General features: G+C 30.3%; 58 protein-coding genes (1 of these 58 running past the window's edge). 33 read left to right on the top strand and 25 right to left on the bottom strand.

Annotated elements, in window-relative coordinates:
- Positions 1–614 precede the first annotated feature (614 nt).
- The 6 genes from ACSHW5_RS12050 to ACSHW5_RS12075 all read left to right on the top strand — a co-directional run bounded on the left by ACSHW5_RS12050 (position 615) and on the right by ACSHW5_RS12075 (position 6,245).
- Entirely contained in the window at positions 615–905 is a 291-nt protein-coding gene (locus ACSHW5_RS12050) for a GIY-YIG nuclease family protein (protein WP_435676389.1), read from the top strand.
- A 146-nt stretch (positions 906–1,051) separates the two neighbouring features.
- Positions 1,052–1,525: a cyclic pyranopterin monophosphate synthase MoaC gene (gene moaC / locus ACSHW5_RS12055; RefSeq protein ID WP_435676390.1), complete on the top strand. Its 474-nt coding sequence runs from the start codon at positions 1,052–1,054 to the stop codon at positions 1,523–1,525.
- A 110-nt stretch (positions 1,526–1,635) separates the two neighbouring features.
- Positions 1,636–2,745, top strand: a complete 1,110-nt coding sequence (locus ACSHW5_RS12060) for an NTP transferase domain-containing protein (protein WP_435676391.1) — start codon at positions 1,636–1,638, stop codon at positions 2,743–2,745.
- 156 nt (positions 2,746–2,901) lie between these two features.
- Positions 2,902–3,990, top strand: coding sequence for a ThiF family adenylyltransferase (locus ACSHW5_RS12065; RefSeq protein WP_435676392.1), 1,089 nt, complete (start codon positions 2,902–2,904; stop codon positions 3,988–3,990).
- 1 nt (position 3,991) lies between these two features.
- The gene (locus ACSHW5_RS12070; RefSeq protein WP_435676393.1) at positions 3,992–4,471 is read left to right on the top strand and encodes a hypothetical protein; all 480 of its coding nucleotides are present in this window, start codon (positions 3,992–3,994) and stop codon (positions 4,469–4,471) included.
- Positions 4,472–4,475: 4 nt separating this feature from the next.
- Positions 4,476–6,245: a MutS-related protein gene (locus tag ACSHW5_RS12075; RefSeq protein WP_435676394.1), complete on the top strand. Its 1,770-nt coding sequence runs from the start codon at positions 4,476–4,478 to the stop codon at positions 6,243–6,245.
- A gap of 106 nt (positions 6,246–6,351) precedes the next feature.
- Here the strand turns inward: ACSHW5_RS12075 and gldD are convergent, their stop codons facing one another.
- The 4 genes from gldD to mutY form a co-directional block, all read right to left on the bottom strand.
- Entirely contained in the window at positions 6,352–6,900 is a 549-nt protein-coding gene (gldD, locus tag ACSHW5_RS12080) for a gliding motility lipoprotein GldD (RefSeq protein WP_435676395.1), read from the bottom strand.
- Positions 6,893–8,221, bottom strand: a complete 1,329-nt coding sequence (gene gldE, locus ACSHW5_RS12085) for a gliding motility-associated protein GldE (RefSeq protein WP_435676396.1) — start codon at positions 8,219–8,221, stop codon at positions 6,893–6,895. The genes gldD and gldE overlap by 8 nt, the downstream gene beginning before the upstream one ends.
- A gap of 19 nt (positions 8,222–8,240) precedes the next feature.
- Positions 8,241–8,684 carry a single-stranded DNA-binding protein gene (locus ACSHW5_RS12090; RefSeq protein ID WP_435676397.1) on the bottom strand — a complete coding sequence of 148 codons (444 nt, stop codon included), beginning with the start codon at positions 8,682–8,684 and terminating at the stop codon, positions 8,241–8,243.
- A 141-nt stretch (positions 8,685–8,825) separates the two neighbouring features.
- Positions 8,826–9,869, bottom strand: coding sequence for an A/G-specific adenine glycosylase (gene mutY / locus ACSHW5_RS12095; protein WP_435676398.1), 1,044 nt, complete (start codon positions 9,867–9,869; stop codon positions 8,826–8,828).
- A 130-nt stretch (positions 9,870–9,999) separates the two neighbouring features.
- Here mutY and ACSHW5_RS12100 point away from each other — a divergent pair, with 130 nt between their 5' ends.
- On the top strand, positions 10,000–10,290 hold the full coding sequence (locus ACSHW5_RS12100; RefSeq protein ID WP_088353785.1) for an HU family DNA-binding protein: 291 nt from the start codon (positions 10,000–10,002) through the stop codon (positions 10,288–10,290).
- 310 nt (positions 10,291–10,600) lie between these two features.
- Entirely contained in the window at positions 10,601–12,124 is a 1,524-nt protein-coding gene (locus ACSHW5_RS12105; RefSeq protein WP_435676399.1) for an Rne/Rng family ribonuclease, read from the top strand.
- Positions 12,125–12,218: 94 nt separating this feature from the next.
- Here the strand turns inward: ACSHW5_RS12105 and ACSHW5_RS12110 are convergent, their stop codons facing one another.
- Together ACSHW5_RS12110 and ACSHW5_RS12115 are read right to left on the bottom strand one after the other, a co-directional pair.
- Positions 12,219–12,908, bottom strand: coding sequence for a hypothetical protein (locus ACSHW5_RS12110; protein WP_435676400.1), 690 nt, complete (start codon positions 12,906–12,908; stop codon positions 12,219–12,221).
- A gap of 27 nt (positions 12,909–12,935) precedes the next feature.
- Positions 12,936–13,988, bottom strand: coding sequence for an endonuclease/exonuclease/phosphatase family protein (locus tag ACSHW5_RS12115; protein WP_435676401.1), 1,053 nt, complete (start codon positions 13,986–13,988; stop codon positions 12,936–12,938).
- Between the two features lie 153 nt (positions 13,989–14,141).
- Here ACSHW5_RS12115 and ACSHW5_RS12120 point away from each other — a divergent pair, with 153 nt between their 5' ends.
- The 8 genes from ACSHW5_RS12120 (at position 14,142) to truB (ending at position 22,470) form a co-directional block, all read left to right on the top strand.
- On the top strand, positions 14,142–16,898 hold the full coding sequence (locus tag ACSHW5_RS12120; RefSeq protein ID WP_435676402.1) for a carboxypeptidase-like regulatory domain-containing protein: 2,757 nt from the start codon (positions 14,142–14,144) through the stop codon (positions 16,896–16,898).
- An 11-nt stretch (positions 16,899–16,909) separates the two neighbouring features.
- Positions 16,910–18,331, top strand: a complete 1,422-nt coding sequence (locus ACSHW5_RS12125; RefSeq protein ID WP_435676403.1) for a DUF5689 domain-containing protein — start codon at positions 16,910–16,912, stop codon at positions 18,329–18,331.
- A gap of 180 nt (positions 18,332–18,511) precedes the next feature.
- Positions 18,512–19,183, top strand: a complete 672-nt coding sequence (locus ACSHW5_RS12130) for a TIGR02594 family protein (RefSeq protein WP_435676404.1) — start codon at positions 18,512–18,514, stop codon at positions 19,181–19,183.
- A 171-nt stretch (positions 19,184–19,354) separates the two neighbouring features.
- Positions 19,355–19,759, top strand: a complete 405-nt coding sequence (gene mce / locus ACSHW5_RS12135) for a methylmalonyl-CoA epimerase (RefSeq protein ID WP_435676405.1) — start codon at positions 19,355–19,357, stop codon at positions 19,757–19,759.
- Positions 19,760–19,830: 71 nt separating this feature from the next.
- Positions 19,831–20,709 carry a cell division protein FtsX gene (locus ACSHW5_RS12140; protein ID WP_435676406.1) on the top strand — a complete coding sequence of 293 codons (879 nt, stop codon included), beginning with the start codon at positions 19,831–19,833 and terminating at the stop codon, positions 20,707–20,709.
- A 4-nt stretch (positions 20,710–20,713) separates the two neighbouring features.
- On the top strand, positions 20,714–20,956 hold the full coding sequence (locus tag ACSHW5_RS12145; protein ID WP_435676407.1) for a DUF3098 domain-containing protein: 243 nt from the start codon (positions 20,714–20,716) through the stop codon (positions 20,954–20,956).
- Positions 20,957–20,958: 2 nt separating this feature from the next.
- On the top strand, positions 20,959–21,753 hold the full coding sequence (locus ACSHW5_RS12150) for an undecaprenyl-diphosphate phosphatase (RefSeq protein ID WP_435676408.1): 795 nt from the start codon (positions 20,959–20,961) through the stop codon (positions 21,751–21,753).
- Between the two features lie 24 nt (positions 21,754–21,777).
- The gene (gene truB, locus ACSHW5_RS12155; protein ID WP_435676409.1) at positions 21,778–22,470 is read left to right on the top strand and encodes a tRNA pseudouridine(55) synthase TruB; all 693 of its coding nucleotides are present in this window, start codon (positions 21,778–21,780) and stop codon (positions 22,468–22,470) included.
- A gap of 135 nt (positions 22,471–22,605) precedes the next feature.
- Here truB and ACSHW5_RS12160 read toward each other — a convergent pair whose 3' ends face one another.
- Together ACSHW5_RS12160 and ACSHW5_RS12165 are read right to left on the bottom strand one after the other, a co-directional pair.
- The gene (locus ACSHW5_RS12160; protein ID WP_435676410.1) at positions 22,606–23,088 is read right to left on the bottom strand and encodes an ABC transporter ATPase; all 483 of its coding nucleotides are present in this window, start codon (positions 23,086–23,088) and stop codon (positions 22,606–22,608) included.
- 87 nt (positions 23,089–23,175) lie between these two features.
- A complete protein-coding gene (locus ACSHW5_RS12165) occupies positions 23,176–23,787 on the bottom strand; it encodes a thioredoxin family protein (RefSeq protein ID WP_435676411.1) in 612 nt (203 codons plus the stop codon).
- 164 nt (positions 23,788–23,951) lie between these two features.
- On the opposite strand from ACSHW5_RS12165, the gene ACSHW5_RS12170 reads away from it, so the two are divergent.
- The 3 genes from ACSHW5_RS12170 (at position 23,952) to ACSHW5_RS12180 (ending at position 26,015) form a co-directional block, all read left to right on the top strand.
- On the top strand, positions 23,952–24,611 hold the full coding sequence (locus tag ACSHW5_RS12170; protein WP_435676412.1) for a hypothetical protein: 660 nt from the start codon (positions 23,952–23,954) through the stop codon (positions 24,609–24,611).
- Positions 24,611–25,123 carry a nuclear transport factor 2 family protein gene (locus tag ACSHW5_RS12175; RefSeq protein ID WP_435676413.1) on the top strand — a complete coding sequence of 171 codons (513 nt, stop codon included), beginning with the start codon at positions 24,611–24,613 and terminating at the stop codon, positions 25,121–25,123. The genes ACSHW5_RS12170 and ACSHW5_RS12175 overlap by 1 nt, the downstream gene beginning before the upstream one ends.
- Before the next feature lie 196 nt (positions 25,124–25,319).
- Positions 25,320–26,015, top strand: a complete 696-nt coding sequence (locus tag ACSHW5_RS12180) for a porin family protein (protein WP_435676414.1) — start codon at positions 25,320–25,322, stop codon at positions 26,013–26,015.
- Here the strand turns inward: ACSHW5_RS12180 and ACSHW5_RS12185 are convergent.
- The 13 genes from ACSHW5_RS12185 to ACSHW5_RS12245 form a co-directional block, all read right to left on the bottom strand.
- A complete protein-coding gene (locus tag ACSHW5_RS12185; protein ID WP_435676415.1) occupies positions 26,010–26,609 on the bottom strand; it encodes a hypothetical protein in 600 nt (199 codons plus the stop codon). The genes ACSHW5_RS12180 and ACSHW5_RS12185 overlap by 6 nt on opposite strands.
- On the bottom strand, positions 26,609–28,066 hold the full coding sequence (gene rpoN, locus ACSHW5_RS12190) for an RNA polymerase factor sigma-54 (protein ID WP_435676416.1): 1,458 nt from the start codon (positions 28,064–28,066) through the stop codon (positions 26,609–26,611). Before rpoN ends, ACSHW5_RS12185 begins: the two co-directional genes overlap by 1 nt.
- 88 nt (positions 28,067–28,154) lie before the next feature.
- Positions 28,155–29,588, bottom strand: coding sequence for an asparagine--tRNA ligase (asnS, locus tag ACSHW5_RS12195; protein WP_435676417.1), 1,434 nt, complete (start codon positions 29,586–29,588; stop codon positions 28,155–28,157).
- A 398-nt stretch (positions 29,589–29,986) separates the two neighbouring features.
- Positions 29,987–32,362 carry an efflux RND transporter permease subunit gene (locus ACSHW5_RS12200; RefSeq protein ID WP_435676418.1) on the bottom strand — a complete coding sequence of 792 codons (2,376 nt, stop codon included), beginning with the start codon at positions 32,360–32,362 and terminating at the stop codon, positions 29,987–29,989.
- A gap of 94 nt (positions 32,363–32,456) precedes the next feature.
- Positions 32,457–33,011: a ribosome recycling factor gene (gene frr, locus ACSHW5_RS12205; RefSeq protein ID WP_435676419.1), complete on the bottom strand. Its 555-nt coding sequence runs from the start codon at positions 33,009–33,011 to the stop codon at positions 32,457–32,459.
- A gap of 28 nt (positions 33,012–33,039) precedes the next feature.
- On the bottom strand, positions 33,040–33,747 hold the full coding sequence (gene pyrH / locus ACSHW5_RS12210) for a UMP kinase (protein WP_435676420.1): 708 nt from the start codon (positions 33,745–33,747) through the stop codon (positions 33,040–33,042).
- A 137-nt stretch (positions 33,748–33,884) separates the two neighbouring features.
- Complete coding sequence (tsf, locus tag ACSHW5_RS12215) at positions 33,885–34,856, bottom strand: translation elongation factor Ts (protein WP_435676421.1); 972 nt, start codon at positions 34,854–34,856, stop codon at positions 33,885–33,887.
- 33 nt (positions 34,857–34,889) lie between these two features.
- Positions 34,890–35,717, bottom strand: a complete 828-nt coding sequence (gene rpsB, locus ACSHW5_RS12220) for a 30S ribosomal protein S2 (RefSeq protein ID WP_435676422.1) — start codon at positions 35,715–35,717, stop codon at positions 34,890–34,892.
- Positions 35,718–35,869: 152 nt separating this feature from the next.
- The gene (rpsI, locus tag ACSHW5_RS12225; protein WP_435676423.1) at positions 35,870–36,256 is read right to left on the bottom strand and encodes a 30S ribosomal protein S9; all 387 of its coding nucleotides are present in this window, start codon (positions 36,254–36,256) and stop codon (positions 35,870–35,872) included.
- The gene (gene rplM / locus ACSHW5_RS12230; RefSeq protein ID WP_435676424.1) at positions 36,256–36,711 is read right to left on the bottom strand and encodes a 50S ribosomal protein L13; all 456 of its coding nucleotides are present in this window, start codon (positions 36,709–36,711) and stop codon (positions 36,256–36,258) included. Before rplM ends, rpsI begins: the two co-directional genes overlap by 1 nt.
- Positions 36,712–36,934: 223 nt before the next feature.
- Positions 36,935–38,608: an RluA family pseudouridine synthase gene (locus ACSHW5_RS12235; RefSeq protein WP_435676425.1), complete on the bottom strand. Its 1,674-nt coding sequence runs from the start codon at positions 38,606–38,608 to the stop codon at positions 36,935–36,937.
- A 14-nt stretch (positions 38,609–38,622) separates the two neighbouring features.
- The gene (locus ACSHW5_RS12240) at positions 38,623–39,129 is read right to left on the bottom strand and encodes a DUF3124 domain-containing protein (protein WP_435676426.1); all 507 of its coding nucleotides are present in this window, start codon (positions 39,127–39,129) and stop codon (positions 38,623–38,625) included.
- Positions 39,130–39,347: 218 nt separating this feature from the next.
- Complete coding sequence (locus tag ACSHW5_RS12245) at positions 39,348–40,406, bottom strand: branched-chain amino acid aminotransferase (RefSeq protein WP_435676427.1); 1,059 nt, start codon at positions 40,404–40,406, stop codon at positions 39,348–39,350.
- A gap of 121 nt (positions 40,407–40,527) precedes the next feature.
- Between ACSHW5_RS12245 and ACSHW5_RS12250 the strand changes: the two genes are divergently transcribed.
- The 7 genes from ACSHW5_RS12250 to ACSHW5_RS12280 all read left to right on the top strand — a co-directional run bounded on the left by ACSHW5_RS12250 (position 40,528) and on the right by ACSHW5_RS12280 (position 45,388).
- On the top strand, positions 40,528–41,034 hold the full coding sequence (locus tag ACSHW5_RS12250; protein WP_435676428.1) for a DUF4920 domain-containing protein: 507 nt from the start codon (positions 40,528–40,530) through the stop codon (positions 41,032–41,034).
- 21 nt (positions 41,035–41,055) lie between these two features.
- On the top strand, positions 41,056–41,715 hold the full coding sequence (mnmD, locus tag ACSHW5_RS12255) for a tRNA (5-methylaminomethyl-2-thiouridine)(34)-methyltransferase MnmD (RefSeq protein WP_435676429.1): 660 nt from the start codon (positions 41,056–41,058) through the stop codon (positions 41,713–41,715).
- A gap of 92 nt (positions 41,716–41,807) precedes the next feature.
- On the top strand, positions 41,808–41,939 hold the full coding sequence (locus tag ACSHW5_RS12260; protein ID WP_435676430.1) for a hypothetical protein: 132 nt from the start codon (positions 41,808–41,810) through the stop codon (positions 41,937–41,939).
- Between the two features lie 409 nt (positions 41,940–42,348).
- On the top strand, positions 42,349–42,903 hold the full coding sequence (gene ruvC / locus ACSHW5_RS12265) for a crossover junction endodeoxyribonuclease RuvC (RefSeq protein WP_435676431.1): 555 nt from the start codon (positions 42,349–42,351) through the stop codon (positions 42,901–42,903).
- A gap of 40 nt (positions 42,904–42,943) precedes the next feature.
- Positions 42,944–43,309, top strand: coding sequence for a four helix bundle protein (locus tag ACSHW5_RS12270; RefSeq protein ID WP_435676432.1), 366 nt, complete (start codon positions 42,944–42,946; stop codon positions 43,307–43,309).
- Positions 43,310–43,471: 162 nt separating this feature from the next.
- Complete coding sequence (gene hemW / locus ACSHW5_RS12275) at positions 43,472–44,599, top strand: radical SAM family heme chaperone HemW (RefSeq protein ID WP_435676433.1); 1,128 nt, start codon at positions 43,472–43,474, stop codon at positions 44,597–44,599.
- A gap of 39 nt (positions 44,600–44,638) precedes the next feature.
- A complete protein-coding gene (locus ACSHW5_RS12280) occupies positions 44,639–45,388 on the top strand; it encodes a cyclase family protein (RefSeq protein ID WP_435676434.1) in 750 nt (249 codons plus the stop codon).
- A 148-nt stretch (positions 45,389–45,536) separates the two neighbouring features.
- Here the strand turns inward: ACSHW5_RS12280 and ACSHW5_RS12285 are convergent, their stop codons facing one another.
- A complete protein-coding gene (locus tag ACSHW5_RS12285) occupies positions 45,537–46,520 on the bottom strand; it encodes a CorA family divalent cation transporter (RefSeq protein WP_435676435.1) in 984 nt (327 codons plus the stop codon).
- A 171-nt stretch (positions 46,521–46,691) separates the two neighbouring features.
- Between ACSHW5_RS12285 and ACSHW5_RS12290 the strand changes: the two genes are divergently transcribed.
- From ACSHW5_RS12290 to ACSHW5_RS12300, 3 genes are read left to right on the top strand one after another with little or no spacing between them, the layout of a single operon-like run.
- Positions 46,692–47,060 carry an MmcQ/YjbR family DNA-binding protein gene (locus ACSHW5_RS12290; protein ID WP_435676436.1) on the top strand — a complete coding sequence of 123 codons (369 nt, stop codon included), beginning with the start codon at positions 46,692–46,694 and terminating at the stop codon, positions 47,058–47,060.
- A 9-nt stretch (positions 47,061–47,069) separates the two neighbouring features.
- Positions 47,070–47,333: a DUF3781 domain-containing protein gene (locus ACSHW5_RS12295; protein WP_435676437.1), complete on the top strand. Its 264-nt coding sequence runs from the start codon at positions 47,070–47,072 to the stop codon at positions 47,331–47,333.
- 14 nt (positions 47,334–47,347) lie between these two features.
- Positions 47,348–47,899 (top strand): 5-formyltetrahydrofolate cyclo-ligase, encoded by a 552-nt coding sequence (locus tag ACSHW5_RS12300; RefSeq protein ID WP_435676438.1) that lies wholly within the window; start codon positions 47,348–47,350, stop codon positions 47,897–47,899.
- Positions 47,900–48,019: 120 nt separating this feature from the next.
- Here ACSHW5_RS12300 and ACSHW5_RS12305 read toward each other — a convergent pair whose 3' ends face one another.
- Positions 48,020–51,181, bottom strand: a complete 3,162-nt coding sequence (locus tag ACSHW5_RS12305; protein ID WP_435676439.1) for an amidohydrolase family protein — start codon at positions 51,179–51,181, stop codon at positions 48,020–48,022.
- 106 nt (positions 51,182–51,287) lie between these two features.
- On the opposite strand from ACSHW5_RS12305, the gene ade reads away from it, so the two are divergent.
- The gene (gene ade / locus ACSHW5_RS12310; RefSeq protein ID WP_435676440.1) at positions 51,288–52,910 is read left to right on the top strand and encodes an adenine deaminase; all 1,623 of its coding nucleotides are present in this window, start codon (positions 51,288–51,290) and stop codon (positions 52,908–52,910) included.
- A gap of 84 nt (positions 52,911–52,994) precedes the next feature.
- Here the strand turns inward: ade and ACSHW5_RS12315 are convergent, their stop codons facing one another.
- The gene (locus ACSHW5_RS12315; RefSeq protein WP_435676441.1) at positions 52,995–53,498 is read right to left on the bottom strand and encodes a GNAT family N-acetyltransferase; all 504 of its coding nucleotides are present in this window, start codon (positions 53,496–53,498) and stop codon (positions 52,995–52,997) included.
- A 59-nt stretch (positions 53,499–53,557) separates the two neighbouring features.
- On the opposite strand from ACSHW5_RS12315, the gene ACSHW5_RS12320 reads away from it, so the two are divergent.
- Positions 53,558–54,154, top strand: a complete 597-nt coding sequence (locus ACSHW5_RS12320) for a PhnA domain-containing protein (RefSeq protein WP_435676442.1) — start codon at positions 53,558–53,560, stop codon at positions 54,152–54,154.
- A 124-nt stretch (positions 54,155–54,278) separates the two neighbouring features.
- On the opposite strand, the gene ACSHW5_RS12325 is transcribed toward ACSHW5_RS12320, so the two are convergent.
- Entirely contained in the window at positions 54,279–54,824 is a 546-nt protein-coding gene (locus ACSHW5_RS12325) for a DUF4136 domain-containing protein (protein ID WP_435676443.1), read from the bottom strand.
- Positions 54,825–55,551: 727 nt separating this feature from the next.
- On the opposite strand from ACSHW5_RS12325, the gene ACSHW5_RS12330 reads away from it, so the two are divergent.
- Together ACSHW5_RS12330 and ACSHW5_RS12335 are read left to right on the top strand one after the other, a co-directional pair.
- Positions 55,552–56,355, top strand: a complete 804-nt coding sequence (locus ACSHW5_RS12330; protein ID WP_435676444.1) for a M15 family metallopeptidase — start codon at positions 55,552–55,554, stop codon at positions 56,353–56,355.
- Positions 56,356–56,413: 58 nt separating this feature from the next.
- On the top strand, positions 56,414–57,671 hold the 5' end (the start) of the coding sequence (locus ACSHW5_RS12335) for a methylmalonyl-CoA mutase family protein (RefSeq protein WP_435676445.1). Its footprint extends 2,231 nt past the window's final position; 1,258 of the gene's 3,489 nt are visible here — the first part of the coding sequence; it begins with the start codon at positions 56,414–56,416; the stop codon falls past the right edge of the window.

The raw sequence follows: 57,671 nt of genomic DNA on the forward strand, positions 1-57,671 counted from the left end.
AGTATCAGTTCGTGTTTTAGTAGGGTTAAAACGTGTTTTCAGTTCGAGCACATTTTAATTTCAAAAAAAACTTCTCGGTACAAAATTCTAGAAAAAAGAATTTCACTCGAAGTGACAGTGTGTGAGAAACTAATTAAATAACAAGAATGTTTTGTTAGTTTTAAGGTGTAGAAAATTAGTATTTAGTAGTTTGTTGAAAAATTATAATTTGTAAAGAAAAACGGATTTAAAATTTTAGAATATAGGATTTCACTTGAAGTATCAGTTCGTGTTTTAGTATGGTTAAAACGTGTTGTCAGTTCGAGTGAATTTTAATTTCAAAAAAAACTTCTCGGTACAAAATTCTAGAAAAAAGAATTTCACTCGAAGTGACAATGTATGAGAAACTAAATAAATAACAAGAATGTTTTGTTAGTTTTAAGGTGTAGAAAATTAGTATTTAGTAGTTTGTTGAAAAATTATAATTTGTAAAGAAAAACGGATTTAAAATTTTAGAATATAGGATTTCACGTGAAGTATCAGTTCGTGTTTTAGTATGGTTAAAACGTGTTGTCAGTTCGAGTGAATTTTGAGGTACGAAAAATTTGTATCGAGAACATTTTAAAGCTTCAAAAATGAAAATCTATTATGTTTATATATTAAAATGTGCAGATAAAACGTATTATACAGGTATTACATCAAATTTAGTACAACGTTTTTTTGAACACCAACAAGGAAAACATTTAGAAAGTTATACGTATAAAAGAAGACCTTTAGAGTTGGTGTTTTATGCTAAATTTACCGAAGTTGGATTTGCAATTGACACAGAAAAACGAATAAAAAAATGGTCAAAAGCTAAAAAGGAGGCTTTAATTAATAATGAGTATGAAAAACTCCCTAATTTAGCAAAGAAGAAATTTAAATAATTAAAAACTTCTCGATACAAAATTCTAGAAAAATGAATTTCACTCGAAGTGACAGTGTGTATAACTAAATTATAGGTATTTACTGTTAATTCGATTCGCTTTTTAGACAGAGATATAAAAAATGTATCAAGAATAAGATATAGATAATGAGTGAATTTAGTCATTTAAACGAGAAAAATAACCCTAAAATGGTAAATGTTTCTGATAAGAAAATTACCAAAAGAACGGCAATTGCAAAAGCAACCATGTTTTTAGGAAAAGAAGTAATTTCCCATTTTACAAATGATGAGCTAATTACCAAAAAAGGACCTGTGTTTCAAACAGCCATAATTGCAGGAATTCAAGGTGTAAAAAAGACATCAGAATTAATACCAATGTGCCATCCGTTATTAATTAATGGCGTGGATATTGATATTGAAATTATAGATTCAGAAAACATAGAAGTTTTTTGTGAAGTAACAATTACAGGAAAAACAGGAGTAGAAATGGAGGCTTTAACAGGCGTTAACATTACGTGCTTAACTATATATGACATGTGTAAAAGTATCAGTCAACAAATGGTGATTAAAGAAGTAAAATTGATGGAAAAAACAGGAGGGAAGTCTGATATTAAAAATTAATTGTCATTCCGAAATGAGACTTTTTAGTCTATTGAGGAGTCTAATTTTTAAATTGCTTAAAAAAGCTCATTTGTAAAATACAATAGTCTTAGAAACAGGAGAATAATAAAATGAAAAAACACCAAAAACATACAAATTTAGAAAGACGAAATAACGATAATTTTGCACCAAATGAAATTGCAATTTTAGGTACAAATTGTGGCATTATTTCTGATTTGGTTCACAAAGTTTCAAAGAAATTATCTACTTATAAATTGGGATATTTTGATGCTTCTCATGCAAAAGATGTTGCTGAAAATAAGGTGTCAGAATTTACTTTTCATCATCAAGGAAATGTACAAATTACCACTTCTGGGCGTGTAAATAAGTTTCAACAACGATTAGATTTTGCACAATATGATTATGTTTTTATCAACGGAAATCATTATCAAGGAGCAAAACAAATTTTGGTTTTAGATGCAGCAAAAGAAGCTTCGGTTTTAAAAAGATTAGCAGAGTTAGATAGCATTCAGTTTGTTGTAAAGTTGAAATCTGAGACAGAATATTTTTCGTTTTTGGAAGAAAAATATCCACAGATAAAAAACCTTACTTGTTACACCATTGATGAGGTAGATAAAATTGCGACTCATATTAATAATCTTATTCAAGAAAAAATTGCACCTGTGAAAGGCTTGGTGTTGGTTGGCGGTAAAAGTACCCGAATGGGAAAAGATAAATCTGAGTTGATGTATCACGGAAAATCTCAAAAAGAAGCAGCAAAAGAATTGTTAGAAAATAACAATTTAGAAACTTATTATTCTGTTTTAAATTCTTCAGAAAAAGAAAATGAAATTTCAGACAAATTTTTAAATCTTGGTCCTTTTGGTGGTATTTGTTCTGCTTTTCAAAAAGACCCAAATGCTGCTTGGTTTGTATTGGCAACAGATGTACCATTTGTAACGGATACAATTATTCAATTGTTATTGCAGAAAAGAAATTCTAGTAAAGCAGCAACGGCAATAAAAGGGAAAAATAAAGATTTTCCAGAACCTTTAATTACTATTTATGAGCCAAAAGCATATCCAATTTTATTGCAATATTTAGCACAAGGATATTCTTGTCCGCGTAAAATGTTAATTAATTCTGAGGTAGAAATTGTAGAAATTGAAGACGATTTTATTCGAAATATAAATACTCCTGTAGAGTTTGAAGAAGCTAAAAGGGAGATTAAAAATAATTAAAAAGTTCTCGATACAATTTCAATAAAAACCGAAATTACTCGAACTGACAACACGTTTTTCAACCTGATAAACACACTGTCACTTCGAGTGGTTTTTGAAGAATGAAAAAATTGTATCGAGAAGAAAAAAAAGATACTGAAACGAGTTCATCATAAAATGGAACCAACAAAAAATCAACTTTTTAAACGTCAAATTACCTTATCTGAAATTGGAGAACTAGGGCAACAGAAACTACAAAATGCCACTGTTTTGGTGGTTGGTTGCGGAGGTTTAGGAAGTCCGATTGCGGTGTATTTGGCTGCAAGTGGAATTGGTAAAATTCATTTGGTAGATTTTGATACAATTGATATAACCAACTTACACAGACAGATTTTCTTTTCTTTGGAAGATGTTGGCAAACCAAAAGCCGAAGTTTTATCAGCATTTATAAAAAAACGCGCACCTTTTACAGAAGTAACTTTTACTAACAAGCCAATTACAAAAGAAAATGTTTTTGAGCTTATTTCTGAAATAGACATTGTGGTAGATGGAACAGATTCTTTACCAACAAAATATATGTTAAATGATGCTTGTGTTATTAATAATAAACCGTTGGTTTATGGTTCATTATATAAATTTGATGGATATGTTGCTACTTTTAATGTGCTACAAAAAGATGGTAGTTTTTCCGCAAATTTAAGAGATGCATTCCCAAAAATGGCAACCGATATTCCTAATTGTGAAGAGGCAGGAACTTTAAATGCTATTGTTGGTATGATGGCTACACAACAAGTTAATGAAGTTTTAAAATTGATTACCGGAATTGGTAAACCGCTAACAAATGAATTGTTGATTTACAATTCGCTTCAAAATACACAGCTAAAAATGAAGTTAAAACCCACTTTTTTGAAGGATAAAATTGCTAATTTATTTAAAATTCAGACCTATTTTGATGTTGTTTGTGCTACTCAAAATACGGATTGGCAAATTTCTGCATCAGCATTAAAAGAACAATTGTCATTTTCTGAGCATTCTAAAACCTTAGAAATAATTGCGGTTTTACCCAATTTAAAATTGCCTTTTAAAGTGCATCAAACAATTCCAATTAATGAGTTTAATGTTGATAAAATTGAAGTAGATTTTAACAAAACATACATCATGATTTGTCAAAGAGGTGTTAATAGTTACAGAGCAACAAAAATGTTAAAGAATAAATATCCAGAGTTAACTGTTTTAAGTTTATCTGGTGGAATATCAAGTTATTAGCGTGAAAAGTAAAGGTGTTTTAAAGATTGTTTCTGAAAAAAGGGCTTGGTATGAGCGCATTTTAGCAGCCGTTTTTTATGCAATTTCTGTGTATGTCATTTATCTGTTTTATTTAAATAATTCAGTTTCATTTACAGAAAAATATTATATCAAAAGTTTAAAGATTTTGGCAAACTTAATTTTTGTTTCTGGTTTAGGAATTCGTTTTTCTTATGTAATAAATCATCATTTTAATTTTGATGTAATGAAGTATCGCGTTTATTGGTCTGTAGGACCTTTTGGCTTTGGAAAATGGAAGGACATTAATAATTTAGATAGAGTTTCTACCTTTTTAAATGTTAGAGAAGAATGTGAAGTTAATATTTGGGATGTTAGAAACAATCGTTACAAAATTGCTGTTTTTGATGAGATTGATAATGCGGTTATCTATGGAAGAGATTTAGCCAAAAACTTAGAAATTAAATTTTTAGAAAGAAATTAAAAGAATGAAAACCCCTGTAGATTTTTATACTCAAGAAAAATTAGAATTAGAAAAAGAAGCGTCTGCTTTAAAAAAGAAATCTTTGAATTTAAGTATTTTTAGATTTGCAGTTTTTTTAGCAACCTGTCTGTTAATTTATCTCAATTTTGGCATTTATCCAACGGTTTTTATCATAGCATTTTTGGGGGTTTTGCTCTTTGGGTATTTGGTAACAATACACGTTAATTTAAAAATAGAAAGGGCAATTGTTGCAGAGAAAATTTCCATAAATTCTACTGAAATTAAAGTTTTAAACCGCGATTTTCATCATTTAGCATCCGGAAAGGAGTTTGTGAATCCTGCACATTTTTATAGTAATGATATAGATTTGTTTGGTGTTGGTTCGTTTTTTCAATACGTAAATAGAACAGTTACTTCAGATGGTAGCACGCTGCTTGCAAATACGTTTACAGAAAATAAAATAGACGGAATTGTAGATAAACAAAATACGCTTAAGGAGCTTTCTAAAAAGATAAAATGGCGTCAACACTTTACCGCCTTGGCTAGTTTGGTTACAGTAAAAAATACTTCTACAGCTATTGTAAATTGGATTTCGAATTATACTGCGGTTTTTCCTAAATATTTAGGAAAAATACAGCTAATTTTTTCTGTAATTTCTTTGGTATTAATCGGTTTTGTTGCTTTCGGAAATCTTTCTTCTACTTTTTTGGTAGCGTGGTTTTTTGTGGGACTTTTTATTACGGGACGATTTGTGAAAAGAACACAAAAATTATATACAGATACAGATGAGGTACGTGAGACATTTAAGCAATATCATCAACTTTTAAATGAAATTGAAAAGGAAGAATTTTCTTCAAAGGTATTGCTAGAAAAGCAAGGAATAATTCAATCTGAAAATAAAAAAGCATCTAAAATATTTAAAGAATTTTCTAAAATTTTAGATGCTTTTGATCAACGAAATAATGTTATAATTGCCGTTGTTGGCAACGGACTTTTTTTAACAGAAATTAGAAATGCTGTGAATGTTGAAAAATGGATTGCAAACTACAAACACACGGTAGATAAATGGTTTGAAGTGGTTGCCTTTTTTGATGCTCAAAACTCGTTGGCGAACTTTCAATTCAATCATCCAAACTTTATTTTTCCTGATATTACAGCCAATAAAGAAGTAATAAAATCGTCTAATTTAGGGCATCCTTTATTAAATACTACCAAAAGAGTGGATAATGATTTTATTATTCATAAAGAAGAATTTTTTATAGTAACTGGCGCAAATATGGCAGGAAAAAGTACTTTTTTAAGAACGGTTTCTTTGTCTATTGTAATGGCTAATTGTGGCTTGCCTGTTTGTGCAAAAAGTTTTGAATATGCACCAATTAAGTTAATTACAAGTATGAGAACTACAGATTCTTTAACAGAAGATGAGTCTTATTTTTACTCAGAATTAAAACGTTTAAAGTTTATTGTTGATGAAATAAAAGAGGAAGATTATTTTATCATATTAGATGAAATTTTAAAAGGAACAAACAGTAAAGACAAGGCAATTGGTTCTAAAAAGTTTGTAGAAAAACTTACCAAATCTAAATCTACCGGAATTATTGCTACGCACGATGTTAGTTTGTGCGAATTAGAAAATGAATTTGAGGATATTAAAAACTATTATTTTGATGCAGAAATAATCAACAACGAATTGCATTTCGATTATACTGTAAAAAACGGTATTTGTAAAAATATGAATGCTTCTTTTTTATTAGAAAAAATGGAGATTGTTTAGAGGGGGAGATAAAAGAATTAAGTAGTAAGAATTAAGTAGTGAGATAAAAGAATTAAGAATTAAGAATTAAGAATCAGGAATTAAGAAAAAAAGAAAAATGCGGATGTTATTTCCATTTCAAGGTTTCTATCAATTGTAAAACATCTTCTTTAATATAATTTACAGCGGGTAAAATAGAATCGTAATTTGGTTTTACATAAAAATACAAAGAACCTTTTATAAAATGTTTTGTGCTATCTGTTACATGAAATTGAATGTGAGAAGCGGCGTTTCCGGTAATTTCATAAAGACTTCCAAAAACCCTTTTATCAGCATTTACAAAATCTTTGGGTACAATTTGTTCTGCTTTTACAGTGTGTTTAAAAACCAATTTTTCAGCTTCAGTAAGTAATTCTTTTATGTTGTTGTTAACGGGTCTGTACGTAATGTCAATAGAAGCTTTTAAAGCAGGATATTTAATTTTTAACCAATTGTTAGTTTCATCAATAACGGTAGTGTTTTTTAAAATATCAAAAGAAAATGGCCTGTTTAAGGGCAATGTAGTGTATGATTTTTCTGGATATGTTAAACTCAAATATCCTTTTGGTTTTGGTAAAACAACATCATTACAAGAAAGAAAAAGTAGGGTAAATAATAATAAAAAAAGATTACGCATTTCTAGTTGCTTTTATTTGTTTAATGCGTTTTTTGTCTAACGCTTCAATGGTAAATGTATAGTTCTTAAAGTTTATTTTCTCACCTTTTCTAGGAAATTTTCCAGAGATTTCTAGAATAAAACCAGCCAATGTTTCACTTTCTCCTTTTTCGGCTTCAAAAATATTTTCATCCTCATCTCCTAAAACTTTGCAAAAATCTTTAATAGTGGTTTTGCCTTCAAAAATATAATTATTTGGGTCTATTTTAGAGTAGGATAAATCATCATCATCAAACTCATCATTAATATCACCCACAATTTCCTCAATTACGTCTTCTAGAGTTACAATTCCGCTAGTTCCTCCGTATTCGTCTACCACAATAGCCAAGTGATTTTTTTTCTCTCTAAAGTCGCCTAATAAGTTGTCTAGTTTTTTGTTTTCAGGCACAAAAAATGGTTCGCGTATTAAACTTTGCCAGTTAAACGTTGTTTTGTTTAAATGTGCTAACAAATCTTTTGCGTACAAAACACCAATAATTGAATCTATGTTTTCTTTGTAAACAGGGTTTCTAGAATAGCCGTTTTTTAAAATTTTCTCTAAGACAACGTCATAGGGTTCATCATTTGCTAGCGCAAAAATATCTATTCTTGGCACCATAATTTGTACGGTTTCTGTATTTCCAAAATTTACAATTCCTTGCAAAATTTTTTGCTCGTCTTTAGTGGTTGCTCCTTCTGAAGTTAGCTCTAGTGCTTGTGATAATATTTCTACAGAAAAGTTGGTGTTTTTGCTGCCTAATTTGTTCTCTACCCATTTTGTTAGGTTAATTAAAGGAATAGTAAACGGCGTTAAAATAGTATTTATAATATTTATAAGTTTTGCCATTGCTTTGGCAAAACGGAGTGAATTTCTAGTAGCATAAACCTTTGGTAAAACTTCACCAAATAGTAGTATTAAAAAGGTAACTAAGATAATTTCTATAAAAAAACGAATAGGAATTGTAGCAAAATATAGGTTTAATTGATAATCAAAATCGCCAAAAAGCGTTTCTGCTAAGGAAGCAAAAAGTAGTACAATTAATATATTAAAAAAGTTATTGGTTATTAGAATTGTTGCTAATAATTTTCTAGGTTTTTCTAATAAATTTACAACAATGTTTTCTTCTTTTCCATTGCTAGAGAGTTCGTCTAAGTCTGTTTGACTTAAAGAGAAAAAAGCTACTTCTGTACCAGAAATTACAGCAGAACTTATTAGTAATAGTATAATTGCAACTCCGTTTAGTGTGGTAAAAATGTTAAGTGCTGTAAGAAATAAAAATAAAGGTTCGGGATCTGGGTCCAAATTTTAGGTTTTTTTGAGGTTAAAAAGGTAAATCGTCCTCTTCTTCTTTGTTTGCAACAGGTTTAGCTGTAGTTTCTTTAGAAATGGATGGCTTATTTTCTATGGTTTTATTGGTAGTTTCTGTACTTTTTTTGGTTGATAAAAATGTCATATCTATTACTACAACTTCTGTGGAATAGCGTTTTACACCATCTTGTTCCCACTGTCTGTTTTTTAGTTTTCCTTCAACATATACTTTATCTCCTTTTGAAAGATATTTTTCGCAAATTTCTGCTAATTTGTTTCTTACAACAATATTGTGCCAATCTGTATTGGTTACTTTCTCTCCTGTTTGTTTATTGGTGTAACTCTCGCTAGTTGCTAACGGAAAACGCCCAACAGAGTTGCTATCATCAAAATAATGCATTTTTACATCGTCTCCTAAATTACCAATTAAAATTACTTTATTTACAGTTGATGCCATGGTTCAATTTTTTTGTTTCGTCTTGTATTTTATTTTGCTCATCATAAGTTAAAATACAGTCTTTATTTAATTCTTAAGACGAATTTAAAAATGAGCTAAAAAATGTCTTTGTAAGACCAATCAAATATACTAAAAAATCAATTACATTTTAAGTTGAAAAGCTTCTAAAAAATTAGCAATTAATACAGGAACAGGAAATTTGTTTATTTCGCTCCAATTTATAGTTGCTTTGTCTGAGTTTGAAGTTTCTACAATCCAGAATTGTGTATATAAATGTTGATGAGACAATTTATGTACAATTTCTTTTGAGTTATAAAGTGATATGGTGGTTTGCTTAGGAAATAACGCTTTAAATTTATCTGATGCCATTAGGTCTTTTTGGTTGATGATTGTTTCACTTTCTAATAATGGAAATTGATACAAGCCTTGCCAAATTCCTTTGCCTTTTCTTTCTGATAAAATTGTTTTTTTATCATCAGTAACCATTACAAGATAGTTAAAATACCTTTTTCTAACTTTTAGTTTTTTCTCTTTTACAGGGATTTCTTTGATAAGTTTTTTTTCTAAAGCAACACAACTGCCAGAAAAAGGGCAGGTTGTACACAGTGGGTTTTGAGGTTTGCAATGTAGGGCGCCAAAATCCATGAGTGCTTGATTATAAGTTCCTGGTTGTTTTTTGTCTATTAAAGACTGCGCAAGTGTTTTAAACTCTTTAATTCCTGCAGATGAGTTAATAGGTGTTTTAATGCCAAAATAACGAGAAAGTACTCTGTAAACGTTACCATCTACTACCGCTGTTGGTTCGTTAAAACAAATAGAAGCAATTGCAGAAGCTGTGTAATCTCCAATTCCTTTCAGTTTTAACATCTCTTTATAGGTAGATGGAAATTCGCCATTTAGGTTGTTTGCAATTTCTTTTGCTGTAAAATGTAGATTTCTAGCACGCGAATAATATCCTAAGCCTTGCCACATTTTTAAAACGGTACTTTCATCTGCTTTTGCAAGGTGAAAAACTGTTGGAAAAGCTTCCGTAAATTTCACATAATAGGCCAAACCTTGAGCAACTCTTGTTTGTTGAAGCATAATTTCACTGAGCCAAATAAAATATGGGTTGTTGGTTTTGCGCCAAGGTAATTCCCTGTTGTTTTGTAAGTACCAGTAAATTAATATGTTATAAAATTTCATTTGTAAAAAATAGAATTGCAATATTACATTATAAAATTCACATAAATTTAAGTCTTTATCTTTTTGGAATTGATTAATTATCATATATTTGCATCCGCATTTTTGAAAGTAAATCAATAAAAATAAAGACATGACGAAAGCAGATATCGTATCAAAAATTTCAGACAAATCAGGTATAGAAAAGACCGATGTTTTAGCAACTGTTGAAGCATTTATGACTGAGGTTAAAGGTGCCTTAGAAAATGGCGATAACGTTTATTTAAGAGGATTTGGTAGTTTTATTATAAAAACTAGAGCAGAGAAAACAGGTAGAAATATCTCTAAGAATACAACTATTAAAATCCCTGCACATAACATTCCCGCTTTTAAACCAGCAAAAACTTTTACCGAAGGCGTTAAAAGCAAAGTAGCTGTAAAGTAAAAAAATACTAATCTGAACCTTTAATTAGGTTTCAAAAACACCAGAACATTATGCCAAGTGGTAAAAAAAGAAAAAGAGCTAAGATCTCTACACACAAAAGAAAGAAAAGAGCTAGAGCTAATAGACACAAGAAGAAAAAGTAAGCGTTTGCTTACTTTTTCGTTTATTGTTTAGCGAAAAAACAAAAAGTTCATTGACATTTGAGGTTTTTAATAACTGTAGCAATACGGTAACCTCGTACGGTATTTATTATACCTGACAATATTAATCCATCTACACAATTATGTGTAGTGTTAAAACCATTTTCAGTATGAAAACAGAATTAATAATTCGTTCAAATTCATCTGATATTGATTTTGCCTTATTAAGAGATGGAAAACTTATTGAATTAAATAATGAAACCACTGGTAACAAATTTTCTGTTGGCGATATATTTTTAGCCAAAATAGGAAAGGTGTTAACCGGTTTAAATGCATCCTTTGTAAATGTAGGATATCCAAAAGATGGATTCTTACATTATCATGATTTAGGCGCGCAGGTTAACTCATTAAACTCGTTCATTAAGAAAGTAAGCACAGGTAATTATAAAGAATTCACTTTAAAAAACTTCCAAAAGGAGGAAGACATTAACAAAGACGGTAGTATTAACAAAGTATTAAAAACAGGACAAAACCTGTTAGTACAAATTGTAAAAGAACCTATTTCTACAAAAGGGCCAAGATTAAGTTCAGAACTTTCTATAGCTGGTAGATTTTTGGTGCTAGTTCCTTTTTCTAATAGAGTTTCAGTTTCTCAAAAAATTGAAGACCCTAAAGAAAAAGATCGTTTAAAAAGATTAGCAAAAAGCATTAGACCAAAAGGTTTTGGTGTTATTTTAAGAACAGTTGCCGAAGGCAAAAAAGTAGCAGAACTAGACAAAGATTTGCAAAATTCTTTAGATCGTTGGAAAACTATGTGTAAGCGTATTGCAAACACAAACACACCAACTAAAATTTTGAGCGAATTAAACAGAGCATCTTCTATTTTAAGAGATGTAATGAATGATTCTTTTACAAACATTATTACAAATGATGAAACTTTGAAAGTAGAAATAAAAGAGTATCTACAAGAAATTTATCCTGAAAAGGAAAAAATTGTAAAATTACACAGATCAGATATTCCTATTTTTGAAAAATACGGCATAGAACGTCAAATTAAAACATCATTTGGTAAAACAGTTTCAATGAGCAGAGGCGCCTATTTGGTTATAGAGCATACTGAAGCTTTACACGTTATTGATGTAAATAGCGGAAATCGTTCTAACAAAGCAGGATCTCAAGAAGATACGGCATTAGAAGTAAATTTAATTGCAGCTTCCGAGGTAGCACGTCAGTTACAACTGCGTGATATGGGCGGAATTATTGTGGTAGATTTTATTGATATGCACAAAGTTGAAAACAGAAATAAATTGTTTCAACATCTTAAAGAAGAAATGTCTTTTGATAGAACAAAACACAAAATATTACCTCCAAGTAAATTTGGATTGGTACAAATTACAAGACAAAGGGTAAGACCAGAGTTAAGTATAAAAACTACCGAAACCAACCCAAATATTAACGGAGAAGTAGAAGCACCTATTGTTTTGCTAGACAAAATTGAAGGGGATCTAGAAAAATATCTTTCTAATCCTAAGAATAAAAAGATACAATTAAATGTACATCCTTTTATTGCAGCATACCTAACAAAAGGAGTGAATTCTGTACGTTTTAAATGGTATTTAAAACACAAAAAGTGGATTACTATTATACCTCGTGATGCTTACACATACTTACATTATAAATTTAAAACTTTATAAGTTTATTATTTTTATTAATGTAGAAAGGCAATAATTTTTTATCAAAAAACCCCGCAACTTTTAAGTTGCGGGGTTTTTATTTTATAATGAATACCTATATAGAATAATAGTAGGTTAAAAGTTTTACAACATCTGCTTCGTTTTTAAGTTTTAGCTTGTTGCTTTTTATGTATTTTTTTAATTCTTTTTTCTTGTCTTCTAGCTCTTTTAAGATATATTTTTCCTTTAGTTTTACGTTTACATAGGTATCATTCTTAGTAAGAATGTAATACTTTTTTATGGTAACATATTTCTTTTTAAGTTCACTACTATCATTGTAACCATTATTTAAGACATAAGGTTCTTTTAATATTTTATTATAATTTATGATAAGGTAATTTTTATCAGATAAAGTTGGCACTGCAAAATAATCTCTATCTACTTCTTCTGTAAATTTTTCTTTTGCTATTCTTACAAAAGGGGTGTTGTTAATTACAAAGCCAGTAATAGATTTATCTCTTAATATAAAACCTTTTTTTGCTCTAGAAGCATTACCAATAATAGGTTCTCCAGAAACCAAGTCTAATTGAATTCTAGATTGAACCGCATCAATAGAATCATTAATAATGATTTTTCCTGTACCCCATTCATCTAATAAGTACTGATGACCATCAATTCCGTCAACGTTGTACTTCATATCATTAAAAACTCTAGCACTTTCTTCAAAAACGGCAAGTTTACCTAATAGGTTTTGAGCCACACATACGTTTCCGAATAAGAATATTGACCATAATAATTTTTTCATATTTTTTTTTACATTTTAGTGGTTAAATTAGTTTTTTACTTTTAAAAGATACAAATATACAGGATAATGATCGGAAAATCCTCCCATATAACTACCATTAAAAAAACTTCTAAACGGATATCCTTTGTATTGCCCTTTCTTGTTGGTTAAAAATGGTTTGTTAAAAATTTTGGCGCTATACATTTTGTAGGTTGAAAAATTATTTTCATCATGGTTTAATAAGGTAGATGAAATTAATATTTGATCAAATAAATTATTTTTATCTCTATAACTTGCTGTATTAAATCCTCTTCGAAATAAATCTTCATACGGATTGTAAAGATCATTTTCTTTAACATTTTTTTTTCTGCTTTTTGTTTGTAATACTTTTTTAAAACTTGCGTTTGTAGGATTGTCATTAAAATCGCCCATAATTATTATTTTAGCTGTCGGATCTTTTTCTCTAACTTGAGCAATAATTTTTGTGTTTTGATAGGCTGCTTTTTCTCGCAAAGGATTTGTAACGGAAACACCACCACTTCTAGAGGGCCAATGATTTACTATAATATGAATAAGTTCATCATCTAAATAACCAGTAACTAAAAGTTGATCTCTGGTATACACTTTAAGGTTATTTCTGTAAATGTTAGGGTTAAAAGCCTTATGATAAATGGGTGTAAAACACCTTTTTTGATATAATAATGCAACATCAATACCTCTTTTATCTGGAGAATCATAATGAATAATTCCGTAATCTTGTTTTTTTAAATGTGTAGATTTTACCAAATCTTCTAAAACATGTAGGTTTTCAACTTCAGAAAGACCAATAATTGCCGGACTGGTAGTTGCTTTGTCTGTACCAATTTTTGAAATTGTGCTGGCTAGTTTATCAATTTTATCGAAATAAACAACTGATTTACTGGTTTTTAACTTCATTATTGGGCTGGCTTCATCATTTTTTGTGACATCATTAATAGTGTCAAATAAATTTTCTACATTATAAAAAGCGATGGTTCTAATACTATATTTTCGTTCTGTTTTCTGTGAAAAAGTAATAGAAATTTGGGTTAAAAGAAGTATTAAAAATATTTTGGTTTTCATCTTGTTTTTAAATTTTTTATCAATTAAATATAAGATGAAAAATGAAGTGAACAAGTAGGAATATTTATTGATAAGGCCAAAGTTTCTTTAAAAAAAAAGTTAATTTTGTATACTACTAATTACTAGTTTTAAAAATTAATTGAGTTGATATTTATGAAGAAGATTGTTCTATCAATATGCGTATTACTATGCTTGGTTGTTGGTGTACAGGCACAAAATGTTGTAAAGGGAATTGTTTTAGAAAGTGATTCAGAAACCCCTTTACAAGGTGTTTTGGTTAGTATTAAAAACACGTCTATAAGTAAAACTACAGATGCTGAAGGAGTTTTTGTAATTCAGAATAGTAGCGATAGTAAAGTTGTTTTAGAAATTAAATTTGCGGGTTATGAAACTCAAAATTTTTCGATAGAATTTACAGAGAAACTGATTGACTTAGGAACAATTTTACTGTACAAAGATTTTGGTGAAAATGAAGACATTAGTTTCATAACCTTAACAGATGATGAATTAAATGATGATACCAGTGCAGCAGATAATATTTCTGGCCTGTTACAATCTTCTAAAGATATTTTTTTAAGAACGGCCGCTTTTGAATTTAGTTCTTCCTTTTTTAAAATTAAAGGATTAGATTCTGGAAACGGAAAAGTTTTAATTAATGGTATAGAAATGAATAAACTATACAATGGTAGAGCACAATGGAGTAATTGGGGAGGTTTAAATGATGTGTTAAGAAATCAAGAATTAAGTGCAGGTTTAACGCCTTCTAATTTTACGTTTGGTGGTGTTTTGGGAGCTACTAATATAAACACAAGAGCTTCCCAACAAAGGCCAGGCGTAAGAATTTCTTATTCTTCGTCTAATAGAAGTTATCAACACAGAGTAATGGCAACGTATGCTAGCGGAATGTTAAAAAATGATTGGGCGTATACAATTTCTGGAAGTAGAAGAGCGGGTGTAGAGGGCTTTAATGACGGAACTTCTTACAATGCATCTTCATTATTTGCAGCAGTTGAAAAGAAAATTAACGATGCTCATAGTATCAATTTTACTGGAATTTTTACACCTAATAGAAGAGGGAAATCATCACCAAATACCCAAGAAGTTTTTGATTTAAAAGGAATTGCCTACAATGAGTATTGGGGCACTAAAAACGGAAAAATATTAAACTCTAGAATTAAAGATGTAGAAGAACCAATAGTGATGTTAAATCATTTTTGGGATATTTCATCAACTACATCTTTGCAAACAAATATTGCATATCAATTTGGTAAAATAGGCAATAGTAGAATAGATTATAATGGAGGTGCAAACCCAAGTCCTGCTTATTATCAAACATTACCAAGTTATTTTTTAAGAAGCAATGACCAATCATCAGCATATACGGCACAACAAAATTTTAAGAATGATGGTCAGTTAGATTGGAATCGGATTTATGATGCCAATATAACCAATGCTAGTGTAGGATTAGACAATGCGTATGTATTATATGAAGATAGAAATGATGATAAACAGCTAAGTATAAATACTATTTTAAATACAGAAATCACTAGCAATATTATTTTAAATGGAAAATTAGAGTACCAACATTTACGTTCGCATAATTTTGCAGAAATAATTGATGTTTTAGCGGGTAATGGTTATTTAGATATAGATCCTTTTGCCGAAACAGCAGATGAAAAACAAAACAATTTGCTAAATCCCAATAATTTAGTGGGTAATGGAGAAAAATTTAAATACAACTTCTACTTAAATTCTGATGTTGTTACTGCATTTTTACAAACGCAGTTTAAATATAAAAAAGTAGATTTTTATACGGCAGTTACTGTCTCTAATACATCAAACCAAAGAGAAGGTTTGTTTAAAAATGGTGGTTTTCCAAACAGTTCTTTAGGGAAATCTGAAAAGTTAAACTTCACCAATTTTGGTGCAAAGGCTGGTGGAACATATAAGATTACAGGACGTCATTTAATAGATGCCAATGTAGCTTATGTAACAAATGCGCCAAAGCTTAGAAATTCTTTTTCAAATTCAAGAGAGAATAATAATATTGTGTATAATTTAGAAAGTGAAAAAATGCTTTCTACAGATATTAGTTATTTGTTTAGAGGTCCCATAATTACTTCAAGAATAACGGGTTATTATACAAAAATACAAGATGCTACAGAAATATCATTCTATTTTGCAGATGGAGTAGGAGGAGATAATAATGCTTTTGTACAAGAAATACTAACCGGAATAGAGAAAGAACATGTAGGTGTAGAGTTGGGGTTAGAAGCTCAAATAACGCCTACAATAAAACTAAAAGGAGCCGCTTCTATTGGTCAATTTACGTATGCTAATAATCCAAATTTATATTTAACTTCTGAAGATGATGCTGCCTCTGTTGCCGCTGGTTTTGTAAATGGAATAAAAGATTTTGGACAAACAAATCTTAAAAATTATAAATTATCAGCAGGTCCACAAAATGCGTATTCTGTAGGTTTTGAATATAGAGATCCTGGGTTTTGGTGGGTTGGCGCAACCAGTAATTTTTTTAGTAATACCTATGTAGATGTTGCTCCATTAACACGGTCTAGTAATTTTTTTACAGATGATGATGGTTTGCCTTTTACGGACTTTGATAGTGAATTGGCAGATGAATTATTAACCCAAGAAAAATTTAATGGTTATATGGTGGTAAATCTTGTTGGTGGTAAATCTTGGAAAATAGATGAATACTATGTAAGCGTATTTGCAACGGTAAATAATTTGTTAAATAAAGAATATAAATCAGGCGGATTTGAACAAGGTAGGAACGCAAATTTCAGACAATTAAAGGATGATAAAGCGTTAGGGACACCAGTTTTTGGTAACAAATATTGGTATGGTAGAGGTACAACGTACTTCTTGAATATAAATCTAAGCTTTTAAAAGAAAATAAAATGAAAACGTACAAAACAATTATTTTTCAACTCCTTTTTTTTGCTAGTATTACTTTTTTTTCTTGTATAGAAGATAATGACTTTACGGCACCACAAAACTTAGGAACGGAAGAAAATGCAGGTTTAAATGCTGTTTTAGACAGTATAGCTAATGGAAGCTTACAGTTAAAAACAATTCAACAAATAAAAGATTTACACACTGCTGGAAATGAACCCTTAAAATTAGTCTCTGATATTGTTGTAAAAGGATATGTAATTTCTTCGGATAAAACTGGTAATTTTTACCAAGAGTTTTATATGCAAGACGCTCCTGAAAACCCAACTGCGGGCATAAAAATTATTTTGAGTTTAAATGATAATTACAACAAATATAATGTAGGAAGAGAGTTGTATATTAGATTAAAAGACTTGTATCTTGGAGAAACAAATTCGGGAGATGGTGTAACTACTATTGGAGGTAGAATAAAGCCTGTAGACACCAGAGAAGTTGATAATATTTCTACAAATCAAATTAGAAATCATCTTTTTAGAGCAGCTAAAACAGAAACAATTGTTCCAAAAATAGTTCCTTTAGGAGGTATTACAGACGCAGATATTAGTACTTTTATAAAAATTGAAAATGCATTTTTTGCTTCAAATGTAGCTGGTAAATCATACGTAGATCCTAATGTAGATTTTGATACTCATAGAAAGATTGAAGGTTGCCAAGGTTTTGGTTTGGCAGATGTATTATTAGAAACAAGTTCTTTTACTAGTTTTGCAAACGAAACAATTCCTAGCGGTGGGGGTTCTTTAAGTGCTGTGGTTTCTAAAGACTTTGGTGGTGATTTTACTGTTTTAGTATTAAATAGTACAGATGATGTACATATGGACGGAGAAAAATGTACTCCGTTAGAGATTACAGATTTTACAACAATTTTATTGGAAGAAGATTTTGAAACCACTTCAGGCACTATAAATATAACAGATTGGATTAATTTTTCTGAAGCTGGTACAGAGCCTTGGGAGTCTTATTTTGATACTAATTCATCTAGTACAGCTGCTAGAGTTGGTTCTTTTAGATCTGGAGATACAAGTACCATTTCTTGGTTAATTACCAAAGGAATAAATTTAGAGAATACAGCACAAGAATTTTTATCCTTTGAAACATCTAGCAGTTTTGGAGATGGTAGTGAGTTGGAAGTCTTAATTTCTACAGATTGGGATGGTACAACAGCAAATATTGGTTCGGCAACTTGGTCTAGTTTACCAGCAAATATTGTTTCAGACAGCGCAGATTTTAATTTGTTTTATCATTCAAGTTATATCGATTTATCTAACTACAGTGGCAACGCATATATTGCTTTTAAATATACTGGTAGTGGAGATGAAGATTTTGATGGTACCTTTCAGTTAGACAATATTATTATCAACGCAAAATAGAAAATCTTACCTTTTTTATATACATCCCTATTCTTTAATAGGGATTTTACCTATGCCTTTTTAGGTGTTTACCCTCTTTTATTTATATTCATTTACTTATTGTTTTATAGTTTTTTAACTCTTGTGTTGGGGGTAATTCTTTTGCAACTTTGGTGTCTACTCAAACTAAACTTACCTAAGATGAAAAATTTATTAGAAGTTGCCATAAATGAATTTGGTGTAAAAGAAATTAAAGGACCACAACATAACAATAGAATTATAAAGTACGCACATGAATCTAATTTAACATGGATAAATGATGATGAAACTGCTTGGTGTAGCACTTTTATAAATTGGGTGGCTTTGCAGGCAGGATTAACAAATTCTAAATCTGCTGCAGCACGTTCTTGGTTAAACGTTGGTTTTGAAACAAACACGCCAGAACCAGGGGATATTGTGGTTTTCTGGAGAGAAAGTATTCATTCTCATTTAGGACATGTTGGTATTTATATGGGCTATTCTATAGATCAATCTAGAATTTATGTTTTAGGTGGCAATCAAGGAGATGCTGTTTCTATTTCTGCGTATCCGGCCGCAAGATTATTATCTTTTAGAAGACTAACAAATTCCAGTTCAACCTCTTTACCTAACAGTCCTATAAGAAAAGGAGCTAGAGGTGCAGAGGTGATATCCATTCAGAATGCCTTAAAAATTTTAGGATTTAATCCAGGAACTTCAGATGGTATTTTTGGTGATAAAACAGCCAACGCTATAAAACAACTGCAATCTACAAACTCTTCCTTTACTATTTCGGGAATTTATAATGCAGATACTAAAAAATTAATGGAAACTTTATTGGCGGATAAAGGATAAGGTTTTTTAGAATAATGAATTCTTCTAAATATGAAAGTGTCCACAGTTAGGTTCAAAAAAACTTTCAATAAATTTCAACTTAAAAATAAAGGATGAATTGGTAAAAGAATTTGATGTTCATTAAAAGGGCAATGTTTGTAACTAAAATAAATAACCCTTACTTTTATCGTGATGAAAAAAATAGAACACATTGGCATTGCTGTAAAAGATTTAGAAAAATCTAATCAACTTTTTGCTTCTTTATTTGGAAATCCACATTATAAAGTTGAAGAAGTGGCTTCAGAAGGCGTAAAAACTTCATTTTTTAAATCGGGTCCTAATAAGATTGAACTGTTGCAGGCAACAAACCCTAGCAGTCCGATTGCAAAATTTATCGAAAAAAAAGGGGAAGGAATTCATCATATTGCTTTTGCTGTTGATGACATTGTTTTAGAAATTAAAAGACTTAAAAAAGAAGGTTTTATTGTTTTAAATGAAGTTCCAAAAAAAGGTGCAGACAATAAATTGGTGGCTTTTTTACACCCAAAATCTACGCAAGGCGTTTTAATTGAATTGTGTCAAGAAATAATTCGTTAAAATACTGCTAACAGTTACTGTGAACTGCGTTCTAATTATTATCTTGCAGCGATTTTAAAAAAACAATATTCATGTCCTCAAAATTTGATTCTTATCAAAAAAGACGACTGCGATCTTCTTACTTTTCAGTAGTAATTAGTATTGCATTGGTGCTTTTTATGGTGGGTATTCTTGGCTTAGTATTATTAAAATCTACTTTTGTTGCTAATAAAGTGAAGGAAAAAGTGGCCATAACCTTGTTTTTAAAAGACAATGTTTCATGGAAAAACATAGAAACTTTTCAAGCATCAATTGAAAAAGAAGAATTTACTAGAAAAGTAATTTATACTAGTAAAAAACTAGCTGCAAGAGAGTACAGTAAAGAAATAGGTGAAGATTTTTTAGAGTTTTTAGGAACAAATCCACTAAAGAATGGCATCGATATTTACTTAAAGGCAGATTTTGTTACTCCAGAAAAAATGGAAGCATTAGAAAAACAATTTCTAAAACACGCCTATGTTTCGGATATTTCTTATGACAAACCTCTTATTAATTTGTTAACCAAAAATATTAAAAGAATAAGCTTTTGGCTATTAGTTTTAAGTGGGTTTTTTGCATTGATTGCAATTATTTTAATTAATAGTTCTATCAGACTATCAATATATTCTAAAAGATTTAATATTAAAACCATGCAAATGGTGGGCGCTACAAAAGGTTTTATTAGAAAACCATTTATTTTACAAAGTATAAAATTAGGGTTTTTAGGAGCTTTCTTAGCACTAGTAGCATTAGCGGTTGTAATTTATTATGTAGATAAACTTGCACCCAGTTTAGGGTTAAAAACAGATTATATAACGTTTGGATATTTAGTTGGTGGTATTTTTTTATCAGCTTTCTTAATTACTTGGTTAAGTACTTTTTTTGCTACACAGCGCTTTTTAAATTTACAAACAGACGAACTTTATTCTTAATAAAATGGAAAAATTAAACAGTTCTAATCCAGAGTTATTATTTGGTAAGAAGAATTATGTGATTATGCTAATAGGTCTTATTTTTATTGCAATAGGATTTATTTTTATGTCTGGTGGAGGTAGTGAGAATCCAGCAGTTTTTAATGAAGAAATTTACAATTGGCAACGAATTAGGTTAGCGCCAACTTTAGTAATTATAGGTTTAGGAATTGAAATTTACGCTATTTTGGCCAATCCCAATAAATAATAATGGATATATTAGAAGCAATAATTTTAGGAGTAATACAAGGGTTAACAGAGTTTTTACCAGTTTCTTCAAGTGGACATTTAGAACTTGCCAAAGCAATTTTAGGAGATACTTCTGTGCCGGAAGAAAGTTTAACATTTACGGTAGTTTTACATTTTGCTACAGCTTTAAGTACGTTGGTTATATTTAGAAAAGAAGTTGCAGAAATATTTAAAGGATTGTTTCAGTTTAAATGGAATGATGAATTTAAATTTTCTTTAAAAATAATACTATCTATGATGCCAGCTGTAATAGTTGGTTTGCTTTTTGAAAAACAATTAGAATCATTTTTTGGAGGCAAAATTTTATTAGTAGGCGTTATGTTGTTAGTAACAGCAGTACTTTTATTATTGGCAGATAAAGCAAAAAACACCAATAAAGAAGTGTCTTTTTCTAACTCTTTAATAATAGGTGTTTCTCAAGCCATTGCAATGTTACCAGGTATTTCTAGATCTGGCGCAACTATTTCTACTTCTGTTTTATTGGGTATTGATAGAACAAGAGCGGCACGATTCTCATTTTTAATGGTTGTTCCATTAATTTTTGGTAAAATAGGAAAAGATGTTTTAAGCGGAGAATTAAACTTTCATTCCTCTGATATAATGCCTATTGCTATGGGCTTTATAGCTGCTTTTTTGGCAGGTTTGTTAGCTTGTAAATGGATGATTGCCTTAGTTAAAAAAAGTAAATTATCTTATTTCTCTTTATACTGTGCTATTGTAGGTTTTATTGCAATCGGTTACGCTCTTTTTAATTAATACTGAAACAATTCAGCATACATAATGACAGAAGAAGACTTTAAAAACGGTCAAGTTTTATTGATAGACAAGCCTCTGGAATGGACTTCTTTTCAAGCTGTAAATAAATTACGTTGGGAAATAAAACAACGGTTTAAGATTAAAAAAATTAAAGTTGGGCATGCCGGTACTTTAGATCCTTTGGCAACGGGTTTGTTAATTATTTGTACAGGAAAGCAAACCAAAGAAATTAATGTTTATCAAGGTCAAATTAAAGAATATACAGGAACTTTTACCTTGGGAGCTACAACACCAAGTTACGATTTAGAAACCGAAATAGATAAAACATACCCAACGTCACATATATCAGAAGAACTACTAAAAGAAACAACCAAACAGTTTATGGGAGAAATTCAGCAAAAACCACCTATTTTTTCTGCCATTAAAAAAGAAGGAAAACGTTTGTATGAACTTGCTAGAAAAGGAGAAACTACAGAAATAAAAGCAAGATCTGTAACCATTTCTAAGTTTGAAATTACAAAAATAAATTTACCAGAAGTTGAATTTAGAGTAGTTTGTAGTAAAGGAACTTACATACGTTCTTTAGCTTTTGATTTTGGAAATGCATTGCACTCTGGGGGGCATTTATCAGCCTTAAGAAGAACTAAAATTGGTGACTTTTCTGTAGAAAATGCTGTTTCTATTGATGCCTTTATTGAAAACTTAAAAGCGGAATAAGTAGTTGTACTTTAGCGTAAATAATGTTAAGAAATCTCTTTAAAATTTGATTTTAAAATCTAATCGAATGCTATTACCTGTTTCTTTTTCTATACCAACAGGAATTATTTGATCAACAAAAAAAAACAAATTATCTTACAAAAACCTACGATACCAAGAATCTTCAATAGCAACTTCCCAAAAAGTGTCATAATCTTGTTTAGTGGTAATTAAATTATCAAAAACAATGGTTTTAGCAGTTACAGCTTTGTTTTTAACCAGTTTTTTAAAATCTTTTAATTCTTTGTATTGTACAAATTCGCCTTGTTTAAAACAGACATTCATCTTGTCTAATAATTCTACATTATATAGTTGTTGAAGTTCTAAAATAAAAGAGACAGAAGCATCAATATCAGAATTTTGTAGAGGTGCGGTTACATCATCAGCAAAAATGATTAAAAACCTGTTGTATAAAAATTGATAAGAAGCTTTAAAATTTTCATCATCAGATTTCCAGTTTTCAACAAAGGTTTTTACTTTTTGTTCAACTTCTTCAATTTCATTCGGATAAAATTTTCTACTAGAAGGATAAATCCACACTTTTGCATCTTCAGGAATTAAGCTATGATCTACAAACATTTTTATATTTTATTTTTGCAAAGGTAATGAAAAGAAAAACCGCAAATAGAAATCTTATTTGCGGTTTTTAATATGTTTTTAAAGCGTTTAGGCTTCTTTAAGAGTGGTGCTTTTAATCAAGGTAACAAAATCTTCTTGTACACTTTGTCCTTTGTCTTTATTGTACCAAACTTGTAAATCTTCTTTAAATTGCGCATCTAAACTACCGTGTTCTGCTTTATAATCTGTCACCATTTTTGTAGCCACAGTAGGTCTTGGGCCCCATGTAAAGAGTACATTATTATCTTTATCTAGTGCAATTAATTTAGGAATTGCTCTTCCGCCATTGGTTAAAAATAAATCCATCAATGCTAGATTTTCATCACGTAAAACCATCTTTAAATTAATGTTATTATTGAGCATAGCTATTTTATGAATAACAGGTACATTTTGCGCAGCATCGCCACACCAACCTTCTGTAAGTACCAACCAGGTTTGTGGTACTTCTATATTTTTTAATGTAGCATTTGTCTCGTCAGATATTTTTATGGTTTTATCTAAGCGTTTCATTCTTCTATCATTAAGAACGCTGTAGTTTGTTAAGTCTTCCGATTGTTCTGGTCCTGTAGCTTTTCCTTCAATTACTAAATTATGTACTAAATCTCTATATTCTAGATATGATATGGATTTTTGTAAGCTTTCCTGAATTATTTTTTTCATTTTTTATAGTTTACTAAATGCAAGCAATTAGACGAACAAAAGTACAAAACTTACTTCTTTTTTGTTTGTTATTATAATTTTAAATAAGAGGCTTGTTAGTATTTTCATAAAATAAATGTAGATGCCTATAAATTATGTATTTTTACTGTTTAAATGTGCTCTTTTTGAAAAATACTATCTATATTTTACTTTGTCTCATACTATTTTCTTGTGCTTCTAAAGAACAAGAAAATACAGAAAACGCGCCAGAAAAACCCTTGTTGAGTCTGGAAAAGCAACATGAATCTCTAGAAGATATTCAACTAAATTTTAAAAAAGATGTAGCAGAATGGCAAGAATTAAAATCGTTACATTCTTTTTTAGAAAGATTTACAAAAACATCTCCTAATGAAGCATTAAGCAACGCATTGGAATTACGAGATTTGGTAAAAAGTCTGAAAGATAGTGTGAAACCAGTAATTTTTGATGTTCCTTCTTTTAATGCAAGAGTGAATGTTTTAAATACGGAAACGTTGCGTTTGGCAGATTTAACATTTATTCCGGCAATAACTGCCGAAGAGGTAAACTTGCAAGTAGACAAAACCTTGGGTGCATTTTCTGCTGTAAATTCTAAAATTAATACCATACTTTCTAAAAAACGTTTTGAAAAGGAAGTTGAAATTGATTTTGATTTTATAGGGATAGATTCTACCCAAATAGATACAATTTCTAGAAATTCTATTACCAAAAGGTTGAAAGAAAATACCACGGAAAAAGAAGAGTTAAGGAATTTAAATTTAGAAAAGAAACGAAGAGAACGGGCTAAAATTGAAAAGAATAAATGATGAAAAACATAATTTTATTGGTTTCACTCTTTTTATTAGTTGGTTGTAATACAGCTAAAAAACCTTCACAGAAAGAAATTATAAGTATAAAAAATGAGATAAATTTACTTTTAACGAATTGGCACAAAGCCGCTGCTGATGCAGATTTTAATGGTTATTTTGATACAATGGATAGCCTTTCTGTTTTTATAGGAACAGATGCATCTGAAAATTGGAATAAGAATGAATTTGTGGCATTTAGTAAACCTTATTTTGACAAGGGAAAAGCCTGGAGTTTTAAAACTTTAGAGCGTAATGTATATGTGAACAAAACAGGTAACTTTGTTTGGTTTGATGAATTATTAGATACTTGGATGGGAACATGCAGAGGTTCTGGAGTTTTAGAAAAAAACAATAATAGCTGGAAAATTAAACACTATGTATTGTCTGTAGAAATACCAAATGAAGATGTGCATGCAGTAATTGCTGCTAAGAAAAAAAATGATTCTATTTTTTTGAAAAAGTTTAGATAATTGCTGTAATGTATGATGTTTAAAAAATAGTTTTTAACAATTTAGGTTAAGCTGTTACTCCTTTTTAGGTTTATTTATTAAGGGTTAATTTAAAGGTTAAAGTTCGTATGGTTATGAACAAATTAAAAAGTGTTTTTCTAAATTATTAATTTTGATTAAAAATGAAATATTATATTTTTAATTTTTATCCTATACAATGAAAGTAAAATTAATTTTCTTTTTTTTAGTTGGTATTTCTCTAAGCTCTTTCGCACAAAAAGATTCTTTAGAAATAGGAACTAGATATGCAGATGATCAAATTTATCTGGCTGTTTCTTATGCGCAATTTTTAAATCAACCATCAATAATTACAAAGAGTGAATTTTCTTATGGAATTTCTTTGGGTTTTATAAAAGACATTACTTTAAATACTTCAGGTACCGTTTCAATTGCTGCAGGAGTTGGTTATGGATATGACTTTTTTGCTCATAAATTACAGGTTGAAGAAATAAATAATGCAACTGTTTTTAGTAGCAATGCTACAAGTACTAATAATATTTATAAAGCTCATAATTTAGAGTTTCCGTTGGAAGTGAGATGGCGAACATCTACAGCAAATAGGTATAGTTTTTGGCGAATTTATACAGGTATTAAATTTCTATATAATTTTTCAAACACTTTTCAATTTGATGATGAAAATGAGGCTACATTTAAGTATTCTGATGTATCAGCATACAATAAACTACAATATGGGTTAACAATTTCTGCAGGTTATGATGCATTTAATATTCATTTTTTTTATGGGTTATCTCCTGTTTTTAAAGACGCATACTTAAATGCAAGTGATGCTACAAATAAGGAATCTATAAATACAAGTATTTTAAAATTTGGATTAATTTTTTATATCTTATAAGGTATAATATACTATATAAGGTGCAAAAAAACCGATAAAAAAACCAAGATAGACTTCTTTAGGAGAATGAGCTTTTAAATACAATCTTGAACTTGCCAAGAGTCCGGAAAGGACCAAAGAAATAATAACAGCTGCGGTAAATGCTTGGGAATAAATAAGGCCTAAAACCATAAAAAATCCTGTAGTAACGCCCAATGATAATAAATGAATGCTCGTTTTTATTTTGAAAAAGAAGAGAATATAAATAAGAATTAAGCCAAGTGAAGTGGCATAGAAAAGCAAGCCTAAATCTCTTAAATTAGTAATAGTATTAAAAGTATTTCCTATAAAATAGAATAAAACAAGCATTATTAGAATGGGAGTTTTCCGTTCTTTAATACTTTCGGTTTTAAAAGATTGAATGAGTTTTAACTTTTTAAAAACAATTAAAATTAAGACAGGTATTATGTATGTTGTTATAAAAATTAATCCCAACACAGATAACTTTTGATTGCTGCCAAAAGACGTTGGAATCAACAAAAAATAACAGATTACACCAATGGTAGGAATAACAATTGGATGCAACATAATGGATATAAATTTGTAAATACTCATTAAATTTCTTTACGTAAACGTGCTACAGATAAATCTAATTGTTCTCTATATTTAGCAACTGTTCTTCTAGCAATAGGATACCCTTTTTCTTTTAAAATAGCCGCTAGTTTTTCATCCGTTAAAGGTTTCTTTTTGTTTTCTTCTGAAATAACAGTTTCTAAAATTTTCTTAATTTCTCTGGTAGAAACATCTTCTCCTTGGTCGTTTTTCATAGATTCAGAAAAGAATTCTTTTATCAGTTTTGTGCCATAAGGTGTAGATACAAATTTACTGCTTGCTACTCTAGAAACGGTAGAGACATCCATGTTAATTTTATCTGCAATATCTTTTAAAATCATAGGTTTTAACTTGCGTTCATCTCCTGTTAAAAAATAATCATGTTGGTATTGCATAATGGTATTCATTGTAACCATTAACGTTTGCTGACGTTGTTTTATAGCGTCTATAAACCACTTTGCAGAGTCTAATTTTTGTTTTATAAAAAATACTGCATCTTTTTGCGATTTGCTTTTGGTGGTAGCTTCTTTATACCCTTTTAACATATTATTGTATTCACGAGAAATATGTAATTCGGGTGCGTTTCTAGAGTTTAGTGTAAGATCTAATTCACCATCAATAATTTTTATAGAAAAATCGGGTACAATTTGTTCTGCAATTTTATTATTGCCAGCGTAAGAGCTACCAGGTTTTGGGTTTAATCTAGAAATTTCTTTATTTACTTCTTTTAACTCTTCTTCAGAAATATTAAATTTTTCTTGTAGTTTTTTGTAATGTTTTTTTACAAAATGATCAAAAGCGGTTTCTAAAATTTCTATAGATAAACTTCTAATTTTAGTTACATCTTTTCCTTTTAATTGTATAATTAAACATTCTTTTAAATCTCTTGCTCCAACACCAACGGGGTCTAAATTATGAACCACTCTTTTTAATGTAGAAATAACTTTTTCTTCGGTTGTAAAAACATTGGCAGTAAAAGCCAAATCATCTACCAAATCTATAATTTCTCTTCTAATATAACCACTATCATCTATGCTACCAACCAAAAACTCTGCAATTGCACGTTCTTCATCATCTAAACGAAAAGTGTTTAATTGGTTTTTTAAAGATTGATGAAAAGTTGTTCCGGCAGCATAAGGCACGTTTTTTTCTTCATCATCTGCAGAATAATTATTTGCTTGTGTTTTGTAGTTTGGTACTTCATCATCACTTAAATATTCATCAATATTTATGTCTTCAGCATCAATTTTTTCATTGCCTGTATCATCAAACTCGTTAGACAAATCATCATCATACTCGTCAGACTCTTCCTTACCAGTATCTAGGGCAGGATTTTCTTCAATTTCTTGTTTTAGGCGTTCTTCAAAAGCTTGTGTAGGCAATTGAATTAGCTTCATCAACTGAATTTGTTGTGGAGATAACTTTTGTAATAATCTATATTGTAAACTCTGTTTTAGCATAAATATTTAGATGACACTATTTCTTTTATCTTTATTTTTTGAAAAATACGAAAATCAATTTTACTCTTTTAAAAATGAAAAAAGTTATTTAAAATTCTGCGTTTTGTGGTGTTCTAGGAAAAGGAATTACATCTCTAATATTTCCCATTCCGGTGGTAAATTGTACCAATCGTTCAAATCCTAAACCAAAACCAGAGTGCACTGCTGTACCAAATTTACGTAAATCTAAATACCACCACAATTCTTTTTCGTCCATATTCATGGTTTTCATTTTTTCAACCAACACATCATAACGTTCTTCACGTTGCGCTCCACCAACCATTTCTCCAATGCCCGGAAACAAAACATCCATGGCTCTTACTGTTTTTCCGTCGTCATTTAAACGCATGTAAAAGGCTTTGATATTTGCTGGGTAATCAAACAAAATTACCGGACATTTAAAATGTTTTTCTACCAAATAACGTTCGTGTTCAGATTGTAAATCTACGCCCCATTCATTAATTGGGTATTGAAATTTTTTCTTTTTATTGGGTTTGCAATTTCTTAAAATATCAAAAGCTTCTGTGTAAGAAACACGTACAAAGTTATTGTCTACAACAAATTTTAATTTGTTTAACAAACTCATGTCACTGCGTTCTGCTTGTGGTTTTGTTTTTTCTTCTTGTGTTAAACGTTGGTCTAAAAAAGCTAAATCTTCTTTACAATGTTCTAAAACGTAGCCTAAAACAGCTTTGATAAAATCTTCAGCTAAATCCATATTACCGTCTAAATCCATAAAGGCAACTTCTGGTTCAATCATCCAAAATTCGGCCAAATGACGTGTGGTATTTGAGTTTTCTGCTCTAAAAGTTGGTCCAAAAGTATATACTTTTCCTAAGGCCATCGCAAAAGTTTCTGCTTCTAATTGTCCGGAAACCGTTAAGTTTGTTTCTTTTCCAAAGAAATCTTGAGTATAATCTATTTTTCCATCTTCTGTAACTGGCGCTTTGTTATCTTCAAAAGAAGTAACTCTAAACATTTCGCCGGCTCCTTCTGCGTCTGAACCTGTGATTATAGGCGTATTTACGTAGTTAAAATCATTGTCTTGAAAATATTTATGTACAGCAAAAGATAGTTTAGAGCGTACACGCATTACTGCACTAAATGTATTTGTTCTTACGCGTAAATGAGCATTTTCTCTTAAAAACTCAAAACTGTGTTTTTTAGGTTGAATAGGATATTCATCTGCATTAGAATCTCCTAAAATTTCAATATCTGAAACCTGAATTTCTACAGATTGTCCTTTTCCTTGACTTTCTGCCAAAGTTCCTTTGATGGCAATTGCTGCACCTGTTGTTATTCTTTTAAGGGTTTCTTCATTGGTGTTTTCAAAATCGATTACACATTGAATATTGTTTATAGTAGAACCATCATTTACAGCAATAAAACGATTGCTTCTAAAAGTTCTCACCCAACCTTTTAATTCTACTTCTTGTAAAAATGTATCGGTTTTTAAAAGTTTTGCAACGGTGGTTTTTATCATCTTTATAAAAATTGTGTTCGAAAAATAGTCTTTATTAAAAGAGTAAAGATACTTTATTGTTGTAAAACGAGCAATGATATTCTGATTATATAAAGATTAGAAAATAACCAATATGCTGTTTTAATATACTATAGATTTGTTGTTAAGTTGATGTTTTAAGTATATTTTAGTCCATTTGAATAAATTTAAAACAACCTAGGATATCTTGTTGTTTTAGCATGAATGTATTAATATGGGAACTAAATTTTGAAATATAAACCCAAAAGTACAGGAAATAAGTAGTGCAGCGTTTTAGTTTTTTTTACTAAATATAAAGCCCCTTCAGGTACTTAATAAACCTGAAGGGGCGTTTGAATAGAATATAGAATAATGCCATTCAATTGTAAAACGTTTGGGCTTTATTCTTCTGATTTATCTTCTTTCGGAGGTAGAATTGTCATAGAGGGTTCTTTAAATACTTTTTTGTTGGCTATTTTCTTTTCAAAAGTTAATAATAAAGAAGGCAATAAAAGTAAGTTAGAAACCATGGCTAATAGTAACGTTACAGAAACCAAACCACCCAACGCAATTGTACCACCAAAACTAGATAAGGTAAATACTAAAAAGCCAAAAAACAACACAATAGAAGTATAAAACATACTAACACCTGTTTCTCTTAAAGCAGCGTATACGGATGTTTTTATTCTCCAATTATTTGCCATTAATTCTTGTCGGTATTTTGCTAAAAAGTGAATAGTATCATCTACGGAAATACCAAAAGCAATACTAAAAACTAAAATTGTTGAAGGTTTAATTGGAATTTCAAAAAAGCCCATTAATCCGGCAGTTATTAAAAGAGGCAACATATTTGGAATAATAGATATTAAAATCATTCTAAAAGACCTGAACATCCAAGCCATAAAAATGGCAATTAATAAGATGGCTAATGATAATGAAATCACTAAATTTTTAATTAAGTAATTGGTTCCTTTTATAAAAACCAAGGCTTTCCCGGTTAATGAAATTTCGTAATCATCAGATGAAAACTCTTTATCAATTACCGCTTTTAATCGCTCTTGAATAATATCCATTTTATCGGTTCCAACATCTTTCATAAATGTTGTAATTCTTGCATAGCGCCCTGTAGAATCTACAAAGGTTTTTAGCATACCTTCTTCGCTTTTAGAGTTTTTAGTATACGCAAATATATAACTCTGTTCTTGGTTGGTTGGTAGTTGATAATATTTAGGATTTCCGTTGTAGTAGGCTTGTTTAGAGTATTTTACAAGATTTACAACAGAGATTGGTTTTGATAATTCTGGAAAACTTTCTATAGTTTCATTAATTTTATCCATTTTTTTTAAGACAGATAATTTCATAATTCCTTTTTCTTTTTTGGTATCAATTAAAATTTCAAGGGGCATAATACCACCAAATTCATTTTCAAAGAACTTTATGTCTTTATAAAAGTCCATACTTTTAGGCATGTCTTCAATTAAACTACCAGAAACCTTTATTTGATATACACCAATAATACCTAAAGCAATAATAATAACGGTAGTTATGTAAATGGTAATTCTTTGTTCTCTTACCATTTTTTCCATCCAATTTACTACATTTTCAATCCATCTTCTTTCTAGATGATTCAAATGTTTTTTCTTTGGAAGTGGCATAAAACTATATAAAATAGGAATTATAAGTAATGCCAAAATAAAGATGCTGATAATATTTACAGAAGCCAAAATACCAAATTCGCGCAGTAAACTACTTTTTACAAAAACAAAGGTAGCAAAACCAGAAGCTGTAGTAATATTAGTCATTAAAGTGGCATTTCCTATTTTAGAAATTACACGTTGTAATGCTTTGGCTTGTTGCCCATGTTTTTTTATTTCTTGTTGATATTTATTAATTAGAAAAACTGCATTGGGCACACCAATTACAATAATTAATGGTGGTATTAATGCTGATAATACGGTTATTTCATATCGGAACAAGCCTATAAAACCAAAGGCCCAAGTAACGCCAATCATAACCACTAAAAGCGTAATAAATGTGGCTCTAAAAGATCTAAAAAAGAAGAAAAAGATAAGCGCAGTAATTAACAAAGCACCACCAACAAATAGTGCAATTTCATTCTGAATGTTTTGTGCATTTAATGTTCTTATGTACGGCATTCCAGAAATACGCACATCTAAGTTTGTATCTTTCTCAAATTGTTCTATGGTTGGTTTTAAGTAATTATATATAAAATCTCTTCGTTTGGGAGTATTTATAATTTCTTTTTTAATGTAAATAGCCGTTTGTAAAGTGCCAGTTTCTTTGTTGAATAATAAGTTGTCGTAAAAAGGAAGTTTCTCAAAAAGTTCTTTTTTTATGGCTAAAACCTCTTCTGAAGTTGAAGGTTTTTTCTCATATAAAGGTTCTAAGACAAATTCTCTTTTTGTTCTGTCTGCTTTTAACTTTTGAACATTGGCAATAGAAAGTGTAAAATCTATTTCTGGAAGACTATCGAATTTTTTTATCAGGCTGTTCCAAGCATTAAATTTTTTTGGTGTAAAAACGGTACTATCTTTAACACCAATTATAACAAGGTTTCCTTCTTCTCCAAAAATTTCTAAAAATTTATTGTAGGTAATATTTGCTTCGTGGTCTTCTGGTAATAAATTGGCTTCTGTATATGAAAATTTCATATATTTCATTTGAGTTGCCAATAAACCAGTAATTATTGCTATACCTAATAAAACTAAGTAACGGTTTCTTAAGATTATGCTAGCAACTTTTGTCCAGAAATTCATGTGGATAGATTTTCGTAAATATTTTTAAATAGTAGAAGTGTTTTCAAAAAAAAAGAGTGTTTGGTAACACTCTTTTTTTTAATTTAGGAGAATTTTAAACTGTCATAATTTCTTTTTCCTTTACAGCAAGTTTTGCATCAATATCTTTCACAAAAGTATTGGTTAACGTTTGTACTTCGTCTTCTGCAATTTTTTTCATGTCATCAGAAATATCTGTTTTTTTGATGTCATTATTAGCGTCTTTACGAGCATTTCTAACACCAACTTTAGCATGTTCTGCTTCTGCTTTGGCTTGTTTTGCCAAACCAAATCTTCTTTCTTCTGTTAGCGGTGGTACATTAATCATAATAATATCACCATTATTCATTGGGTTAAAACCTAAATTAGCTACTTGAATGGCTTTTTCAATAGGCTGTAACATGTTTTTTTCCCAAGGTTGTATAGTTATGGTTCTTGGGTCTGGTGTATTCACATTTGCAATTTGGCTCAATGGTGTTTGAGAACCATAATAATCTACCTGAACATTTGCTAACATGGCAGGTGTTGCTTTACCCGCTCTAATTGTACGCAATTCTTTAATTAAATGCTCTATGGCATTATTCATAGCTTCTTTGGCAGTGTCTAAAATAAATTCAATTTCTTCGTTCATCTTTCTAAAAATTTAAAGATTTTGATTACTAATTATCAACAATAGTTCCAATTTTTTCTCCAGAAACTAATTTTATTAAGTTTCCTGTAGTATTCATGTCAAAAATAATAATTGGTAAATTATTTTCTTCACTTAAAGTAAAGGCAGTCATGTCCATTACTTTTAAACCTTTTTGAATTACGTCTTTAAAAGTAATTGTTTCAAATTTAATGGCATCTATATTTTTTTCTGGATCTACATTGTAAACGCCATCTACTCTTGTTCCTTTTAAAATAGCATCTGCGTCTATTTCAATAGCTCTTAAAACTGCGGCAGTATCTGTAGTAAAATAAGGATTTCCTGTACCTGCTCCAAAAATAACAACTCTACCTTTTTCTAGATGACGAATTGCTTTTCTTCTGATATACGGTTCTGCAACTTCTTTAATTTCTAAAGCTGTTTGTAAACGTGTTTTAACGTCTTCTTCTTCAAGGGCACTTTGTAGTGCTAATCCGTTAATACAGGTTGCTAACATGCCCATGTGATCTCCTTGAACGCGCTCCATACCATTTGCAGCTCCAGAGACACCTCTAAAAATATTTCCACCACCAATTACAATGGCTACTTCTATTCCTTTTTGTACAACTTGTTTTATTTCTTTGGCATATTCTGCCAAACGTTTTGGGTCTATACCGTATTGTCTATCACCCATTAGGGCTTCACCACTTAATTTTAAAAGTATTCTTTTATATTGCATAATTTTCTTTGAGAGTTTTGCAAAATTAAGCTTTTTTTTTTGAGTTTCCTTTTTCTGATAAATAAAAAAACCTCGCAAATTTGCGAGGTTTTTAATATTATAAGATTCCTGTTTGCACAGAAATAAAAATGTATGAATTATCCTAAAGTAACTCTTTTGAATCCACTTACAGAAACATCGCCAAATGTACTAACATATTGTGCTACATTTTTCTTGTCATCTTTAATAAAAGCTTGGTCTAAAAGACATTGCTCCATATCTAAAGTTGTGTTATCAGAAATGAATCTTTCCAATTTACCTGGTAAAATTCTATCCCAGATTTTTTCTGGTTTTCCTTCTGCAGCCAATTCTGCTTTTGCAGCTTCTTCAGCTTTTGCTAAAACTTCTTCAGATAACTGAGACATAGAAATAAATTGAGGAACATTTTTTAATGTTTTTCCTAATCTTCCTAATTCTATATTATCTTTTTCAATCACAGCAATTCTTGCTTCTGTTTCAGCAGCAACAAATGCAGGATCAAAATCTTTGTAAGACAATGTAGTTGCTCCCATAGAAGCTACTTGCATTGCTACATCTTTAGATAAAACATCAGCATTGTCTACTGCAGCAGATAAACCTACTAAAGCAGCAATTTTACCAATGTGAGTGTAAGCACCAACATAAGCAGCTTCAATTTTCTCAAAAGCTGTAATGTCTAACTTTTCACCAATAACACCAGTTTGCTCTATTAATTTATCAGCAACAGTCATTCCTCCAAAATCAGCAGCTAAGAAAGATTCTTTATCTGCACAATTTAATGCGATTTCAGCAAATTGAGCACCTAAGGCAACAAATGCATCGTTTTTACCAACAAAATCAGTCTCACAAGCTAAAACGATAGCAACACCAGCAGTGTTGTTATCATTAATTTTTGTTACTGCAACACCTTCTGTAGAATCTCTATCAGCTCTTTTTGCAGCAATTTTTTGACCTTTTTTACGTAAAATATCAATTGCTTTATCAAAATCACCACCTGACTCAACTAATGCCTTTTTACAGTCCATCATTCCAGCGCCAGTTGCTTCTCTTAATTTTTTAACATCAGCAGCACTAATCTTTACTGTTTCCATGTTATGTATGTTTTTTTAATGATTGTTATTTTTTTATTCAGCAGGCTTTTCTGTAACTTCTGCTTTAGTTTCTTCAACTTTCGCTGCTTCAACTTTTACTTCTGTAACTTTCGCTTCTTCAACTTTAGGAGCTTTTGTAGCTGCTTTTGTTTCTTTTACTTTTTCCTTGTCTGCTTTTCTATCAGATAAACCTTCTGCAATTGCATCTGTTACATAAGATAATACTTTGTCTATAGACTTAGAAGCATCATCATTTGCAGGGATTACATAATCTACTAATCTAGGATCAGAGTTTGTATCTACCATTGCAAAAATTGGAATGTTTAATTTCATAGCTTCTGCTACTGCAATGTGCTCTTTTTTGATATCAACTATAAATAAAGCACCTGGTAAACGAGTCATATCAGAAATAGAACCTAAATTCTTTTCTAATTTTTCTCTCTGACGGTTTATTTGTAATTTTTCTCTTTTAGACAAAGCGTCAAAAGAACCATCTTGCTTCATTCTATCAATTTGAGCCATTTTTTTAACAGCTTTTCTAATAGTAACAAAGTTAGTTAACATACCACCTGGCCATCTTTCTGTAATGAAAGGCATGTTTACTGCTTTTGCTTTTTCTGCAACAATATCTTTTGCTTGTTTTTTAGTAGCTACAAATAAAATCTTACGTCCAGAGTTTGCAATTTTTTGCAATGCTTCAGAAGTTTCTTCTATTTTTGCTGCTGTTTTATACAAGTCAATGATGTGTACACCATTACGTTCTGTATAAATATAAGGAGCCATGTTTGGATTCCACTTTCTTGTTAAGTGACCAAAATGTACTCCATTTTCTAATAATTCTTGGATGTTAATGTTTGCCATTTTTCTAAATGTGTTTACTTTCTTTTGTTTGTAATCAATATATAAGTAGTCTTTCGAGTCTTATATATTTAGATGCTAAACTGTTTAATATTAATTGTGTAATAATAACAGTTCTCGATATAATAGTGTACAGAATAAATTCTGCGCAGATATTAACGTTTCGAGAATTGGAATTTTTTACGTGCTTTCTTCTGACCAAATTTCTTACGCTCTACCATTCTTGGATCACGCGTTAATAAACCTTCTGGTTTTAACACCAATCTGTGCTCTTCATTAATAGCAACTAAAGCTCTTGTAATAGCTAAACGGATAGCTTCTGCTTGTCCTGTTACACCACCACCGTAAACATTAACTTTGATATCATAAGACTCTAAGTTTTCTGTTAACATTAAAGGTTGTTGTACTTTGTACTGTAATGTACCTGTTGTAAAGTAGCTTTTGTAGTCTTTTTTGTTTACTGTAATGTTTCCACTTCCGTCTGAAAGATAAATACGAGCAACAGCTGTTTTTCTTCTACCGATTTTATGTACTATATCCATTATTTAAGATCGTTAAGGTTAATAGCTTTAGGTTCTTGACCCGCTTGTTTGTGCTCTGCACCTGCATATACATATAAATTTCTGTATAAAGCTGCTCCTAAAATATTTTTAGGTAACATTCCTTTTACTGCTTTTTCGATTAATCTTGTAGGATCTTTCTCAAACATTTCTGTTGCAGTTAACGATCTTTGTCCTCCTGGATACCCTGTGTGACGAATGTAAGATTTGTCTCTCCATTTGTTACCCGTTAAAACAATTTTTTCTGCGTTGATAATAACCACGTTATCTCCACAATCTACGTGAGGAGTAAAGTTTGGTTTATATTTACCTCTAATTAGCTTGGCTACTTTGGAAGCTAGACGACCCAACGTTTGCCCGTCCGCATCAACTAAAACCCACTCCTTGTTTACGGTAGCGCTGTTTGCTGATACTGTTTTGTAACTTAATGTGTTCATAATTACACTATTAGTTTTTGTTTAATTAATAATTTTATTTTCCTTAAAAAAGGAGTGCAAATGTACCGCTTTTTATTTGATTGACAAATAGTGTTTTAAGAATATTTTTACCTAATTCTTTGTTTTTTTTTAATAGTAAGCCTAAGTAAATGAGTAAACTAGCTTTTTTTAAGGCTTTTTTGTTTGTTAAAAGCGGAAACTAGAAGTGTGTTTGTGTGGATTTTTAAAATGCTGCATCAACTATAAAACTTACTTTTTTGCGTGTTGTTGGATGTGTAAACTCAATAAATTCTGCATGTAAATGCAATCTATTTTCTTTTTTTCCATACAAATCATCGCCTATAATAGGGGTTTGTAATCCTAGTTTATGTGCTGCATGTACTCGTAATTGATGTGTTCTACCGGTAATTGGAAAAAAATGAACACGTGTTTTGCCATCTTCTCGGTTAATCACGTTCCAATTTGTTTCTGCTAATTTTCCATGTTCATAACATACCAATTGCTTGGGTCTGTCATCTAAATCTACTCGCAAAGGAAGTTTAATAGTACCCTTTTCTTTTGGTAAATTGCCATCTAACAAAGCAACATATCTTTTCTTTACTGTTCTTTCTATAAATTGACTTTGTAATATTTTGTGTGCTTCTTTTGTTTTGGCAAGTAATAAAATTCCAGAAGTAGACATGTCTAATCTATGTACTATTAATGGTCCTGTTGCGTTGGGGTATTTTTGTAGTATTCTTGTGTAAACAGAGTCTGTAATTTCTTTACCTGGTACAGAAAGTAATTCGGTAGGTTTGTTTACAATAATTAAAACATCATCTTCATAAATAATGGGAAGCGTTTTTTCTTCGGATATTTTTTCTATTAATAAGTTGTCTTCCAAAGATAAACCTGCTAACATGTGGGTAAGAATGGGTTTGCATCTACTTTGGCAAGCCGGATAATAGTTTTTATGAATTCTGATTTCTGAATTAGGGGCAATTCCCCACCAAAATTCTGCCATAGAAATAGGGGTAAGGTTGTTGGCAAAAGCGTATTGCAATAGTTTTGGGACTGCACATTCTCCTGCGCCAGCTGGTGGTTTTATGTCTGGGTTGTTAAAGATATCTAGTAAATTTTTAGATTCTTTTTGTTGATTTAAAAAAGCATACTTGCTAAATAACGTTTGCTGTAAATAGTTAGATTTTTCTCGGCGTTGTTTTTTTAAGAAGGCTATTTTGTTTTCTATTTGAATGTATTCTTTGCTAATTCTTTCAAGTTTTGTGTCATAATAATCAACTAGTTCTTTGTAGAAAAATTGATCATTATAACTTTCTTGCATTAATGTTTTACTTATTATTTTGTATTCTGATTCATTTAAAAGAGGTAACGCCTTTTTTTTGCGAAGTTTTCTATCTGTTTTAGCAATTTTCATCTTTTTGCGTTGCAGAGCTAAATCATCTTCAATATTTTTTATGTTTTTTTTTACTAATTTCTTTAGGTTTAAAAAAGTTTTGTCTTTTTGTAAAGTACCAATTTGGTGGTTTATTTCATCAATTTCTTTTTCTCCTTTAATATAAAAACTACCTTCTGTTCTCATGTTAAAAACTGGAGGAACAAATTTTTCAGGTAAACTTTTATCGGCTAATTTTCCAGAAAATGCGGCCAAATAACCAATACTATCTTTAGAGTCTTTTACTACTAAAACACCAAACATTTTTCCTATTGGTAATTCTTTAGAGTTAGAATTTAAACCAAAGTTATGCTGAAAATCTGATTGTTGCTCTAAATACGCTTGTAATTCTGCTGCAGCTATTTTAGATAATTCATGTGGTTGATAATAAAAAGGGAACGTAAACTTTTCTGGTAAGGCTATTTCAGAAACGTTTTGTTTAAAATTCAAAAAATGTTTAGGCATTTTACAAACTGTTATTATTTTATGCGTTTAGATTGTGTTGTAAAAGAAAGACCTTGCTGACCAACCGTTGAATTCATTATTCCTTCAAATAAAGGTTCTGGGCCATTTTTTGGAATTTTCCATTCAAAAATAAAATTAGAACCTTTTCCTCCAGAAATATCAACTTCATCAATAATAATTTCTGTGGTTTCTAAAGGAGCTAAATATATAGGTGCTTTAAAATAATTTCTTAAAGAAGTACCATGCGTGTCATGATAGGTTGCTTGTAATATAAAAATAGTATCTGTGTCGCTAATGTTTCGCAAGCTTATCATAGCGGTTAAATTATGTGTTTTATGTTCTGAAACACTATAAATTTGAGAGTAAATAGAAAGGTATGATTTGCCGTATTCTAAAGAATCTGTTTTAGAAATAGTTGCTTTTCGTTTAGACCAGTTTTCTTCACTTATAGAGCTAATTTCTTTTTCCTTACAACTTAAAAGAAGCGTAAAAGCAATTATGATTATAAAGTTTATTTTCATTTTTTTTACTGATTTTTTTACTGATTCTAAAGATACATTCTTTTTTTTTAGGTGTACTTTTAATTTGAGGATAAAAAAAGCACCAAAGAAAAACTTTGATGCTTTGGTAAGTTATTGATAGTCTTTAAACTTGTTGTGTATTTTGAATATTTTTAGTTCAAAATGAACAACAGGTTCTTTAAAATTTTAAATGCAAGCTGTAAAGAAATTTCTTTTTTCTACTTTAGAATAACTCTCCATCCGTAAGGATCTTCAGATTTATTTGTTTGAATATCTGTAATTGCTGTTCTTAATTTTGTTGCAAAAGGTTGCTCTAATTCTGGCAAATCATAATCTGTACCTTGATATCCAAAACCTGCTATTGGCGAAATAACTGCAGCAGTTCCTGCGCCAAACATTTCTTTTAAACTACCACTTTGTGCAGCGGAAATTACTTCAGAAACGGTAATTTTTCTAACTTCAACATCAATGTTCATGTCTTCAGCAATTTGAATAACACTTTTACGTGTAATTCCATCTAAAATTCTATCGCTGGTAGGACTTGTAATTAAGGTGTCATTAATTCTGATAAAAATATTCATTGCACCAGCTTCTTCAATATATTCGTGAGAATTATCATCTGTCCAAATAACTTGATTGTAGCCTTTTTCTAAAGCTAATTGTGTTGGGTAAAACTGCGCAGCATAATTACCACCAGCTTTCGCAAAACCTACACCACCATTTGCTGCACGCGCATATTTTTCTTCAATTAAAACTTTTACTTTTCCAGCAAAATAAGCACCAGAAGGCGCTGTACAAATAATAAATTTATACGCATTTGCAGGAGAAGCATGAAAGCCTATTCCAGAGGCAAACATAAAGGGTCTTATGTATAAAGAGCTACCTTCGTTTGTAGGAATCCAATCATTATCTACTTCTAATAATTTCTTTAATCCGTCCATAAAAACAGCTTCAGGAACAGGAGGTATTACCAAGCGTTCTGCAGATTTATTTAAACGTTTCCAGTTTTCTAAAGGGCGGAATAACATGGTGTTTCCGTCTGCATCTTTATAAGCTTTCATTCCTTCAAAAATAGATTGTCCGTAATGGAAAATCTTTGCTGCTGGGTCTAAAGAAATTGGTGAATATGGTTTTATAACAGCAGTTTGCCATTCGCCATTTTCAAAATTACATTCTAACATGTGGTCAGAATATACGCTACCAAAAGGTAGGTTATTAAAATCTACAGAGTCTATCTTCGATTTTTCTATACGTTGAATTTCTATATTAGATTTCATTCTAGTTGATTGAATTAATTGCACAAATGTACACAAAATATTTATCTGACAATATAACAAATTATTGCTTTTACTTTATAAAAGATGTACTTTTGTTCTTTATCCAAAAAAATTAGTAATTATGAAATATTTGATGTCGTTTTGTTTGATCATTTTGGTTGCTTTTGCTGCTTGTAAAGAAGGGAAGAAAACAGCCCATGAAAAAACAGAGCCAAAAAAAGAACTTGCTTTTGATTCTTTTGGAGAAAAATTAATTTCAGACAATGCTATAACCTCTAGCGAGTTATTGGCTAAGTATGAAACCATGAAAACAGGAGATACCATTAACATAAAATTTGCTTCTAGCATTAAAGAAGTTTGTTCAAAAAAAGGATGTTGGATGAAACTTCCTTTGGGTGAAGATGCAGAAACCATGGTTCGTTTTAAAGATTACGGTTTTTTTATGCCTTTAGATGCTAAAGATAAAGAGGTAATTGTGGCAGGAAAAGGGTTTGTTAAAGAAACTTCTGTAAAAGAATTGCAACATTATGCAGAAGATGCAGGGAAAAGTAAAGAAGAAATTGCTAAAATTACTGAGCCAAAAACAGAATACACGTTTGTAGCTGACGGAGTTTTAATAAAAAAATAAATAATTCATCAATCTACAATTGTGAAAAGAGAAATATTAATAACTTCAGACGGTTCATCTACCATACATTTACCAGATTGGGATGAACAATATCATTCTAAAAATGGTTCTATAAACGAAACATACCATGTTTTTATAGAAAGTGGTTTAAAGCAAGTAGCTGCAGAGAATGTTTCTATTTTAGAAATTGGTTTTGGTACAGGTTTAAATTGTTTTATTACCTATTTAGAGGCTAAAAAAAACATCCATTATGTGGGCGTAGAAGCCTATCCTGTTACAGCGGAAGAGGTAGAGAAAATGAACTTTATTTCAATATTAAATCAAGAAAAAGAAAGAGATACTTTTGATAAAATGCACCGTGTTTCTTGGGAAGAAAAACATCAAATTTCAGATACTTTTTCGTTAACAAAAAGAAAACAATTTTTTGAAGATATTGAAGATAAAGATGCGTTTAATTTAATTTATTTCGATGCTTTTGGCGCGCGTGTTCAACCACAATTGTGGACGGTAGAAATTTTTCAAAAAATGTTTAATGCATTAAAAGAAAACGGAATTTTAGTAACTTATTCTGCAAAAGGAAGCGTAAGAAGAGCGATGTTAGAAGTTGGTTTTACTGTAGAACGTTTGCCAGGACCTCCAGGTAAAAGAGAAATGTTACGCGCCACCAAAAAGAGTGTATAGCAAACAGTTTGGTTTTTTTAGCCAGTTGGTTTGACGCCTCTTTAATAACAAAAACTAAATTTATAGCAATAGCTAAATAATAATATCAATACATGGAGTTCAAAAGAAAATTTGGAAGAAACAAAGAAACAAAACCCGTAAAAGGTCTTTTTTTGGTAGCGCTTCTAGCACTTGCATTATTGCTTTGGTTTAAAGCAGAAGATATTATGAACGCACTTTTTTAAATGATTTTGAAGGAGGGTTTTAAGCGTAAGCACTTTATGTTTAAGGAGGTTAAAAATCCTTAAAACGCTACTGATAAAATACCTTGATAGCTATTTTAATGCCATTACTTTTGCTTTTATTTAAAAAATAGAATAGGTAAAAAAAATGTTTTTTAGAAGCTATTTCCCGCTTGTAGTTTATCTTGAGCGATGTCGAAAGACACTCGCTTTTTTTGCCAGAAAAAGGCAAAAAAGAGCTCAAACAAATGTTTCAATCGGGGCTCAAACTTTTTTTTAACTTTTGTCAAAGGCAAAAAATCACTTATCCTTAAAAACAATTTTATTTTCAATTTATAACATTAGATAGTTTTACTATCAACCAAAAGAATTGTTTAGTTTTGTCTGAAACAAATTAATAAATAATTGACAATTGTCAAAAACAGAAAAAATTATTTTAGGAATTGACCCAGGAACAACCATTATGGGTTTTGGTATCATAAAAGTGGTAGGTAAAAAGATGGAATTTATTCAAATGAATGAATTAATGCTAAAAAAATACGATGATCATTACCTAAAATTAAAACTCATTTTTGAACGCACGATTGAATTGATAGATACCTATCATCCAGATGAAATTGCTATTGAAGCACCTTTTTTTGGTAAAAATGTACAATCCATGTTAAAGTTAGGGAGAGCACAAGGCGTAGCTATGGCGGCAGGATTATCAAGAGAAATTCCCATTACAGAGTATTTGCCAAAGAAAATAAAAATGGCAATTACAGGTAATGGTAGTGCAAGTAAAGAACAGGTTGCTTTGATGTTAAAATCGTTATTAAATTTAAAAACATTGCCAAAAAATTTAGATGCAACAGATGGTTTAGCGGCGGCGGTTTGTCATTTTTACAATTCAGGAAAAGTAGTTGGTGGAAAAAATTATACAGGTTGGGCTAGTTTTGTGAAGCAGAATCCTAAAAAAATAAAATAATTTTTTAATGAACACTTATCAGTAATCAATTATTAAAAAAATGAAATTACCAAATAACCCGTTACAGAATAAATCGTATGATTTTGCTTTATTGATTGTAAAACTGAGCAAAAAGTTAGTTGCAGAAAAAAAAGAGTACATATTATCAAAACAAATTTTAAGAAGTGGAACTTCTGTTGGAGCTAATATAGTTGAAGCAAATGGAGCGATTTCTAAAGCAGATTTTTCTGCTAAAATGTCTATAGCATATAAAGAATGTTTAGAAACAAAATATTGGTTGCATTTATTAAAAGATAGTAACGATTTAGATTTTGAGGATTTTAATATGTTGTTTGATAGGGCTGATGAGATTGGAAGAATTCTTTTTTCAATTTTAAAAACCACCAGAATCAATAAGCAATCGTAATAATTGATCACCGATCACTGATAACTGATAACCGATCACTGATAACCGATCACTGATAACCGATCACTGATAATTGATAACCGATCACCGATCACTGATAACTGATAACTGATAACTGATAACCGATAACCGATAATTGATCACTGAAAACTGAAAACTATTTTGTCCGGAATATACATTCACATACCATTTTGTAAACAAGCATGTTTTTATTGCGATTTTCATTTTTCTACTTCCTTAAAGAAGAAAGAAGAAATGATTTTATCACTTGTAAAAGAAATAGAAATTAGAAAAGACGAATTACAAAATGTAACCATAGAAACTATTTATTTTGGTGGTGGAACGCCCAGTGTTTTATCTGTTGATGAAATACAAGTACTGATTGATGCGGTTTATAGAAATCATGCAGTAATTAAGAATCCAGAAATTACTTTAGAGGCAAATCCGGATGATTTATCCGAAGAAAAAATTATAGCACTTTCTAAAACACCCATCAATAGATTAAGTATTGGAGTGCAGTCTTTTTTTGAGAAAGATTTAAAACTGATGAATCGTGCGCATAATGCAAACGAAGCAAAAAATTGTCTATCTGTGGCGATTCGCCACTTTAGCAATATTTCTGTAGATCTAATTTACGGAATTCCAGATTGTTCTAATAAAGAGTGGAAGCAAAACATACAAACGGCCTTGAGTTATGGCATTTCTCATATTTCTAGTTACGCCTTAACGGTAGAGCCAAAAACAGCATTGGCTTCGCTTATAAAAAAAGGAAAAATTAAAAATGTAGATGATGATAAAGCACAAGAGCAATTTTATATTTTAATTGAAGAATTATCAAAAGAAAATTTTGTGCATTATGAATTGTCTAACTTTGGCAAAGAAGGCTTTTTTAGTAAAAACAACTCATCATATTGGTTGGGGAAACCTTATTTAGGTATTGGTCCTTCTGCACATTCTTTTAACGGAAAACAACGTAGTTGGAATGTTAGAAATAATACAAAATACATAAAAGCGATTCAAGAAGACTCACTTCCAATAGAAAGTGAAACTTTAACAAAAACAGATGGTTATAATGAATATATTATGACCGGTTTACGAACAATTTGGGGAGTTTCTTTAGATAAAATAGAAAAGGATTTTGGAGAAAAATATTTGTTTTATTTAAAAAAACATTCTCAAAAATTTATTAAACAAGAATTATTGTATATTGAAAACCAAATTTTAAAAACAACTAAAAAGGGAAAGTTTTTATCAGACGGAATATCTTCAGATTTATTTATGATAAACTAAGTATTTCAACTAAATTAATAAAGAAAAAGCACGGCGTAAATGAAAGCAACAATAGAATACAATTCTAGAAAAATAGAAGTTAATATATCTAATCCTATAGATATTTCTATCCCAATAGATCCTTCAAAAAACAGTGTAAATGCTTGGTATATAGATGGTCCTAAAATTTCAGCAGAAACTCAAGAAGGTTTTGAAATAAGTGTTGAAAATGGTGCTGTTGTTAATTTTAACAATATTAGTTTTAATCCACATTCACATATAACACATACGGAATGTGTTGGCCATATTACTAAAGAGGTACATTCTGTAAATAAGAATTTAAAATATTTTATTTTTTTAGCAGAAGTGGTTACAATTGCTCCTTTGTTTCATAATGGAGATTTTCTAATTGGAGTAAAACAATTAAAAACAGCCTTGGGAAATAAGAAGCGAGATGCTGTTGTAATTCGTACATTACCTAATTTAGATGAAAAAAAGAGTATGAATTATTCCAATACAAATCCAACTTATCTTTCGGAAAAAGCTGCTATTTATTTAAGAGAAAAAGGAATAAAACATTTACTGATAGATTTACCTTCTGTAGATAAAGAAAAAGATGATGGAAGACTTTTGTCTCACAATGCATTTTGGAATACTGCAGGAGAATTAAGAATGAATGCTACAATAACAGAGTTTATTTACGTGCCAAATAATGTTGAGGATGGAGAATATTTATTAAATTTAATGATTGCTCCGTTTGAAAATGATGCAACGCCAAGTAAACCTGTTTTATATAAAATAATAAAATAAATTTTAACTAATAACATCTTAAATAGGTTAAAAATTTATTGTAAAAATCAGCGTCCTTTCTAATTTGTTAAATTAGAAGGGACTTTTTTTTTAAGGAAATGGCGAAAAAGTAATTAGAAATACGAGTGTAAATGCCTATTTATACTTACTAAAACCACTTTTTACGTTTAAAATACCAAACAGAAATAATGGTAATTAAAACCATAATTCCCAATAAAATAAAATAGCCATATTCAGATTTTAATTCAGGAATATTTTCAAAATTCATTCCGTAAATTCCTGCTAAAAAAGTTAGTGGAATAAAAATCACAGACAAAATAGTTAAGGTTTTCATAACCTCATTTAAGCGATGGCCTTGAATACTAAAAATTAAGTTTATTTTACTTTCTAACTCTTGCAATTCAAAATCGATATTAGAAATTAGGTTGTTCGTTTGTTCTTTTAGCTCGCTAAAATACTTTACATTAAAATCTTTAACTTCCATTTTCTCTAATTTAACAATGGTGTCTTTTAAACTCATTGTTGCCTTCTTAAAGTTGAATAATTCTTGCTTTCTTTTTTCTACTAATGAAGTAAATTCTGGTGTTGGTTTTATGTTTGTAGAATCTAGTTTATTGGCACTTAATTCGGCATTTATAATATAGGTGTCTTGGTAGTTATCAATAATAGATTCTAATAATAAAAATAATAAGTAATCTGCTTTTTTCTTTCTAACAATTCCTTTATTACCTTCTAAACGTTCACGAATCCAGCCAAAATAATCTCCAGATCTTTCTTGAATAGACCAGAGAAAATCAGAAGAAATAATAAAAATCATCTGTTCAGAATCTAATTTCTGACTTTCAGTAATTAAAACACGCGTGGTTACAAATAACAAATTATCTAATAAGATTACTTTGTTAGGGTGATCTTCATCTCCTAATAATTTAATTAAAAAATCATCTAAATTATTTTGAAGAATGACTTGTTTATAGGCGTCATGAAAATAGATTCCATACGTGTTTAACCAATTTATAGTGCTATTATTTTCTTGAAAAACAATTTCCGACATTACGTTGTAGGTTGTTTTTTTATACGTTTTAGCAGAGTAACTAATTATGGATGTGTTGTCTAAAAAATCATTTTCCATCATAAAAAATAGTTGTAAATTTGGTAGATAAAGATACTTTTTAAATTGTAAATAATGCATAGAAAAATTATAATACACTTTGTAGCTTAATTTATTCTTACATGTTATTGGTATTGAGATGTATTTTTTTACTTATTTCACTAAACACTAAACACTAAACACTAAACACTAAAAATGCATATAGAACAATTAAGAGATTTTTGCATGTCAAAAAAAGGAGTTACAGAACATTTTCCTTTTGATGAAGCTACCTTGGTTTTTAAAGTGATGAACAAAATGTTTCTACTTACAGGTTTGAATAATTGGGAAAAAGGCGAGGCTAAAATCAACTTAAAATGCAATCCAGAAAAAGCGATAGAATTACGAGAAGAATTTGAAGGAATTACTGCTGGCTATCACATGAGTAAAAAACATTGGAACACAGTTTTGCTAAATTCTAGTGATGTATCAGATGAGTTAGCAATAGAACTGATGAATCATTCTTATAAGTTGGTAGTGCAAGGTTTGACAAAAAAACTCCAAAAAGAATTAGAAGAATTGTAGATTTCTATAATGACAAAAATTAAAAAAGACGAGATTTTAGAAAAGCATTGTTATTCAGAATTGGTGTATTTTCGGATAAATAAAAAGTTGAAAAAAGCTTTTTCTAAAGGTGAAATAGAGACGTTTATTAGCGTAGTTTTAGAAGAAACACCTATAGAAAACTATTTAAAAAAAGGGAAGAATTTTTATATTTCTAACGTACAGCATAATATCAGAATTACTGTTAATTCTAGTACTTTTAGAGTTATTACAGTAGATAAAATTACCAATTAATATATTTGTTTTAAATGAAAAAGCAAGAACTTAGAAATATTTACAAACAAAAACGCAATAATTTAACTGAAATTCAAATCCAGAAATTTCAAGAGAATATTTACAAACAAATTTTTAGTTTAGACCTTTCTAAAGTTAAAAATGTGCATTTATTTCTTTCTATGAGAAAATTTAAAGAGATAGATACAAAACCGTTAATCGATTATTTTAGAAGTAAAAAAAAGAGAATTGTAGTGAGTAGATGTAATTTTAAAGACAACACACTTTCTCATTTTTATCTGGAGGAAAATACCCTTTTAGAGCTGAATAAATTTGGTGTTCCAGAACCTGTAAATGCAGCACAAGTGGATGAAAAAGAATTAGATCTTATTTTTGTGCCACTTTTAATTTCTGATGAAAAAAACTACAGAGTTGGGTACGGAAAAGGATATTACGATCGTTTTTTATCCAATTGTAGAAAAGATGTACAACTAATAGGTTTAAATTTTTTCAGTCCTATTCAAGTAATACAAGATGTCAATACATTTGATATTCCTTTGGATACAATTATATATCCAAAGGAATAAATTTTATTAATGACAACTACATGTAGGAATTGTAAAGCTGTTAGATTTCATTTGTAACGGAACACCTTGATTATAACCATCCATTTCAAAATAGAATTTACTTCTTTTTGTGTCATAGTTTCAAACTTCATTCATGGTGTTTACATCATATAAACGCCCATTTACCATGGTATAAATTACAGAGTTTGAGTTTTTAATATCTTCTATAGGATTTTTGTCTAAAATAATTAAATCTGCTAATTTCCCTTTCTTTAAAGAACCTAATTCATCGGCAATACCCAGGTATTCAGCGCCATTAATAGTAGCAGCTTTTAAGGTTTCATGATTAGACAATCCGCCTTGTTGTAGCATCCATAATTCCCAATGCGCGCCTAAACCTTGTAATTGTCCGTGAGCACCTAAGTTTACTTTTACACCTTCATTTGCCAAAGCTGTTACGGTTTTAGACGATAAAACATGTCCGTTTATATATTCTTCTTCAGGAACCTTCATTCTATGTCTCGATCTTGTATCAACAACATATCTTGGCGTATATTTTAACAAGGTTTTATTTTCCCAAACATTCATTTTTTGATACCATTCAAATTCACCGCTCATGCCTCCATAATTTACAATTAGAGTAGGTGTGTAGCCTGTTTTACTATTTTTCCAAAGAGAAAGAACATCTTTATAAACAGGGTTTACAGGAATGTTGTGTTCAATTCCTGTATGACCATCAAAAATCATACTCATATTTGCATAAAAGTTAGAACCACCTTCTGGAACTACATTTACGCCCAATTCTTTGGCTGCTTGCATAATTTGCTGACGCTGTTCTCTTCTGGGTTGGTTGTAGCTTTTAATAGATTTTGCGCCAAAAGCTTTGGTTCTAGAAACGGCAAAACGTGCATCTTCTAAGTTATTTACCACTGCTTTAAAATCTCCTTCTGCACCATATAAAATAAAACCTGTAGAAAACATTCTTGGTCCTACTAATTGTCCGCTTCTTTGCATTTCTTCTAGTGTAAAAGCGGCTGCTGTGTTTACAGAAGGATCATGAGAGGTTGTTACGCCAAAAGCTAAATTTGCATAAAATTGCCAATGTTTTTGGGTGCTTAAACCGTTTCTAAAAGCACCTACATGAGCATGTACATCAACAATTCCTGGCATAATAGTTTTGCCTTCCATATCAAATACTTTAGCATCCGAAGGAATGTTTGTAGCACTGGTTTTTCCTACTTTTTCTATTTTATTTTTGTTGATAATAATGGTCCCGTTTTCAATAATTTCATTTTCGCTCATGGTAATAATTCTTGCATTTTTAAAAGCAATTCTACCGTTTGGGATGTCGTATTTTTCTTTTAAATTAATTTTTATTCCAGTTGATTCATTAGCAACTAAATTTGTTTTAGAGAAAGGATCTGTAGTGTTATTTACGATAGATTTCGAAAAATATTCATCACCTAGAGTCCAAAAAACTTTGTTGTTATTTGCAGACCAATGCAAATTGATGCCTGCATTTTTAGACAAACTTTCTACTTTTAGAGATTTTGTATTTTGGTCTAGATTTATTTCACTTCCGTTCATTATAAAAGGTGCAACGTACAGTTTGTGCAAGTGAATAAAAGCAATCCATTTATTGTCTTTACTGGGTACTAATCTATTGGCTAATTTTGAAGAAAAATGACTTCTTTCTTCTTTACCATTTAAGTTAACACTTGTTAAATTTTTAGTAAGACCTCCAAAAAAGGAACCGCCTGTTTGAAAGAAAATTCTTTTATCATCTGAAGAAAATATCGGAAATTCTCCTGTTTTAGAAACTCTTTTAGCGTTACTTCCATCAATATTTGATACGTAGATTCCTGTTTTTTTAGTATAATCATAACCTTGATCTCCGTTTCCAGATTCTTTTCTGTAGGTAATTTGAGTACCTGCGTTGTTGTATGCTGGCGTTCTGTAAATTCCTTTTTCTTTGGTTAATTTTTCTAAAGAAGTTCCATCTAAATTTACAGTATAAATAGCGCCTAATTGTTCATCATTCCAGGTAACAAACAATACAGATTTTCCATCAACAGAAAAACGAGGTTCCGCTTCAAAATCTTTTAAGTTTGTAATTCTTGTCGGAATTCCGTTTGGCATTTCTTTTTTGTAAATATGTCCTAATGAAGTAAAAATAATGGTCTTTTCATCTGGAGAAGTTTGTACATCTTTAATCATTTTTGCAGTAAATTCTTCTTTAAAGACAGTTCTTTTAACACGATGTGTTTTTGCTAATTTAATTTCTTCATTTACTTGAAAAGGAATGTTTTCTATTTCTTTTGAATCAATGTTTATTTTGTTAATTTTTCCCTGAGACCAAATAATAATGTCTTTGTTATTTGGCAACCAAGAAAAATGTGGATACACTCCAAAGACTGCCCAAGCTTCACTTTGGTCCTTATTTAAGTTTTGATAAATTGGCCATTCTTTTCCGGTTTCTAAATCATGAATATATAAAGCTGTTTTTGTTCTAACACGTTTTATAAATGCTAATAATTTACCATCTTTAGAAATTACAGGTCTTGCTGCTCCTCCCGGACCACCAGTAATTTGTTCTGTTTTCCCTGTTTCAAAATTGTATTGGTTAATTACATAAATCTGTTTGTTTGGGTCTTTGTTATATTGAAAAAAGCCACCGGGGTACATGTCTTCTGCATAGTATAAATATTTTCCATCTGGTGAAATTGAGGGGTCATTTACATCTTGTTGATCATTTTTTCTTGAAGTTAATTTTAAACCCGCAGCACCAGAAAGTGGGTATTGCCACATTTCTCCTGCGCCAACAGAGCGTTCAGATGTGTAGTGTTTTCTAGCAACTAAAGATTTTCCATCAGGCGTCCAAACAGCATTGTTAAGTAACCTAAATTTTTCTTGAGTAATAGATTTTGCATTTTCCCCATCTGTAGTCATTACCCAAATATTATTACCACCTTCAGCATCACTAGTAAATGAAATATATTTTCCATTCGGACTAAATTTAGGTTGTACTTCATACGCCATACCAGCTCGTAAAATAGTTGCTTTTCCACCAGAAATAGGCATTTTGTAAATGTCTCCTAGCAAATCAAAAACAATGGTTTTTCCATCCGGACTTACATCTAGGTTCATCCAAGTTCCTTCAGTTGTGTTTAATTTAAAAGAGTTGTATTTCCAGTCTTTATGAGGATTGTTCACGTCCCATTTTTCTGGTTTGTCGGTGTTCTCTTGAGAACTTAAATTCATCGAAAATGAAAGCATCAGTAGTAGAAGTACGTTTTTATTCATAAGAGTAAGTTTTTAAAATGTGAATATCTAAAAGTAAGGTAAACTTTACAATATGTACAATTTCACACTATTTTCTTTGTAAATTTGTTGTAGAAATAGAAATCAAATGATTGTACAAGGAAACATAGTAGAGATACAAAATAAACGAATTTTTAAGGGTGAAGTTGAGGTTGTAAACGGAAAAATAGTAGCTGTACGTGAAGCAAATCACAACCAAGAGAATTATATTTTACCTGGTTTTATAGATGCTCATATTCATATAGAAAGTTCTATGTTGGTACCTTCTGAGTTTGCAAAAATAGCTGTAAAACATGGTACCGTTGCAACTATTTCCGATCCGCATGAAATTGCCAATGTTTTAGGTGTAAAAGGAGTTGAGTTTATGATTGAAAACGGAAAAAAAGTACCGTTAAAATTCAATTTTGGAGCGCCAAGTTGTGTGCCAGCAACCTCTTTTGAAAGCGCAGGTGCAATTATTAATGCAGATGATATTAAATTGATGATGGAAAATCCGGATATTAAATATCTAGCAGAAATGATGAATTATCCAGGAGTTTTGTTTGATGATGCAGAGGTTTTAAAGAAAATTGAACATGCCAAAATCAATAATAAACCTATTGATGGTCATGCGCCAGGTGTAAGGGGAGATGATGCTACAAAGTATATTGCTGCCGGAATTTCTACAGATCATGAGTGTTTTTCTTATGATGAAGCTTTAGAGAAACTTCAAAAAGGTATGAAAGTAATTATCCGTGAAGGTTCTGCTGCCAAAAATTTTGAAGCTTTAATTAATTTATTGCCAGAACATTTCCAGAATATGATGTTTTGTTCCGATGATAAACACCCAGATGATTTGTTGTTAGGTCATATTAATCAATTGTGTGAACGCGCGGTTGCTAAAGGAATTGATGTGTTTAAAGTTTTGCAAGCTGCTTGCGTAAATCCTGTAAAACATTATAATTTAGATGTTGGTTTGCTACAAAAAGGAGATGATGCCGATTTTATTTTAGTGAAAGATTTAAAGAAATTTAAAGTACTAGAAACGTATATTAATGGTGAATTGGTTGCTAAAAACGGCAAATCTTTTGTAAAATCTGTTCCTTTTGAAGTGTTGAATAATTTTAATACCGATAAAAAAGAAGTTTCAGATTTTAAATTTGAATCATCCTCAGATAAAATTAGAGTTATTGAAGCTTTAGAGGGCGAATTGGTAACCAATCAAATAGAAGCAGACTCTTTAATTGTAGATGGAAATTTAGTTTCAAATACAACAACAGATGTTTTAAAAATGACGGTTGTAAATCGTTATAAAAATGATGCACCAGCAATTGCGTTTATCAAAAACTTTGGATTAAAAGAAGGTGCAATTGCCAGTTCTGTTGGACACGATTCTCATAATATTATTGCGGTTGGAGTTTCTGATGAAGCAATTTGCAAAGCCGTAAATTTAATTATAGAAAATAGCGGAGGAGTTTGTGCTGTAAATGCAGCTAAAGAAAAAATAGTTTCTTTACCAGTTGCCGGAATTATGTCTGATAAACCCGCAGAGGTAATTGGTAAAGCCTATGCAGAATTAGATGAAATGGCAAAACAAATGGGCAGTACATTACGCGCGCCTTATATGAGTTTGTCTTTTATGGCTTTGTTGGTAATTCCTGCTTTAAAATTGTCTGACAAAGGGTTGTTTGATGGAACTTCTTTTAAGTTTACGTCACTTGAAATAAATTAATTGTTTGAGCTCTTTTTTATTCCCTTTTTAGGGATGTAAAAAGCGAGTAGTGAAAGCAGGGAATAGCTTCTAATAAAGAGAATATTAAAACGCATACTCAAAAACAGCATCTTCTTCATTGTCAAAAATAACTTGATAACCAACAAACTTAAAATCTAATTTTCTTAGTAGTTTTTGAGAATTTTCATTTTTAGGGTTTGTAAAAGCGAATACTTTTTTTTGCTTAAACTTCTTGCGAACATATTCAATAATTAGTTTTGTGGCTTCCGCAGCATATCCTTTATTTCTTCCTTTTGGTAAAAATCCGTAACCAATATCTACAAATTCTAATTTCTCTCGGTGTAAAGCTGTAGAAACACCAATAGCCTCATTTGTTTCTTTTAAAATAACGGTAAAAAAACCCAAACCACCAAGTTTTGCATTTTCAATTTGCATCTTTTCTAAATACCTAGCAGTTTCATCAACAGATTTTAAATTTTTATCCGAAATAAAACGTATCCAATCAGGATCATTAAAGAGTTTAAAATAAAATGAAGCATCACTTATCTTAATATCTCTAATTATTAGTCTTTTGCTTTCTAATTTCATGCCTTAAAAATAATGAGTTTTATTTTAAAGATGTACTTTTGCAGAATTAAAAATAAATTATGAGTTTAGAACAAGATTTAGAAAAAAGAAGTGGTAAAAAATGCGAATTATGCGCATCAACAACTAATTTATCAATTTATGAAGTAAAACCGAGTTTAACCGGTGGAGGTGGAGTTGATGGAAGTTTATTAGCTTGCGAAACGTGCATAACTCAAATTGAAGATGCAGACCAAACAGATGCTAATCATTGGCGTTGTTTAAATGATTCTATGTGGAGTGAGCACAGAGCTGTAAAAGTAGTTGCCTGGAGAATGTTATCTCGTTTAAGAGCAGAAGGCTGGCCACAAGATTTGTTAGACATGATGTATTTAGAAGATGATGATTTACGTTTTGCTAAAGAATCTGGAGATCATTTAGATGATAGTGAAAAAATTATTCACAGAGATGCAAATGGTGCAATTTTAGAGGCTGGAGATTCTGTTGTGTTAATAAAAGATTTAAAAGTAAAAGGCTCTAGCATGGTTGCAAAACAAGGAACTGCGGTACGTAGAATTTCTTTAGATCATGAAAATGCAAAGTATATTGAAGGTAAAGTTGGACCAACTCAAATTGTAATTATTACGGATTACGTGAAGAAAATGGCAGAAAAAGAGTAATTTTTTACTGTTTATAGATTAGTAATCTGAGGATTATGGTCTTAATTTTTCAATAGTACCTATAAAAAAAAACACTAACAAGAACTGATTCTTAATAGTGTTTTTTTACTTTATGTACGTTTTTTTATTTATTAGCTCCTGGAGGAAATCTAGAAATAATTTCTTTTACAAACTCTTTAATTCTAGCTTCTTTTTTTTCTCTGTTTTGTATTTTTAAAGCACCAGTTCCAATTCCTTGCCACACTAGCTCTTTTTTTTCTTTGTCTATAAAATCGATAAATAAGGTGCCTTCTGTGTATTGAGAAACGTTTACATTATTCATGCCGCCCATCATCCAAGGGTTCCAACCCCAACCAAAACCGTAGCCATAACCAAAATTATTCTGCTGCTGTACGTTTACTTTTTGTCTAGATTTGGTAAAAATGCTTACCAACATATCTGGATTATTAGATTTTGTGAGACCTTGCGCTAGTAATTCTGATTCAATAGCGCGTAAAATTCGTTTTTTATCCAAATCAGAAATTTCAGCTTTGTCTATGCCTGTTTTATAAAAAGCAAAGGTTTTATATTGATTAAAATCTACTTTGGTGTCATAATCTGTGGCAACTTTTATCGAATTACAGGATGCTAAAATTGCTGTAGCAAACAAGAATAAAAATATTTTTTTCATGAGGATAGTTTTTAAGTTATTGAATTTTTAAGCGCATCAAATCCTAAATTTGGTCATGTAACTAGCAAGTCTTTTTTAGCTTTTTAATTTGCAAATTTGACTTCTTTATTTGTTAGCCAACTGCTTCTTTAAATTCCGTTGTTTCCATTCTTAAAAAGGGTTGATTCTAAAGGCTTAGATTCTCTTTTAATAGTATCAAAAAGTATGCCAAATACATTCCTATAAATTTCATGCTAATCAACCCTGTTTTTTTTCATCTGTACGTACTATTTTTTGTTTTTTGAAGCATTATTTATAGTTGAAATAGACAATTTTATTACAGGTAAATAGCCTTAAATTCCTTGAAGAAATTGTATTTCAAATGCCATCTTCTAAGATGTTTCTATAAATGTATTCATTTTTAGTTGATAATTGTTTACTTTTAAATAATGATATTAATTGCTAAATATTTCGTTCCAAAAGGGTTTTTAGGCATGACCTTGTTTCCTTTTATTTTTTTGAAATACAAAGATTTAAAAAATGATGATGTCCTGGTAAATCATGAAAAAATTCACTTAAAACAACAGGCAGAATTGCTATTAATTTTCTTCTATCTTTTTTATGGATTGGAATGGTTTTTTAAGGTTTTAAAATATAAAAATGGATATCTTGCGTATAAAAATTTGAGTTTCGAACGAGAGGCATATCAGCATGAAAAAAATTTTAAATACATTAAAAAAAGAAAATTTTGGGCTTTTCTAAAGTACTTATAAAATTAGTGATTGTTGTTTTTTTCTTAGGATTTTTTAATTGTTCAAAGAAAGAAAAAGCAGTAAAAATAGCCATAAAAACAAGTGAAGTTTTGAAGAAAAAGGACACTGTTTTGCTATTTCCTAAATATCTGAATGAGAACTACGTTTTAGGAAAATTTGATTATACCAAAAATCTAGACTTTGTGCTGGTTCCACAAGAAAACGCATCAAAAAAAATATATGTTCGAAAAGAAGTATTGGCGGCGTTTTTAAAAATGAACAGTGCAGCAAAAGCAGCAGGCGTTTCATTTCAAATTATATCAGGAACTCGAAACTTTGCACATCAAAAACGCATTTGGAATTATAAATGGAATGAAAAATATAAAAACATTGCTCCTTTAGAAAGAGCAAAAAAGATTCTAGAGTTTAGTTCAATGCCGTCTACTTCTAGGCATCATTGGGGAACTGATATTGATATTAACAATCTTAATAATGCTTATTTTAAAACTGGTAAAGGTTTAAAAGAGTATCAATGGCTGTTAAAAAATGCTCATACATTTGGTTTTTATCAAGTGTATACCTCTAAAGAACAAGGAAGAACGGGGTATAATGAAGAAAAATGGCATTGGTCTTATGTACCGCTTTCTTCTTTATACTTAAAGTTTTATAATTCTAAAGTTAATGTAGAGAACATCAATGGATTTGAAGGTTTTTCTTATGCAGAAGAATTACACGTTATTAAAGAATATGTAAACGGTATCAATCCTGAAATCTTAAAAACTAATAGTTTGTTAAAGTAAATTAATATTTTTTATTAATTCCGTAAATTGCAAGCTTAAAATCAAACATTTATTACGAATGAAACAAATTACACCTTATAAACCCACTCATAAAGTACGCATTGTAACCGCCGCTTCACTTTTTGATGGGCATGATGCAGCGATAAATATTATGCGTAGAATTATTCAATCTACAGGGGTTGAAGTCATACATTTAGGTCATGATAGATCTGTAGAAGAAGTAGTAAATTGTGCTATTCAGGAAGATGTAAATGCTATTGCGATGACTTCTTATCAAGGCGGGCACAATGAGTATTTTAAATACATGTATGATTTATTGCAAGAAAAAGGAGCAGGACATATCAAGATATTTGGTGGTGGCGGTGGCGTAATACTTCCTGAAGAAATTAAGGAATTAATGGCGTACGGAATTACAAGAATTTATGCTCCAGATGATGGGCGTTCTCTTGGTTTACAAGGAATGATTAATGATTTAGTGAAAACTTCTGATTTTGCTATTGGAGATCAACTAAATGTTGCTATTGAAAATTTACCAAATAAAGTAGCCGGAGAAATTGCAAGAGTAATTTCTGCAGCAGAAAATTTTCCTGAAGTTGCAAAAGTTGCTTTAGACAAAATTCATATAAAAAATAAAGATTCTAAAACGCCCGTTTTAGGAATTACAGGAACCGGTGGCGCCGGAAAATCTTCTTTAGTGGATGAATTGGTTCGTCGTTTTTTAATTGATTTTCCAGAAAAAACCGTAGGTATTATTTCTGTAGATCCATCAAAAAGAAAAACAGGTGGCGCACTTTTAGGAGATAGAATTAGAATGAATTCTATCAATAATTCTCGTGTTTATATGCGTTCTTTAGCTACTCGTCAATCTAACTTAGCTTTGTCTAAATATGTAAACGAAGCTGTGCAAGTTTTAAAAGCAGCCGAGTTTGATTTAATTATTTTAGAAACTTCGGGAATTGGCCAGTCAGACACAGAAATTATAGAGCATTCAGATGTTTCTTTGTATGTAATGACTCCAGAATTTGGCGCTGCAACACAGTTAGAGAAAATTGATATGCTAGATTATGCAGATTTGGTGGCTATAAATAAATTTGATAAAAGAGGTGCTTTAGATGCTATTAGAGATGTAAAAAAACAATACATGCGCAACAATAATCTATGGGATGTGCATCAAGATGATTTGCCTGTTTATGGTACCATTGCTTCTCAATTTAATGACCCCGGAATGAATACTTTGTATACAAGTATTATGGACAAATTGGTAGAAAAAGCTGGCGTAGATTTAAAAACGAAGATGGAAATTACAAAAAAAATGT

Origin of the sequence: Polaribacter sp., assembly GCF_051251875.1 — a bacterium.
In the GTDB taxonomy this organism is placed as follows: Bacteria; Bacteroidota; Bacteroidia; order Flavobacteriales; family Flavobacteriaceae; genus Polaribacter.

Bases quoted from the DNA above. Each gene is read 5' to 3' on its own strand.
- ACSHW5_RS12075 (WP_435676394.1), top strand. From the start codon at position 4,476: ATGAAAACCCCTGTAGATTTTTATACTCAAGAAAAATTAGAATTAGAA.
- rpsB (WP_435676422.1), bottom strand. From the start codon at position 35,717: ATGGCAAACATTAACATCCAAGAATTATTAGAAAATGGAGTACATTTT.
- rplM (WP_435676424.1), bottom strand. From the start codon at position 36,711: ATGAACACATTAAGTTACAAAACAGTATCAGCAAACAGCGCTACCGTA.
- ACSHW5_RS12110 (WP_435676400.1), bottom strand. From the start codon at position 12,908: ATGAAAAAATTATTATGGTCAATATTCTTATTCGGAAACGTATGTGTG.
- ACSHW5_RS12180 (WP_435676414.1), top strand. From the start codon at position 25,320: ATGAAAGTAAAATTAATTTTCTTTTTTTTAGTTGGTATTTCTCTAAGC.
- tsf (WP_435676421.1), bottom strand. From the start codon at position 34,856: ATGGAAACAGTAAAGATTAGTGCTGCTGATGTTAAAAAATTAAGAGAA.
- asnS (WP_435676417.1), bottom strand. From the start codon at position 29,588: ATGATAAAAACCACCGTTGCAAAACTTTTAAAAACCGATACATTTTTA.
- ACSHW5_RS12240 (WP_435676426.1), bottom strand. From the start codon at position 39,129: ATGAAAATAAACTTTATAATCATAATTGCTTTTACGCTTCTTTTAAGT.
- ACSHW5_RS12325 (WP_435676443.1), bottom strand. From the start codon at position 54,824: ATGAAAAAAATATTTTTATTCTTGTTTGCTACAGCAATTTTAGCATCC.
- pyrH (WP_435676420.1), bottom strand. From the start codon at position 33,747: ATGCAATATAAAAGAATACTTTTAAAATTAAGTGGTGAAGCCCTAATG.
- truB (WP_435676409.1), top strand. From the start codon at position 21,778: ATGACAGAAGAAGACTTTAAAAACGGTCAAGTTTTATTGATAGACAAG.
- ACSHW5_RS12145 (WP_435676407.1), top strand. From the start codon at position 20,714: ATGGAAAAATTAAACAGTTCTAATCCAGAGTTATTATTTGGTAAGAAG.
- ACSHW5_RS12315 (WP_435676441.1), bottom strand. From the start codon at position 53,498: ATGAAATTAGAAAGCAAAAGACTAATAATTAGAGATATTAAGATAAGT.
- ACSHW5_RS12290 (WP_435676436.1), top strand. From the start codon at position 46,692: ATGCATATAGAACAATTAAGAGATTTTTGCATGTCAAAAAAAGGAGTT.
- ACSHW5_RS12100 (WP_088353785.1), top strand. From the start codon at position 10,000: ATGACGAAAGCAGATATCGTATCAAAAATTTCAGACAAATCAGGTATA.
- ACSHW5_RS12130 (WP_435676404.1), top strand. From the start codon at position 18,512: ATGAAAAATTTATTAGAAGTTGCCATAAATGAATTTGGTGTAAAAGAA.
- mutY (WP_435676398.1), bottom strand. From the start codon at position 9,869: ATGAAATTTTATAACATATTAATTTACTGGTACTTACAAAACAACAGG.
- ACSHW5_RS12175 (WP_435676413.1), top strand. From the start codon at position 24,611: ATGAAAAACATAATTTTATTGGTTTCACTCTTTTTATTAGTTGGTTGT.
- gldD (WP_435676395.1), bottom strand. From the start codon at position 6,900: ATGCGTAATCTTTTTTTATTATTATTTACCCTACTTTTTCTTTCTTGT.
- mce (WP_435676405.1), top strand. From the start codon at position 19,355: ATGAAAAAAATAGAACACATTGGCATTGCTGTAAAAGATTTAGAAAAA.
- ACSHW5_RS12270 (WP_435676432.1), top strand. From the start codon at position 42,944: ATGAAATTACCAAATAACCCGTTACAGAATAAATCGTATGATTTTGCT.
- ACSHW5_RS12200 (WP_435676418.1), bottom strand. From the start codon at position 32,362: ATGAATTTCTGGACAAAAGTTGCTAGCATAATCTTAAGAAACCGTTAC.
- ACSHW5_RS12160 (WP_435676410.1), bottom strand. From the start codon at position 23,088: ATGTTTGTAGATCATAGCTTAATTCCTGAAGATGCAAAAGTGTGGATT.
- ACSHW5_RS12235 (WP_435676425.1), bottom strand. From the start codon at position 38,608: ATGCCTAAACATTTTTTGAATTTTAAACAAAACGTTTCTGAAATAGCC.
- ACSHW5_RS12050 (WP_435676389.1), top strand. From the start codon at position 615: ATGAAAATCTATTATGTTTATATATTAAAATGTGCAGATAAAACGTAT.
- ACSHW5_RS12150 (WP_435676408.1), top strand. From the start codon at position 20,959: ATGGATATATTAGAAGCAATAATTTTAGGAGTAATACAAGGGTTAACA.
- ACSHW5_RS12305 (WP_435676439.1), bottom strand. From the start codon at position 51,181: ATGAATAAAAACGTACTTCTACTACTGATGCTTTCATTTTCGATGAAT.
- ACSHW5_RS12245 (WP_435676427.1), bottom strand. From the start codon at position 40,406: ATGAAATCTAATATAGAAATTCAACGTATAGAAAAATCGAAGATAGAC.
- ACSHW5_RS12320 (WP_435676442.1), top strand. From the start codon at position 53,558: ATGAGTTTAGAACAAGATTTAGAAAAAAGAAGTGGTAAAAAATGCGAA.
- ACSHW5_RS12280 (WP_435676434.1), top strand. From the start codon at position 44,639: ATGAAAGCAACAATAGAATACAATTCTAGAAAAATAGAAGTTAATATA.
- moaC (WP_435676390.1), top strand. From the start codon at position 1,052: ATGAGTGAATTTAGTCATTTAAACGAGAAAAATAACCCTAAAATGGTA.
- ACSHW5_RS12090 (WP_435676397.1), bottom strand. From the start codon at position 8,684: ATGGCATCAACTGTAAATAAAGTAATTTTAATTGGTAATTTAGGAGAC.
- ade (WP_435676440.1), top strand. From the start codon at position 51,288: ATGATTGTACAAGGAAACATAGTAGAGATACAAAATAAACGAATTTTT.
- ACSHW5_RS12140 (WP_435676406.1), top strand. From the start codon at position 19,831: ATGTCCTCAAAATTTGATTCTTATCAAAAAAGACGACTGCGATCTTCT.
- ACSHW5_RS12165 (WP_435676411.1), bottom strand. From the start codon at position 23,787: ATGAAAAAAATAATTCAGGAAAGCTTACAAAAATCCATATCATATCTA.
- ACSHW5_RS12250 (WP_435676428.1), top strand. From the start codon at position 40,528: ATGAAATATTTGATGTCGTTTTGTTTGATCATTTTGGTTGCTTTTGCT.
- ACSHW5_RS12295 (WP_435676437.1), top strand. From the start codon at position 47,070: ATGACAAAAATTAAAAAAGACGAGATTTTAGAAAAGCATTGTTATTCA.
- ACSHW5_RS12285 (WP_435676435.1), bottom strand. From the start codon at position 46,520: ATGATGGAAAATGATTTTTTAGACAACACATCCATAATTAGTTACTCT.
- ACSHW5_RS12260 (WP_435676430.1), top strand. From the start codon at position 41,808: ATGGAGTTCAAAAGAAAATTTGGAAGAAACAAAGAAACAAAACCCGTA.
- ACSHW5_RS12065 (WP_435676392.1), top strand. From the start codon at position 2,902: ATGGAACCAACAAAAAATCAACTTTTTAAACGTCAAATTACCTTATCT.
- ACSHW5_RS12105 (WP_435676399.1), top strand. From the start codon at position 10,601: ATGAAAACAGAATTAATAATTCGTTCAAATTCATCTGATATTGATTTT.
- rpoN (WP_435676416.1), bottom strand. From the start codon at position 28,066: ATGCTAAAACAGAGTTTACAATATAGATTATTACAAAAGTTATCTCCA.
- frr (WP_435676419.1), bottom strand. From the start codon at position 33,011: ATGAACGAAGAAATTGAATTTATTTTAGACACTGCCAAAGAAGCTATG.
- ACSHW5_RS12120 (WP_435676402.1), top strand. From the start codon at position 14,142: ATGAAGAAGATTGTTCTATCAATATGCGTATTACTATGCTTGGTTGTT.
- ACSHW5_RS12115 (WP_435676401.1), bottom strand. From the start codon at position 13,988: ATGAAAACCAAAATATTTTTAATACTTCTTTTAACCCAAATTTCTATT.
- rpsI (WP_435676423.1), bottom strand. From the start codon at position 36,256: ATGGATATAGTACATAAAATCGGTAGAAGAAAAACAGCTGTTGCTCGT.
- ACSHW5_RS12300 (WP_435676438.1), top strand. From the start codon at position 47,348: ATGAAAAAGCAAGAACTTAGAAATATTTACAAACAAAAACGCAATAAT.
- ACSHW5_RS12060 (WP_435676391.1), top strand. From the start codon at position 1,636: ATGAAAAAACACCAAAAACATACAAATTTAGAAAGACGAAATAACGAT.
- ACSHW5_RS12185 (WP_435676415.1), bottom strand. From the start codon at position 26,609: ATGAGTATTTACAAATTTATATCCATTATGTTGCATCCAATTGTTATT.
- ACSHW5_RS12125 (WP_435676403.1), top strand. From the start codon at position 16,910: ATGAAAACGTACAAAACAATTATTTTTCAACTCCTTTTTTTTGCTAGT.